61 protein-coding genes, 2 tRNA genes and 2 pseudogenes (1 of these 65 cut by a window edge) are annotated in these 57466 nt (G+C 33.0%); 24 read left to right on the plus strand and 41 right to left on the minus strand.

Features of this window, described 5'->3' with window-relative positions; genetic code table 11:
• Nucleotides 1-110: 110 nt before the first annotated feature.
• Complete coding sequence (locus J2Z60_RS09215; RefSeq protein WP_245328788.1) at nucleotides 111-908, minus strand: Cof-type HAD-IIB family hydrolase; 798 nt, start codon at nucleotides 906-908, stop codon at nucleotides 111-113.
• Nucleotides 909-1064: 156 nt separating this feature from the next.
• Between J2Z60_RS09215 and J2Z60_RS09220 the strand changes: the two genes are divergently transcribed.
• From J2Z60_RS09220 to J2Z60_RS09235, 4 genes are all read left to right on the plus strand, one after another.
• The gene (locus J2Z60_RS09220) at nucleotides 1065-2399 is read left to right on the plus strand and encodes a ClC family H(+)/Cl(-) exchange transporter (RefSeq protein WP_209687410.1); all 1335 of its coding nucleotides are present in this window, start codon (nucleotides 1065-1067) and stop codon (nucleotides 2397-2399) included.
• Nucleotides 2400-2699: 300 nt separating this feature from the next.
• Nucleotides 2700-3692 carry a tryptophan ABC transporter substrate-binding protein gene (gene trpX, locus J2Z60_RS09225; RefSeq protein ID WP_209687411.1) on the plus strand — a complete coding sequence of 331 codons (993 nt, stop codon included), beginning with the start codon at nucleotides 2700-2702 and terminating at the stop codon, nucleotides 3690-3692.
• Nucleotides 3689-4585 carry an ABC transporter permease gene (locus tag J2Z60_RS09230; protein ID WP_209687412.1) on the plus strand — a complete coding sequence of 299 codons (897 nt, stop codon included), beginning with the start codon at nucleotides 3689-3691 and terminating at the stop codon, nucleotides 4583-4585. Before trpX ends, J2Z60_RS09230 begins: the two co-directional genes overlap by 4 nt.
• Nucleotides 4582-5346, plus strand: coding sequence for an ABC transporter ATP-binding protein (locus J2Z60_RS09235; RefSeq protein WP_209687413.1), 765 nt, complete (start codon nucleotides 4582-4584; stop codon nucleotides 5344-5346). Before J2Z60_RS09230 ends, J2Z60_RS09235 begins: the two co-directional genes overlap by 4 nt.
• A 193-nt stretch (nucleotides 5347-5539) precedes the next feature.
• Here J2Z60_RS09235 and J2Z60_RS09240 read toward each other — a convergent pair whose 3' ends face one another.
• The 4 genes from J2Z60_RS09240 to J2Z60_RS09255 form a co-directional block, all read right to left on the minus strand.
• Nucleotides 5540-6895 (minus strand): IS4 family transposase, encoded by a 1356-nt coding sequence (locus tag J2Z60_RS09240; RefSeq protein WP_342590252.1) that lies wholly within the window; start codon nucleotides 6893-6895, stop codon nucleotides 5540-5542.
• Nucleotides 6896-6976: 81 nt separating this feature from the next.
• The gene (locus tag J2Z60_RS09245; protein ID WP_209687414.1) at nucleotides 6977-8275 is read right to left on the minus strand and encodes a replication-associated recombination protein A; all 1299 of its coding nucleotides are present in this window, start codon (nucleotides 8273-8275) and stop codon (nucleotides 6977-6979) included.
• Nucleotides 8276-8288: 13 nt separating this feature from the next.
• Entirely contained in the window at nucleotides 8289-8756 is a 468-nt protein-coding gene (locus J2Z60_RS09250) for a pyridoxamine 5'-phosphate oxidase family protein (RefSeq protein WP_209687415.1), read from the minus strand.
• Nucleotides 8749-9213, minus strand: a complete 465-nt coding sequence (locus J2Z60_RS09255) for an Rrf2 family transcriptional regulator (RefSeq protein WP_209687416.1) — start codon at nucleotides 9211-9213, stop codon at nucleotides 8749-8751. The genes J2Z60_RS09250 and J2Z60_RS09255 overlap by 8 nt, the downstream gene beginning before the upstream one ends.
• Before the next feature lie 141 nt (nucleotides 9214-9354).
• Here J2Z60_RS09255 and J2Z60_RS09260 point away from each other — a divergent pair, with 141 nt between their 5' ends.
• From J2Z60_RS09260 to J2Z60_RS09270, 3 genes are read left to right on the plus strand one after another with little or no spacing between them, the layout of a single operon-like run.
• Entirely contained in the window at nucleotides 9355-10278 is a 924-nt protein-coding gene (locus J2Z60_RS09260; protein WP_209687417.1) for a glycine betaine ABC transporter substrate-binding protein, read from the plus strand.
• A 52-nt stretch (nucleotides 10279-10330) separates the two neighbouring features.
• Nucleotides 10331-10981 carry an ABC transporter permease gene (locus J2Z60_RS09265; protein WP_209687418.1) on the plus strand — a complete coding sequence of 217 codons (651 nt, stop codon included), beginning with the start codon at nucleotides 10331-10333 and terminating at the stop codon, nucleotides 10979-10981.
• Nucleotides 10956-11708 carry an ABC transporter ATP-binding protein gene (locus J2Z60_RS09270; RefSeq protein ID WP_209687419.1) on the plus strand — a complete coding sequence of 251 codons (753 nt, stop codon included), beginning with the start codon at nucleotides 10956-10958 and terminating at the stop codon, nucleotides 11706-11708. Before J2Z60_RS09265 ends, J2Z60_RS09270 begins: the two co-directional genes overlap by 26 nt.
• Here the strand turns inward: J2Z60_RS09270 and tnpC are convergent.
• The 15 genes and pseudogenes from tnpC to J2Z60_RS09345 form a co-directional block, all read right to left on the minus strand.
• Nucleotides 11699-12490, minus strand: a pseudogene (gene tnpC, locus J2Z60_RS09275) (IS66 family transposase); the annotation flags it as partial. The gene J2Z60_RS09270 and the pseudogene tnpC sit on opposite strands and share 10 nt — an antisense overlap.
• On the minus strand, nucleotides 12444-12674 hold the full coding sequence (locus tag J2Z60_RS09280) for a transposase (RefSeq protein WP_209687420.1): 231 nt from the start codon (nucleotides 12672-12674) through the stop codon (nucleotides 12444-12446). The gene J2Z60_RS09280 and the pseudogene tnpC, both read right to left, overlap by 47 nt.
• 64 nt (nucleotides 12675-12738) lie before the next feature.
• Complete coding sequence (tnpB, locus tag J2Z60_RS09285) at nucleotides 12739-13086, minus strand: IS66 family insertion sequence element accessory protein TnpB (RefSeq protein WP_209687421.1); 348 nt, start codon at nucleotides 13084-13086, stop codon at nucleotides 12739-12741.
• Complete coding sequence (locus J2Z60_RS09290; RefSeq protein ID WP_209687422.1) at nucleotides 13083-13259, minus strand: hypothetical protein; 177 nt, start codon at nucleotides 13257-13259, stop codon at nucleotides 13083-13085. The genes tnpB and J2Z60_RS09290 overlap by 4 nt, the downstream gene beginning before the upstream one ends.
• Nucleotides 13260-13688: 429 nt before the next feature.
• Nucleotides 13689-14903, minus strand: coding sequence for an ATP-grasp domain-containing protein (locus J2Z60_RS09295; protein ID WP_209687423.1), 1215 nt, complete (start codon nucleotides 14901-14903; stop codon nucleotides 13689-13691).
• Between the two features lie 24 nt (nucleotides 14904-14927).
• Nucleotides 14928-16160 (minus strand): MFS transporter, encoded by a 1233-nt coding sequence (locus J2Z60_RS09300; RefSeq protein ID WP_209687424.1) that lies wholly within the window; start codon nucleotides 16158-16160, stop codon nucleotides 14928-14930.
• The gene (locus J2Z60_RS09305; RefSeq protein ID WP_209687425.1) at nucleotides 16157-17329 is read right to left on the minus strand and encodes an ATP-grasp domain-containing protein; all 1173 of its coding nucleotides are present in this window, start codon (nucleotides 17327-17329) and stop codon (nucleotides 16157-16159) included. Before J2Z60_RS09305 ends, J2Z60_RS09300 begins: the two co-directional genes overlap by 4 nt.
• A complete protein-coding gene (locus J2Z60_RS09310) occupies nucleotides 17326-18849 on the minus strand; it encodes a hypothetical protein (protein WP_209687426.1) in 1524 nt (507 codons plus the stop codon). The genes J2Z60_RS09305 and J2Z60_RS09310 overlap by 4 nt, the downstream gene beginning before the upstream one ends.
• 4 nt (nucleotides 18850-18853) lie before the next feature.
• Nucleotides 18854-19504 carry an HAD family hydrolase gene (locus tag J2Z60_RS09315; RefSeq protein WP_209687427.1) on the minus strand — a complete coding sequence of 217 codons (651 nt, stop codon included), beginning with the start codon at nucleotides 19502-19504 and terminating at the stop codon, nucleotides 18854-18856.
• Nucleotides 19505-19508: 4 nt separating this feature from the next.
• Nucleotides 19509-20540, minus strand: coding sequence for a hypothetical protein (locus J2Z60_RS09320; protein ID WP_209687428.1), 1032 nt, complete (start codon nucleotides 20538-20540; stop codon nucleotides 19509-19511).
• Nucleotides 20530-21747 (minus strand): alkaline phosphatase family protein, encoded by a 1218-nt coding sequence (locus J2Z60_RS09325; RefSeq protein WP_209687429.1) that lies wholly within the window; start codon nucleotides 21745-21747, stop codon nucleotides 20530-20532. The genes J2Z60_RS09320 and J2Z60_RS09325 overlap by 11 nt, the downstream gene beginning before the upstream one ends.
• A 12-nt stretch (nucleotides 21748-21759) precedes the next feature.
• Complete coding sequence (locus J2Z60_RS09330; protein WP_209687430.1) at nucleotides 21760-22581, minus strand: hypothetical protein; 822 nt, start codon at nucleotides 22579-22581, stop codon at nucleotides 21760-21762.
• Nucleotides 22568-23758 (minus strand): MFS transporter, encoded by a 1191-nt coding sequence (locus J2Z60_RS09335; RefSeq protein ID WP_209687431.1) that lies wholly within the window; start codon nucleotides 23756-23758, stop codon nucleotides 22568-22570. Before J2Z60_RS09335 ends, J2Z60_RS09330 begins: the two co-directional genes overlap by 14 nt.
• A gap of 524 nt (nucleotides 23759-24282) precedes the next feature.
• Nucleotides 24283-25785 carry a hypothetical protein gene (locus tag J2Z60_RS09340; protein WP_209687432.1) on the minus strand — a complete coding sequence of 501 codons (1503 nt, stop codon included), beginning with the start codon at nucleotides 25783-25785 and terminating at the stop codon, nucleotides 24283-24285.
• A 332-nt stretch (nucleotides 25786-26117) separates the two neighbouring features.
• The gene (locus J2Z60_RS09345; RefSeq protein WP_209687433.1) at nucleotides 26118-27149 is read right to left on the minus strand and encodes an AI-2E family transporter; all 1032 of its coding nucleotides are present in this window, start codon (nucleotides 27147-27149) and stop codon (nucleotides 26118-26120) included.
• Between the two features lie 132 nt (nucleotides 27150-27281).
• Here J2Z60_RS09345 and J2Z60_RS09350 point away from each other — a divergent pair, with 132 nt between their 5' ends.
• Entirely contained in the window at nucleotides 27282-28121 is an 840-nt protein-coding gene (locus J2Z60_RS09350; protein ID WP_209687434.1) for a DegV family protein, read from the plus strand.
• A gap of 71 nt (nucleotides 28122-28192) precedes the next feature.
• On the opposite strand, the gene J2Z60_RS09355 is transcribed toward J2Z60_RS09350, so the two are convergent.
• From J2Z60_RS09355 to J2Z60_RS09375, 5 genes are all read right to left on the minus strand, one after another.
• Nucleotides 28193-28732, minus strand: a complete 540-nt coding sequence (locus tag J2Z60_RS09355) for an SLAP domain-containing protein (RefSeq protein ID WP_209687435.1) — start codon at nucleotides 28730-28732, stop codon at nucleotides 28193-28195.
• 68 nt (nucleotides 28733-28800) lie between these two features.
• On the minus strand, nucleotides 28801-29508 hold the full coding sequence (locus J2Z60_RS09360) for a YjjG family noncanonical pyrimidine nucleotidase (protein WP_209687436.1): 708 nt from the start codon (nucleotides 29506-29508) through the stop codon (nucleotides 28801-28803).
• Nucleotides 29509-29966: 458 nt separating this feature from the next.
• On the minus strand, nucleotides 29967-31130 hold the full coding sequence (locus J2Z60_RS09365; protein WP_209687437.1) for an MFS transporter: 1164 nt from the start codon (nucleotides 31128-31130) through the stop codon (nucleotides 29967-29969).
• Between the two features lie 109 nt (nucleotides 31131-31239).
• The gene (locus J2Z60_RS09370; protein ID WP_209687438.1) at nucleotides 31240-32088 is read right to left on the minus strand and encodes a helix-turn-helix domain-containing protein; all 849 of its coding nucleotides are present in this window, start codon (nucleotides 32086-32088) and stop codon (nucleotides 31240-31242) included.
• 147 nt (nucleotides 32089-32235) lie between these two features.
• A complete protein-coding gene (locus tag J2Z60_RS09375) occupies nucleotides 32236-32517 on the minus strand; it encodes a thioredoxin family protein (protein WP_209687439.1) in 282 nt (93 codons plus the stop codon).
• A 146-nt stretch (nucleotides 32518-32663) separates the two neighbouring features.
• On the opposite strand from J2Z60_RS09375, the gene J2Z60_RS09380 reads away from it, so the two are divergent.
• On the plus strand, nucleotides 32664-32870 hold the full coding sequence (locus tag J2Z60_RS09380) for a hypothetical protein (RefSeq protein WP_209687440.1): 207 nt from the start codon (nucleotides 32664-32666) through the stop codon (nucleotides 32868-32870).
• Nucleotides 32871-33567: 697 nt separating this feature from the next.
• On the opposite strand, the gene J2Z60_RS09385 is transcribed toward J2Z60_RS09380, so the two are convergent.
• The 5 genes from J2Z60_RS09385 to J2Z60_RS09405 all read right to left on the minus strand — a co-directional run bounded on the left by J2Z60_RS09385 (nucleotide 33568) and on the right by J2Z60_RS09405 (nucleotide 38062).
• Nucleotides 33568-33640 (minus strand) — tRNA-Thr (locus J2Z60_RS09385).
• Between the two features lie 94 nt (nucleotides 33641-33734).
• Nucleotides 33735-34382 carry an NAD(P)-dependent oxidoreductase gene (locus J2Z60_RS09390; protein ID WP_209687441.1) on the minus strand — a complete coding sequence of 216 codons (648 nt, stop codon included), beginning with the start codon at nucleotides 34380-34382 and terminating at the stop codon, nucleotides 33735-33737.
• A 221-nt stretch (nucleotides 34383-34603) separates the two neighbouring features.
• Nucleotides 34604-35452 (minus strand): helix-turn-helix domain-containing protein, encoded by an 849-nt coding sequence (locus J2Z60_RS09395; protein WP_209687442.1) that lies wholly within the window; start codon nucleotides 35450-35452, stop codon nucleotides 34604-34606.
• A 215-nt stretch (nucleotides 35453-35667) separates the two neighbouring features.
• Entirely contained in the window at nucleotides 35668-36753 is a 1086-nt protein-coding gene (locus J2Z60_RS11020) for an SLAP domain-containing protein (protein ID WP_209687443.1), read from the minus strand.
• A 646-nt stretch (nucleotides 36754-37399) separates the two neighbouring features.
• Nucleotides 37400-38062: a DUF4097 family beta strand repeat-containing protein gene (locus J2Z60_RS09405; protein WP_209687444.1), complete on the minus strand. Its 663-nt coding sequence runs from the start codon at nucleotides 38060-38062 to the stop codon at nucleotides 37400-37402.
• Between the two features lie 315 nt (nucleotides 38063-38377).
• Here J2Z60_RS09405 and J2Z60_RS09410 point away from each other — a divergent pair, with 315 nt between their 5' ends.
• From J2Z60_RS09410 to J2Z60_RS09425, 5 genes and pseudogenes are all read left to right on the plus strand, one after another.
• Nucleotides 38378-38500 carry a hypothetical protein gene (locus J2Z60_RS09410; RefSeq protein WP_209687468.1) on the plus strand — a complete coding sequence of 41 codons (123 nt, stop codon included), beginning with the start codon at nucleotides 38378-38380 and terminating at the stop codon, nucleotides 38498-38500.
• A gap of 194 nt (nucleotides 38501-38694) precedes the next feature.
• Nucleotides 38695-38871, plus strand: a pseudogene (locus J2Z60_RS11095) (tetratricopeptide repeat protein); the annotation flags it as partial.
• Nucleotides 38872-38922: 51 nt separating this feature from the next.
• Entirely contained in the window at nucleotides 38923-39747 is an 825-nt protein-coding gene (locus J2Z60_RS09415; RefSeq protein ID WP_245328790.1) for an ABC transporter ATP-binding protein, read from the plus strand.
• 5 nt (nucleotides 39748-39752) lie between these two features.
• Entirely contained in the window at nucleotides 39753-40487 is a 735-nt protein-coding gene (locus J2Z60_RS09420; protein ID WP_209687446.1) for an ABC transporter permease, read from the plus strand.
• Nucleotides 40484-41194 (plus strand): ABC transporter permease, encoded by a 711-nt coding sequence (locus J2Z60_RS09425; protein WP_245328791.1) that lies wholly within the window; start codon nucleotides 40484-40486, stop codon nucleotides 41192-41194. Before J2Z60_RS09420 ends, J2Z60_RS09425 begins: the two co-directional genes overlap by 4 nt.
• Nucleotides 41195-41292: 98 nt before the next feature.
• Here J2Z60_RS09425 and J2Z60_RS09430 read toward each other — a convergent pair whose 3' ends face one another.
• Nucleotides 41293-41625: a winged helix-turn-helix transcriptional regulator gene (locus J2Z60_RS09430; RefSeq protein WP_209687447.1), complete on the minus strand. Its 333-nt coding sequence runs from the start codon at nucleotides 41623-41625 to the stop codon at nucleotides 41293-41295.
• A gap of 164 nt (nucleotides 41626-41789) precedes the next feature.
• On the opposite strand from J2Z60_RS09430, the gene J2Z60_RS09435 reads away from it, so the two are divergent.
• The 4 genes from J2Z60_RS09435 to J2Z60_RS09450 all read left to right on the plus strand — a co-directional run bounded on the left by J2Z60_RS09435 (nucleotide 41790) and on the right by J2Z60_RS09450 (nucleotide 45726).
• Nucleotides 41790-42812, plus strand: a complete 1023-nt coding sequence (locus tag J2Z60_RS09435) for a zinc-binding alcohol dehydrogenase family protein (protein ID WP_209687448.1) — start codon at nucleotides 41790-41792, stop codon at nucleotides 42810-42812.
• A gap of 356 nt (nucleotides 42813-43168) precedes the next feature.
• Entirely contained in the window at nucleotides 43169-44683 is a 1515-nt protein-coding gene (locus J2Z60_RS09440; RefSeq protein WP_209687449.1) for an ATP-binding protein, read from the plus strand.
• 415 nt (nucleotides 44684-45098) lie between these two features.
• Nucleotides 45099-45464 (plus strand): type II toxin-antitoxin system RelE/ParE family toxin, encoded by a 366-nt coding sequence (locus J2Z60_RS09445; protein ID WP_209687450.1) that lies wholly within the window; start codon nucleotides 45099-45101, stop codon nucleotides 45462-45464.
• Entirely contained in the window at nucleotides 45454-45726 is a 273-nt protein-coding gene (locus J2Z60_RS09450) for a helix-turn-helix domain-containing protein (protein WP_209687451.1), read from the plus strand. The genes J2Z60_RS09445 and J2Z60_RS09450 overlap by 11 nt, the downstream gene beginning before the upstream one ends.
• 306 nt (nucleotides 45727-46032) lie before the next feature.
• On the opposite strand, the gene J2Z60_RS09455 is transcribed toward J2Z60_RS09450, so the two are convergent.
• The 3 genes from J2Z60_RS09455 to J2Z60_RS09465 form a co-directional block, all read right to left on the minus strand.
• The gene (locus J2Z60_RS09455) at nucleotides 46033-46692 is read right to left on the minus strand and encodes a DUF4097 family beta strand repeat-containing protein (RefSeq protein WP_209687452.1); all 660 of its coding nucleotides are present in this window, start codon (nucleotides 46690-46692) and stop codon (nucleotides 46033-46035) included.
• Between the two features lie 16 nt (nucleotides 46693-46708).
• Nucleotides 46709-47260, minus strand: a complete 552-nt coding sequence (locus tag J2Z60_RS09460; protein ID WP_209687453.1) for a hypothetical protein — start codon at nucleotides 47258-47260, stop codon at nucleotides 46709-46711.
• A gap of 155 nt (nucleotides 47261-47415) precedes the next feature.
• On the minus strand, nucleotides 47416-48279 hold the full coding sequence (locus J2Z60_RS09465; protein WP_209687454.1) for a helix-turn-helix domain-containing protein: 864 nt from the start codon (nucleotides 48277-48279) through the stop codon (nucleotides 47416-47418).
• A 290-nt stretch (nucleotides 48280-48569) separates the two neighbouring features.
• Here J2Z60_RS09465 and J2Z60_RS09470 point away from each other — a divergent pair, with 290 nt between their 5' ends.
• The 3 genes from J2Z60_RS09470 to J2Z60_RS09480 all read left to right on the plus strand — a co-directional run bounded on the left by J2Z60_RS09470 (nucleotide 48570) and on the right by J2Z60_RS09480 (nucleotide 49865).
• Complete coding sequence (locus J2Z60_RS09470; RefSeq protein ID WP_209687455.1) at nucleotides 48570-48959, plus strand: LytTR family DNA-binding domain-containing protein; 390 nt, start codon at nucleotides 48570-48572, stop codon at nucleotides 48957-48959.
• Nucleotides 48960-48988: 29 nt separating this feature from the next.
• Entirely contained in the window at nucleotides 48989-49297 is a 309-nt protein-coding gene (locus tag J2Z60_RS09475; RefSeq protein WP_209687456.1) for a bacteriocin immunity protein, read from the plus strand.
• A 310-nt stretch (nucleotides 49298-49607) separates the two neighbouring features.
• A complete protein-coding gene (locus tag J2Z60_RS09480) occupies nucleotides 49608-49865 on the plus strand; it encodes a hypothetical protein (protein WP_209687457.1) in 258 nt (85 codons plus the stop codon).
• 489 nt (nucleotides 49866-50354) lie between these two features.
• On the opposite strand, the gene J2Z60_RS09485 is transcribed toward J2Z60_RS09480, so the two are convergent.
• A complete protein-coding gene (locus J2Z60_RS09485; protein WP_209687458.1) occupies nucleotides 50355-51206 on the minus strand; it encodes a helix-turn-helix domain-containing protein in 852 nt (283 codons plus the stop codon).
• A 99-nt stretch (nucleotides 51207-51305) separates the two neighbouring features.
• Between J2Z60_RS09485 and J2Z60_RS09490 the strand changes: the two genes are divergently transcribed.
• Nucleotides 51306-52577, plus strand: coding sequence for an MFS transporter (locus tag J2Z60_RS09490; RefSeq protein ID WP_209687459.1), 1272 nt, complete (start codon nucleotides 51306-51308; stop codon nucleotides 52575-52577).
• Between the two features lie 653 nt (nucleotides 52578-53230).
• Here J2Z60_RS09490 and J2Z60_RS09495 read toward each other — a convergent pair.
• The 6 genes from J2Z60_RS09495 to J2Z60_RS09515 form a co-directional block, all read right to left on the minus strand.
• Entirely contained in the window at nucleotides 53231-53446 is a 216-nt protein-coding gene (locus J2Z60_RS09495; RefSeq protein ID WP_209687460.1) for a hypothetical protein, read from the minus strand.
• Between the two features lie 85 nt (nucleotides 53447-53531).
• Entirely contained in the window at nucleotides 53532-53885 is a 354-nt protein-coding gene (locus J2Z60_RS09500; RefSeq protein WP_209687461.1) for a hypothetical protein, read from the minus strand.
• Between the two features lie 200 nt (nucleotides 53886-54085).
• Nucleotides 54086-54868, minus strand: a complete 783-nt coding sequence (locus tag J2Z60_RS09505) for a PhzF family phenazine biosynthesis protein (RefSeq protein WP_209687462.1) — start codon at nucleotides 54866-54868, stop codon at nucleotides 54086-54088.
• A 54-nt stretch (nucleotides 54869-54922) separates the two neighbouring features.
• Complete coding sequence (locus tag J2Z60_RS11060) at nucleotides 54923-55234, minus strand: hypothetical protein (RefSeq protein WP_342590253.1); 312 nt, start codon at nucleotides 55232-55234, stop codon at nucleotides 54923-54925.
• Between the two features lie 28 nt (nucleotides 55235-55262).
• The gene (locus J2Z60_RS11065) at nucleotides 55263-55418 is read right to left on the minus strand and encodes a hypothetical protein (protein ID WP_342590254.1); all 156 of its coding nucleotides are present in this window, start codon (nucleotides 55416-55418) and stop codon (nucleotides 55263-55265) included.
• A 288-nt stretch (nucleotides 55419-55706) separates the two neighbouring features.
• A tRNA-Thr gene (locus tag J2Z60_RS09515) sits at nucleotides 55707-55779 on the minus strand.
• Between the two features lie 122 nt (nucleotides 55780-55901).
• On the opposite strand from J2Z60_RS09515, the gene J2Z60_RS09520 reads away from it, so the two are divergent.
• Both J2Z60_RS09520 and J2Z60_RS09525 read left to right on the plus strand, forming a co-directional pair.
• The gene (locus tag J2Z60_RS09520; RefSeq protein ID WP_209687463.1) at nucleotides 55902-56603 is read left to right on the plus strand and encodes an MgtC/SapB family protein; all 702 of its coding nucleotides are present in this window, start codon (nucleotides 55902-55904) and stop codon (nucleotides 56601-56603) included.
• A 118-nt stretch (nucleotides 56604-56721) separates the two neighbouring features.
• On the plus strand, nucleotides 56722-57466 hold the 5' portion of the coding sequence (locus J2Z60_RS09525; protein WP_209687464.1) for an Mbeg1-like protein. It continues 407 nt past the right edge of the window; only the first 745 of its 1152 coding nucleotides appear in the window; its start codon is at nucleotides 56722-56724; its stop codon lies off the right edge, out of view.

Here is a 57466-nt window from a genome sequence, read left to right on the forward strand (position 1 = left end):
ACTATACTAAAAAATCACACCCCGATGGAATATCGGAATGTGATCTTAAATCAAAACTAAATCAATAATATGTCCTAATTTTAGGGTTCATATCATTGTTGGTCTTTTTATTATTGCAAAATATTCTTTTCGATATATGTTAAAACTCCTTGTCTATTATTAGTGCCAGTAATATGCTTAGCAGCTTTCAAGACATCAGAGCTTGCATTCTCAACAGCAACTCCATCGCCAACTTCTCTGATCATTTCTAAGTCATTATTACCATCGCCAAAGGCTGCCATCTCGTTAAGTGAAATATTTAAAATATTCCCTAATTCTTTTAGACCATTAGCCTTATGAATACCTGGCTGAATAATATCAATATCACCATGACCACTACTAGTTACATCCGCATAAGGAGCAAGTTCTTTTTTAAATAAATCAATGAAGTATTGTGTGTCTTCATCATTACATTGAACCGCAAATTTAACTATTTGATCGTTAATTTCATCAAAATTATTAATTTGCTTTAGATGATGATAGTAAACATACATTCTATTATAGTAATCCTGACCGAATTTTTTTGGTTCGTATGCACTTTGTGCTCCACAAACTAAGAATTGTAACCTATCTTGTTTATCCAAGAATTGTTCAATCTTATTAACTGCTTCATCAGGATAAGCGTGCAAACTATAAATATGATTATTATCCCTAATCAAAGCACCATTTTCAGAAACGTAGATAATATCTGAATATTCTGGAAAAAAGTCTTTTAATTGAAAATATTGGTTACCACTTGCAACTGTAAAACGAATATCTTTTTCTTTCAATTTGCTATAGATTTCTTTAAATCTTGCTTTATCATAAGTATTGTCAGATCTTAAAAAAGTGCCATCCATGTCAACTGCAATCAACTTGGTTCTCATCATTTTATTTACCTCATATCTGATTAATTACAACCATATTTTATCGAAAAAATTATTACTGAAGTATTCATATTTAAAGTAGTTCTACGCTATTTTTAAACATTTTTAGATCATAGTTACACGTGAAACTTAATACTATCTAGAAAGGGAAAAATAACCATGCCATCTGCCAAAAAATTATTAGACCAGCCATTTAGTTCAAATACTTTCAAATTGATTTGGCAGGCAAGTATTATCGGTTTAACTATCGGAATTGTTGTTAGTATTTTTAGATTATTAATTGATCATAGCATCAGCTTGCTATATATCTTGTACCCTTATCTGCGACACCATTTAATTTTGCTGATTCCTTACATTATATCTATCCTATTGGTCGTATTTTTATTAGGAAAAATCATCAAATATAACCCTAAAAATCTATCTGGCTCAGGCATCCCGCAGCTGCAGGCCATGTTAACCAAACAAAACCAAATGCCTTGGTTTCAAATTTTATGGCGTAAGTTTATTGGTTGCTTACTAGCAATGGCACCGGGATTATTCCTAGGGAGAGAAGGTCCTTGTATCCAAATGGGCGCTATGATTGCTCAAGGTTATAGTCAAAATTTATACCGTGCATCAGACAATGATGCGGCAACTCTAATCTACGCTGGTATTGCGGCTGGCTTAAGTGCAGCTGTAAGTGCGCCCTTAGCTGGAGTATTCTTTTTATTCGAAGAAATTACTCATTCTTTTAAGTCTAAAATCATTACAGCTGCCCTAGCAGCTGCTACTTGCTCTGACTTAGTCACTATTTTGTTCTTCGGAACCAAGCCTTGTCTTTATCTGCCAATTACCCATAATCTTCCTGTTACTTCATATTGGTCATTAATCTTGGTCGGAATGGCGGCTGGAATTTTAGCTTATGTTTATCAATGGTCATTATTAAATTCAAGATGGCTCTTTAGTAAGCTTAAAGTCATACCAACTATCTACCACAGTATTATTCCTATGGTCTTAATTATTCCAATTGGATTAATCTACCCTCATTCTCTAGGTGGCTCACATATGTTAATTGACATTATCTTCCATAATCCTAAGATTGTTCAAGTTGAAGAATTAGGTAATTTAACTTGGTTATTGATCCCGATTATCTTCGCAATAATTAGGTTTATCTTTTCAATGCTATCATCTACTAGCTCCGTTCCCGGTGGGATCTTTATGCCGACTATGGTCTTAGGAGCCTTATTAGGATTAATTGCGGCAACTATCCTAATCCATCTAGGCTTAATTCCGCCAAACACTTATACTAATATTATTGTTGTTTCAATGACTGCTTATCTCGCCGCTTGCCTACATGCGCCAATTACAGCAATTATCCTACTAACAGAAATGATCGGCACCGTTGAACAAGTCCTTCCCATGATTATTACTGTCTTTATTGCCTATATTGTACTGTCTACTTTAGGTGGTAAGCCACTGTATACTGCTATTAGAAAGCAAATGAATTTTAAATAAAAGTTGACAAAACATTAAAGAAATACTTATAATCTTAATTAATAAGACTATGAAAGGAGAATTACTATGACTTACGCAATGTTAGAAATGAATAGTTGGTGGCAAAACTAGCACTGGGGTTATTTCTGATTTGCGTTGCAACAGATATGACCCAACCGTCATATCTGTGCTGGTAATTCTTAGCAATCACTTAAACCCGCACAGATTTCAAGAACCTGCGCGGGTTTTGCTTTTTTTTGAGGCACGACCTGTTTTAGCAGGTGGTGTCCTTTTTTTATTTAAATTTAGAAAGAAAAAATCATGAAAAAACTAATTGCAACAATTATTGCCTTATTTACCTTCCTAGTGATCGCATTCTTTGTAGAAAATAAGCAAAAAAACGATAGCCTAGCTACACCGACTGTCGGTATCTTACAAACTATGAGCCACCCTTCCTTAGATGAAATTCACCGCGGAATTATCTCCGGCTTAAAACAGGCTGGCTATTCAAATAATAAAAATATCAAAATTGAATTTGAAAATGCTCAAGGCGACCAAAGTAATCTTAAATCAATGAGTGACCGCTTCCTGCAACATAACGCCAAGGTCGTGATTGGAATTGCCACTCCAGCCGTTCAGTCATTAGCTAACGAGCCAGGCAAGACTCCGGTAATCATGGGGGCTGTCAGTGACCCAACTGGAACAGGCTTAGTTAAATCGCTTAATCAGCCAGGCGGAAAAGTTACCGGTGTCAAGGACCGCGAACCTATCAAGCAACAATTAAGTCTAATTAAGACCTTTATGCCCAATATTAAAGACATCGGCGTTGTCTACACCTCTAGTGATGATTCTTCAACTTCTGAGTTTAAAGAGTTTAAATCTTTAGCCCAAAAGGATGGTATAAATGTCCATGCTTACACGATTACATCAACTAATGATATTGAACAAGTCGCTCAAACCATGGCTGGTAGAGTGCAAGCTGTTTATGTACCAACTGATAATACTGTCGCTTCCGGCTTCTCTAGCCTGGTTAAGGCAACTAATAGTGCCAAAATTCCTATCTTTCCCGCAGTCGATTCAATGGTAAAGAGCGGCGGAATTGCAACAGTCGCGGTCAGCCAATTCGATATGGGGGTCTTAACTGGTAAGATGGCAGCTAAGATTCTCAAGGGACAAGATCCAGCAACTACGCCAGTTGAAACAGTTAATAGCTTTGCTACCGTAGTTAATGAAAAGGCAGCCCAAAAATTAAACATTCACATACCACAATCAATTATCAACCAAGCTAAAAAGAAAGGAAGTATCATTAAATGAGCCTTATTACATCTACAATCGGCCAAGGCTTACTCTGGGGCATTCTTGGTCTAGGACTATATCTAACATTTAGAATTTTGAACATTGCGGATATGACAGTCGAGGGGACCTTTCCTTTTGGAGCAGCAATTTGTGTTAGTGCAATTGTTCATGGTGTCAATCCTGTTCTCGCTACTATTCTTTCATTTATTGCGGGGATGGTTACTGGAGCTATTAGCGGCTTACTCTACACTAAGGGCAAGATCCCAGTCCTATTAGCTGGGATCTTAACAATGACCGGAATTTATTCGGTTAATTTACATGTCCTGGGTAAAGCTAATGTAGGATTACTAAATAATCAAACTTTATTTAATAGTAAGTTTTTGACTGATTTGCCAGATGGCTTCTCTAGTGTAGTAGTTGGGTTATTATTTGCAATTTTGTTAGTAATTTTAGTAGCTATCTTCTTAAATACTGATCTAGGCCAGAGCTTTATCGCGACTGGCGATAATGAAAAAATGGCCCGCTCACTTGGAATTAATACTGACAATATGAAGATTCTGGGGCTAATGATCTCAAACGGACTAATCGGCTTAAGTGGTGGTCTAATTGCCCAAAACAGTGGCTATGCTGATGTCAATATGGGAATTGGAACAATTGTTATTGGACTGGCTGCAATTATTATCAGCGAAGTTGCTTATCGCGATATTAGCCTCACTGCCCGCCTAGTGGCAGTCGTAGTTGGCAGTATTCTTTACCGCTTCGTACTCTTAATTGTGCTTCAACTGGGCTTTAGCACTAATGACTTCAAGCTTCTTTCAGCAATTATTCTCGCTATCTGCTTAATGTTGCCATTATTAGAAAAGAAATTCCATTTAAGAAAAGCTATCAAGAAAGGGACTGATAGGCCATGAACAAGGCAATTTTAGAACTAAAGAATATCTCAACTACCGTAAATCCTGGTACTAAAGACGAAAAGAAGATACTTAAAAATATCAATTTAATGCTTAATGATGGTGATTTTGTAACCTTACTGGGAACTAACGGTGCTGGCAAGTCTACTTTATTAAATGTAATTAATGGATCAATTATTCCAAGTTCAGGTAGTATCTACTTAAAAGATAAAGATATCACTAACTTAAGTGAAGTCAAACGTGCTAAATTCATCGCACAGGTCTTCCAAGATCCTAAGCTGGGAACAGCTCCGCGAATGACCGTAGCTGAGAACTTATTATTAGCAACTAAACGCGGTCAAAGACGTAGCCTGCACTTACGCGGCCTAGATAAGCAACTTCCTAAATTCAAAAAAGAAACTGCTAAATTGCCCAATGGGCTTAACCAGCGGCTCAATACCTTCGCCGGTAACTTATCTGGTGGTCAAAGGCAAACCTTGAGCTTCTTAATGGCAACAATTAAGCGCCCTGACCTACTTCTATTAGATGAACATACCGCAGCACTTGATCCTAATACTAGCCGTGACTTGCTAGAATTGACCGACCAAGTTGTTAGAGAACAAAAGTTAACCTGCATCATGATTACTCACCAGCTTAAAGATGCACTCCACTACGGCAATCGCACTATTGTCTTGAAAGATGGTCAAGTTGTCTTAGATGCTGTAGGTCACGAACGTGATAAGTTAACCGAAGCTGATATTTTGAAGTTTTTTGCTAATTAAAAAGATCTCATATTAAAAGGCTTGCAAGCTATAAAACCAATGTCATTAAGTTAAGATCTTGACAACGTAAACTATGTATTAAAAAACACTTATTTGATATAAAAGTATCAAGTAAGTGTTTTTGTGTCTCTAAGATTGAAATTTCGAGCATATCAAATAAGCTTAAAATGTCTAAATTTTTAAGCTATACAAACTAAGCTACACGATATATAAAGTATACTGGCCCCTTTGGTTTAAGGTTTCTCTGATCTTTTCTTCCTGGACGCACCGGTACAACATAATAACCAATTTCAATCAATATTCGCTCATAGTTTACCTTTGAGAAAAGTCCATATCTTTTATGAACGACTACGCATGACATTTTAAAGTTGATTAAATAATCATACTTAGATTTCGTTTGCGGTATGCATACTTGAGCATTGATCCGACTGACAATATTAAACATAATTATATGTGCCCACAATTCCATTTCAATAAATTTATCCTGCTTTGAATGAAACTGAACACTACCGATATCGTATTTTAATTTTCTAAATGAACTCTCAATGCCCCAACGAAGATGATAAAGCTCTTTCATTTTTTGCAGAGGAAATTCTTCGGGACTAAGGTTAGTTACTAATACTTCCCATTCTTCTTTGCTGGATTCCGCATTATTAATTCTAAATTTACAGACTCTAAACTTTACAATGCAAATATCTTCAAAATCCCAATTTGCATCTCTAGTGTTTTTGGATCTTTGCTTGATATATTGCTTCTTATAGTGACTTACTCTATGAATAGTCTCTATATTTTTATGGGTTTCATAGTAATGGCCGGAGCAAGTTACCTTGCAATTTAAGCAAAGATCACATTCTTGAGCGGGTAAACTTTTAATTTCTTTGATCGCTCCTTCGCCAACTTTACTTCTGATTACATAAAAGCAATCTTTAATCCGATTACAATTCTCAATTAGATTAAAGCTGAAATATCCTCGATCCATTGTGCTAATAGTTGGCCCTGATTGTTTTCTTTTGAGCATTTTAATGGCTGCAGTGCGTTCGTCAATTTTGTTTTTGGGTTGTAGTACCGCATCTTGATAAGTGTTGTTGAGCACATAATAACTTGCATTAAGGTGAATTTGGCAATATTTTTTATAATCATTATTTTTAGAAGAGCTGACAATATTTTGAGAGTCTGGATTCCATGGCTGATTAAAATCAGACCCGTCGATAGCTAATAGACGGTATTTATCGTTCAATAGCTGTAAATCATTTTGTTCTTGATTAAAGGCATGAAAAATATGTTCAAAACATGCTGGTGATAATTTAGCTTTTTGTTGGACATAAGCTGAAGCGGATACTAAATCTTCAGCATCTGAAAAGGCATCATAAAGCTCCTTGTCTAAGCTGTTTCCTTGCATATTGATAGTAGTTTTAAGCATCTTAAATGCGTCAAGTTTACGTGTTCTTGTAAATGCATGAGCATCGTCAATATAATCGTGAATATTGTCAGCAGTTTCTTTAATTACTTGGTCAATTTTATCCAAAACATTTAACTTTTTAGTGTCCACTTTTGTCCTCAAATCATAGTAAATTAAAAAGCAAAGTTCCATCAAAAACGGAATTTTGCTTTTTCATATTTGTAAAACAAATTAATGTTTCTTCTTGAAGTTGTGATCAAATACTGTAGCAGTATTGCCTTCTTTAAAAGGTTTCTCGTAAATATATTCAAATAGTTTTTGATAGCGTTTGTAATATCTTTGATCTCCCTCAGTATCTCTTGGAACAAAATAATGATGTCCTACCAAATCCTGTGGAAGATAAGCTTGCTTAGCAACTTGGAATGGTTCATCAAACATGTTATACATCTGTCCAGCATTGCGAATTTCAGTGGCACCTTGATAGTGCGTATCTCGCAAATAGTCTGGCATTAGATGATTAGCAGGATTAGCCGCATCTTTTTTAGATCGTTCATAAGCTTGAAGTGCCGCATCACTTTTGGGACTTAAACAAAATAATATAGTTGCTAGAGCTAAGTGAGTTGAAGCACGTGGCAAACCAATTTCTAAAGCAGTATTAGCAAGATTAATAATTGTATTTATGGTTTGAGTAGAGGCTAAGCCAATATCAATCGCTACTGCATCTTTGATTCGTCTTACTACTGTTTCAAGATCACCAGCTTCTAGAATAACTGCTAAATAATATAGAGCTGCATCGGTATCCGATCCTTCAAGGGAATCAGAGTAAGCAGAAAGATAATCATAATGTTCAGTTGCATCTTTATCCATTGAAAAGTGTTGCTGTTTAGCAAAATCTTGAATAATTTTATCAGTTAAACCATCTGGATGCATGGCATTCAATGTTTCTAATATATTTAAAGCTACACGAGTATCGCCATTACTGTAGTTAGCAATATAATGTGCCTGTTTAGCTGATAAAGAGAATGATAAAAAAGTTTTAGCTGCTTTTTGCAAAACTGGTTCAATATCAGAACTAGCTAAATGATTAAATTCAAAAATCTGACAACGAGAACGAATTGCCGGAACAATCGACATAACAGGGTTTTCAGTAGTTGTGCCAACTAATAAAACATTGCCATTTTCTAAATATGGTAAAAGATAATCTTGAACTGGTTTAGTCAAACGATGGATCTCATCAAGCAATAGGACAAAGTTTTCACTAGGATGCTTTTCGATTAGCTTTCGTAATTGAGCTTTATTTTCAAATGAAGCATTGAACTTCTCAAATGAAACCTTCAAAGTATTTGACATTACTTGAGCTAGTGTTGTTTTGCCCGTTCCAGGAGGACCCCAAAGAATTAAACTGATAGGAATGTGTTTAGTAATTATCTCGTACAGTGGCCTACCAGGAGCTAATAAGTGCTTTTGACCGACCATTTCCGATAAAGTTTGTGGTCGCATCAAATCTGCGAGAGGTTTTTTAATTGTCATTTTTAATTTCTAATTAAAATTTGTAAGCTTTCTGAAAAATTGGTTGTTGGCGTAAATCATAGATAGACCCGTTAATAGGAGTAATTGCAAATACGCGTAAAATTTCTTTTCTTTCAGAGTGATTGGCAGAAATTTGTTCCATTTCAGGGTGTGTTGCAAAAATTTGGTCTAAATATTTTTGATCAACTTCTTCAGCAATACCATTTAAGGTAAAACCGACACTATCCAAAGTTTCGTTTCCCTTTAAAGCTGTAATTGAAATACGTGGATGATTCTTTAAACGTTGGTAAAAAGCTTTTTGATAAGTAGTTGAAAACAGCAATTTATCTTCAACCTTTAATTCGATGTCAGCAACATTAGTAAAAGGATCGCCATTTTTATCAACCGTACCAAAAACAACAGATTGAAAACTATCAACAATTAGAGACAAAAATTCGTCTTTAGTTAAATTGTTGGTGAGTGCCGGGACAGCTTTACGCATTGTTTTCATCCTCTTTCTTTAAATACTCTTTTTCTTTTTGTTTAACCAAGATTGTATCAACTACATCTGCTAAAGTAATTTCATTTAATTTAGCCTTAGCGGCAGTCTCGGCTTGATTATAAAATTCCGCTAAAGTTGGCTGAATATTTCCACCCACAGGGCAAGCTGGATTAGTTTTATGATCAATTTCAAATAGTGGCTTATCTTTTTCAATAGTTAGATAAACATCTAACAGTGAAATTTGATCAAGTGGTTTAGACACTTTAGGATCGGCTGCACCGTGGCGAGTTTCTAACAAACCACCTCTTCTTAAATCTACCATTAATCGACGAACCATCACTGGTGAGGTTTCAATGCTTCCGGCAATATTTTCGCTAGTTAGAGGCATCTTGCCTTGGAAGATATGAACAAAAGCCAAAAGATGAATTGAATCGCTAAATCTAGTTGAAACTTTCATACTAATACCTACTTTCTTTACATTGTAATTATACAAGATACAAATAATTTTATCAAATCATTGACGATCCAATTTATAGGGTATATATTGTTTCTTGCAATCAAAAAAAGTGTAATTTGTATTATTACATCAGGAGGAAATATGAGCAATAAGAAGAAAACATGGTCAATCGTTGGGATTATCGTAATTATCGTTGCAATTATTGCAGCACTTGCTTGGCCTAAGGGAAGCAATAACAATTCTACTTCAGTTAAAAAATCCAGTACGCCAATCACTATTGGGTCAAAGAACTTTACTGAAAGCAAAGTCGTTATGCAAATTTGGGCTGATGCACTTAAGAAGGAAGGCTATAACGTTAAAACTAAACCCAATATTGCCAGCTCAGTTGTTTATAAGGCAATTAATTCTGGACAAATTGACCTTTACCCTGAATATACTGGAACTATCGCTTTAGCATACTTAAAGGCACATATTGTAGGTAAAACACCTGCTCAAATCGCTAAAATTGCCAAAGACGGAGTTGCTAAGAAGAATCTTACTACTTTAGCTTACGCACCTGGTAATGATGCACAAGGTATTGCCATTAGAACTTCTGTAGCTAAGAAGTACGGTATCAAGACAATTAGTGACTTACAAAAGAAGGCAAATAAGATTCGGTTTGCTTCACAAGGTGAATTTGATAAACGTGAAGATGGTATCCCAGGTCTTGAAAAAGTTTATGGCAAGTTTAACTTTAAGAGTGAAAAAGTTTATGATCCAAGTTTGAAGTATAAGGTTTTGGCACGTGGCGATGGTGATATTACTCCAGCTTCAACTACTGAAGGGCAACTTGCCACTAAAGATTTCTTTGCTTTAAAAGATGATAAAAACTTCTGGCCTGCTTATAATTTAGTGCCATTAGTTCGCAATAAGACTTTAAAAGAAAATCCTGGTATCAAGAAAGTCTTGAATAAGCTTGACAAAAAGTTGACTACCAAAGAATTGACTTTGCTTAATAAGAAAGTTGACGTTGATGGCAAGAGCTACCAAACAGTTGCCGCTGAATGGGTCAAAAAGAATTATTAGTAAAAATGGTTCAGTTAACAAGCTGAGCCTTTTTTGCTAGAAAGGACAAATTGTGATCACGCAAATTATTAACTATTTTCAAACCAGTTCTGGAGAATATTGGATAGCTGTGGGACAGCATTTGTATATTAGTTTTTTATCTTTATTTATTGCCTTAATTATTGCTTTTCCACTAGGATATTTAGGTTCTAAGAATAAGATAGTTTCGGTATTTTGTCAGACTTTTGCACAAGTTTTAAGAATTATCCCTAGCTTGGCTCTTTTATTTATTTTAATTCCCTACATTGGTACTGGTGTATTGCCAGCCTTAATTGCCCTAGTGGTTTTAGCATTACCACCATTAGTCGTGAATATTATTTTAGGTTTTAATGAAGTCCCTGATGTTTATAGCGAAGTTGGCCTTTCTCTAGGCATGAGTGACTTTCAACTATTAAAACAGATATCTTTGCCATTGGCATTACCTTATATTTTAAACGGAATAAAGTTAGCCCTAGTTGAGGTCATCGCCAGTGCCAGTTTAGCTGCATATATTGGAGCTGGTGGTTTAGGTAATCTAATCATGACCGGTCTAGGATTATATAAGATGCAGTATGTTGTAATTGGTGGAGTCAGTGTCGCATTATTATCACTTCTTTCGATGCTTATTTTCGATTTTATTATTAAAAAGGTGGAAAACAATGACCAAAGAAATTATCAAGTTTAATCATGTAAATAAAAAATTCGGCAAAAATGAAGTAATCAAAGATCTATCATTTTCAATCAATGAAGGTGAATTTATCACAGTCCTGGGTTCATCAGGATCTGGGAAAACCACTACTTTAAAAATGATAAACGGCTTAGAAACACCAACTGCTGGTCAAATTATTGTTAATAATGAAGACTTAAAAAATGCCAATTTAGTTGAACTGCGTCGCCATATTGGCTATGTAGTGCAATCAATTGGTCTTTTTCCACATATGACTATTAGTCAAAATATTGCCGTAACTCCTAAATTGCTCGGATGGGATCAAAAGAAAATTGATTTGAAGGTTAAGGATTTGCTTGAAATTGTCGGTTTAGATAATGAAGAATACGCTAAACGCTATCCGACTCAGCTTTCCGGCGGCCAGCAGCAGCGTGTTGGTGTGGCACGTGCTTTGTCAACTAATCCACCGTTGATGTTATTTGACGAACCTTTTTCTGCGCTTGATGCCATTACTAGGCAAAATCTGCAGCACGAAGTTAAAGCTTTACACCAAAAATTGGCTAAGAAAACCTTTTTCTTCGTTACGCATGACATCAATGAAGCTTTGTATTTGGGCGATCGAGTAATGGTGATGAATCATGGTCAGATTGAACAATTTGATACGCCAGATAAAGTAGCAAATCACCCGGCAACCAAATATGTAAAAGATTTAATTGGTACGATTAGAGAAAATCAGGCTTCATGAAACTTTCTTCTAACATGAGCCCAGCAGCCAACTAAGGTCGCTTTAGGCAATTGTTCATAAGCCTGCCACATATCACAGTGCAGGTAACCAGGATACTTTCCTAAAAAATCAAGTGCCACTTGGCCACTCCGGGAAGGATTATGATGATACAGCGTAATCCCGTATCGATCATGTTTGCCAGATAAGAAGACCCAATAATAGGTCTTGATCGTTTCACTTTCTAGAACAGTATAATAAGTTTCATCGGCATGCAGGATCGGCCGCGCTAACAGCTTTTGCTTAAGCAGATTATATACTGCTTCAAAGTAATATTCGCTGCTTTTCAATTTCCAGCAATTTAACAGCTGTCTGGAAACTTCGAGACCTAGCTTGCGCCAGTAACTTTCCTGGCGGTAATCTGGTACTTTCATTTCATATTTTTGATAAAGTGAATGAGCAATGAGTGAAGCTGAACCCAGGCCATGATTCAGAGGAGCCTTAGGTACTGCAGCTTTAATGATCTTATCGCTAAAATTTCTTTGGCTACAGTATTGGCATTTATAAGCATGTTGGATATGATCTAGCCTTTTAAGCTGAGCTGGGATAAACAATAATTCTTGTCGAACTGGCTGCTTGCCAATCTCAGTGAGTTCATAATGGCAATCAGGACAATGCTTGTCGCCTAATTCATGATGAACTTCTTCAGCCGGAAGGGCTGCCAGTAAGTCGGCACGCTTTCTTTTATGCTTTTTCCTTTTATAAGTAATAGTCTGAACGGCGGCGTCGGGGACGTTCTCCGTCATCTTGAGCATCAGGTTCATCAAATAAACTGGTTTGACCATTCAAAGGCATTTGTTCTGAAGATTTGCCGTAACGCTTTTGTGTTAAGTAAGCTACTTGTTCACGGAGGAGCTTGATTTCATCAGTTAAGTTTTGAATCGTAGTTGCTTGTTGGGCAATAATCCTTTCCAAATTTTCTTGTGACATAATTTAAACTTCCTCCTAAATTTGTTAGTTAAAAGAATATCAAAAAAGCGTGCGATGTCAAGTGTTAGTAGAATCCGCGCGCTTTCGTGTTCTTTATTTTTGGACTAATTGAAAAGCCCTTCATTAACCAATCAACCTGCTTAGAGGATAAAGCTTGAACTTCATTTTGATTCCTAGGCCAGCTCATTTTGCCATTTTCAAATCTTTTATAGAGTAGCCAGAACCCTTGTCCGTCCCAATAAAGGGCCTTGAAGCGACCCTTGCTTCCACCGCAGAAGAGAAAGACTTTGCCACTAAAAGGGTCAAGCTCAAACTGTTCTTTTACTAAAGTTGCTAGGCCATCAATGCCTTTGCGCAGATCGGTCTTGCCACAAACGATATAAACCTGACCCAAGTCACTGAGCCTAATCATGACAATACTTTCTCAAGGAGTTTATTCATGATTTCAGGATCTAAACTACTGTAGAAGTTCAACTCTAAGTCGTTTTTCTTTAAAGTAAGCAAAAGATTATTACGTGGTGGCCGAGTTTTCTTGGACCTAACTGGATGATTTAGAGCCACAATTGGCTGTTGTTTTTCGATCATATTCTTAACCTCCATTAAATTGATGAGATTAGAATACTTGAAAAACCGGGGCTAAAACAGATACCCAATTATTTGACGCTTACGCTTAAAAAACAGAATCTGTGCTATGCCTTATTTGTTGTACGAAAAAAGCACCAATTTAACCAATTAAATGTTAAATCAGTGCTTTAAAAGTCTAATATTAATTGTCACTGTCTTAACTTAATGACATTGCATTTTGAATAGGGCTAAAAAGTCTGAAGATTAAATCCAACGTCTTAACCTATGACACTGATCATAGTTGCTAGACTTTTTTATAAACTTAGAGCTCTCTAGTTGGTACGTTATGTGAATATAACTGTATTATACAATGTCTTATTGTACTGATTATATCCAACCGCTCATCCTTACACATAAAATTGTGTATCTACACCCTGATAATTTACCCCTCTATCGATATTTCACAGTTCTCAAGAACCAATCTTCTAAATTCAAAATTTCATGTTCCAAAGATGCATTAGTATCGGCGTGTAATTCAACCGAAGCCAAAGCCTGAACTGAAGTATGTCCCATATCGTATCGATTACCAATTTTTGCATATACTTCATATAGATCAATATCATCACTAGGAATTTTATCAGGCATATATGTTAATTCACCTTTTTGTGGTGTTACAAGTAAAAAACCTCGGGGCTTATCCCATTCTAATAAGCCTTTATGATTGAATGAAGCACCACTTTCGGCTTTTAAGTACTCTCCCAATAAGTTAAAACCAAACTCTCTATCAATAGTATCTAGAATCTTTCCACCTCCAAACCGAATAGCAATTTCATTAAAGAAGATTCCATTTTCATTTTTAAATGTTTCAAGATGAATAATGCAGTTTTCAGGGAGTGGCATCAGCATGCATGCTTTCTTTCCAAAAGAAAGCATCTCTTGTGACTCTTTAGATTTACTTTGTAAAAACATGCTGGCAGTAGATTGACCCTGTTGGAAAGCCAAAGGAGTATGAATATACTTAGCTACAGACATATAGCGAAGCTGCCCTTGAGTATAAAGGCCATCAATATGGTAGACATTTCCAGATACAAAAGTTTCTATAATTGCATGTTCAAAATACTTTTTATCCAAATTTTCAAGCTCTGATAAACTCTTAATCACAAAAGTGTCCCTAGACCCCGCACCATCAATTGGTTTAATAACATATGGATAATTCGAATCTGTTCTTTTAATAAATTCAAGTGCTTCAAAAAAAGAATTAACTTTGCTATCTTCTGCAACTTGAATTCCATTTCTTCGCATTAATTTTTTCATTTTATGTTTATTTCTAAATAGCACAGCTGAGGAGGGACGCAATCCTTCAATATTCAAACATTCTCTGGCCCAAGAAATTCTGATAACTTCTTCTTCTCTCAAGGAAATCAGTTTTCCAATTTTCTTAGTTTTACTAAAATTAAAAATAAATTTTTCAATTTCATTTGAATTATACCAGTCATTAATTTTTACCAATTTGATATCTGATCTACCTGATAAATTTTGCTGAAATTCATCAAAATGATGCGCTTTAACAACAAAATAATATTGATTACCTAGACCTTCTGGCAGCCATTTTTCTGGTTTCATATAGTCATGTCCCAGACCACCAATTATAATAATATTTTTCATTATCTTCTCCTGTATAAAAAATCTTTAGTCTTTTGTCTCTCTTAACAAAAATTTAGAAAAAATCAATAAAATTATCCCAATTAATCCAATAAAACTAAATGCTGTAATATATTGGCCGGTAGTCTGAACAATAGTGCCTACAACAAGCGGCCCAAGGATTGTTGCAAGATTTGCAAATCCATGCATCATCCCACCCATGGTGCCCACTTTTTGAGCAGAAAAAGTTTCATTGATGACACCCCAATACAATCCTCCAGTGAAATACAAAGCTACTACACACAAAGTTATCAAAACAAAAATTTCCCAATACACTCGTACTAATCCAAGTAAAATTGTTGAAACACTTGAACAAATCAAACAAAATCTGATCATTTTTAGATATTTTGAATTCAAACTAGTATTTTTAAGAGTTAATTTTCTGGCAAAAATTCCACCTATGAGCATTGCACTTGAGCCAAACAGCCACGGTAATGATTCAAGTATCATTAAATCACTGGGATTTAACGTTTTTACTTTGACCAAGTAGACCGGAAACCAACTGATCAAAAAATAGAGTAATAAATTATATAGAAAATAGCAGCTTGTAATCCCAATAAATAAATTGGCCTGCTGTTTACTTATCTTGAACTTTTGTTTGTTATTAGATAATAAGTTCCTTTTATCCAATTTTTCAGAGTCTAGTTCATCAAATTCTCTAAAAACAAATTTCCATAAACCAGACCAAATTAGGCCTAAAATCATAATTACAATAAATGAAATTCGCCATGAAAACTTCATAGCCAGGGCAGGAATCAAAATACCAGCTAATGCTGTTCCAATTGGAGTAGCACTGTCTACTATTGAAACCCACGTGACAGACTCCTTATTATTGAAAATGTTATTGACAATTTTATTGACATTGCTTGATAACGGACCTTCTGACATGCCAAATAAAAATCTAATAACCAGTAATTGCCATAAAGATACAGTTGCACCCGTTAGCCCTGAAAGAATGGACCACAATAATATGCAAATACCAAATAATTTTTGAGGAGAAATTTTATCTGATAGAAATCCACCTAAAAAATTGAATGGCAAATAGCCCAACGAAAATGCACTGAAAACCATCCCCTTTTCAAAAACGGATATTGAGATATCCTTACTAATATAGACCATAGATAAAGATATAGCTGCCCGATCTAAATAATTAATAATACTAGCAATATATAGCATTATGATAATTATATATGGTCGTGTAAAAAATCTTGTCGTTTTCATTTCGTATCAAATAATTTTTCATTACAATAGGATAAAATACTGTTGATTGTTTTATTTATATCAGACACAGATGAAACTTCACAAGCCAAGGCTAATGGTCGATCATATGAACTTGACGGTGCATTTAAAATTTCTTGATTCGAAGGAAAGCTTGGAATAACTAAATAGCAGCCAAATTTAGTTTTAAGGTAATCTAAGTCTTCTTGGGAATATTTAAATTTAGCCGGATAAATTTTAGGCTCCGGAAATAATGCGAATCTAGATGTCATTTGAGGTTTTAATTTTACATCAGGATGATGTCCAGTTGCTATTTTCATAACTAGCTGATAAAAATCAACATCAAATTCAGGCAATGTTAAAGTAGGAATTAGATCTCCGCCTAAACGAGGATGAGATTCAATATAAAATAGAGACCCATCTGGTTTGATCATCACTTCTGTATGACTAACAATATTTGAATATCCCAGTACATTATAAATATTTATAAGTTCATCATGCTGTGTAGGAGTCAGCTGTACCTTATTGGAAATATGACCAGCTTCTACCACTGTTCCGTCATATTTGATTTTGGAAGTGACCCCATAAATAATATGTTTACCAGCTATATGCATTGCTTCAATACTAAACTCTTCACCATTGATAAAATTTTCAATAAAAAATTTTGAATAATCTTCATCACTTAAAAATGCCATCAACTCATCTAAATTGTTACACTTGTGTACTTTCATGCTTCCCTTGCCAATGCGTGGCTTAACGATAACTGGAAATTTTTGTTTTTCAGGCCCCATTTGAATAAAATCATCTACTGTGTACCACTTAACCTTATTATCAGTGATACTATTAACCTTTTGTCTAGCATTAATTTTATTTTGATTTTCAACATATACTTTTTTCAGATTCGTATTGACTCCAAGCTTTTTAGCAAACTCAAACCAGAATTTCCTTGTATCTTCATTAAAAGATACAACAGCTGACAATTCTCGGGACTTAAAGAAGTTGAGAATATTTGTCATTTTTTCAAAATCATGTCTTGGAAACGAAATTTCAGAATAGCCATCCCTCTTAATCTCAGAAAACTCTTTTCCTGGCTTAACCTTGTAAACATAGCCTAATGATTTTAAAGCATCAATCATCACAGGAGTATTAACATCTAAAATAAAATTTTTCATAATTTTTCCTTTTCTCTTAATTTTGAATATAAACATTTTTTAATTTTTTGAGCTAAGTCTGGGCAAAAGCATTCTAAATAGTCACATGCTTTAAAAAGATCTTCTTGTTCATCCTTATTTAACGGAATATCTCCAGAATACTTTTTAAAAAAATCCTGTACAGCTGCTAAAGCACCAGAAAAATCTAATCTCGTCATCTTGGTGTCTAATCTGTTGCTCAGCAATTTAAATTTCTCATGAATGTTACATTGATCATTTAAAGAGCCATGTTCAAATTTCCAAATCAAATTTTTAACAAATTTTTTAGCACCTTTTAAATCAGAGTTATTAAATACTCTTGATTGCCTTACCAATAAATTAGCTTTAGCAGCAAAAATTCTCATAGCATCTAAACCGTATCTTTCAACTGTCTCCTGCAAGCCAACTACATTTTTATTAGATTTACGCATAGTCTGATGATCTTCGCCCATTAAAATTCCCACAACATAAACCCTATCAACGATTTTCTTTGGTAATAATTGATAAAGTCTTAGGGAATTAACAATATACTTTTGGTTAACTTCTGAAATAAAAAATGATTTTATGGTTGTAGTTGATTTCATAGCTAAATATGGTACTAAAAATTGAATATAGAATTCTGGGTCTAAAATAGAATTTTTAAGGCCTATTTGACGGTTAATTTCCAACGTCTGGATGCCCGTTCCCTGTTCTCTATTTCTGGTAATAATCTGCTTATTACTTATTTCATCAGCAACCGTTTTCCAGTGCTTTGAAGGAATTACCCCCTGTAAACATGACATGTCTGGACTATTTACAAAGTCAATCGTCCAAGCTGTCGTTTCAACGGGAATTAAATTTTGATTACAAAACTTGCACTGATAAGTAGTAGACTCATGAATATCAAGTTCAATATTATTAATTGACGAATTACTTACATTTTCTTGATAAAAAACCGTTGGTGTTTGTAATCCTGACACTGTTTTAACTTTAAGTTTGCCAAGTGGAGTTTCTATATGAAGTGGGCCCAACCATTTATTAGGCACACCGATAAAAGCTGGTCTTAAATTATCCTTTTTTAAAGCACATACCCATCCAAGATTAGCTACAAAAAAGCCAGGTACAGCTTTTTTTTGTTTTTTAACCAATTTTAAATAATGATTTTCACCAGGCGACAAGAATATTTGTCGATCATTTGGACAAATAAATACCGATACTGCAAGCTTTTGAATATATCCTTTAGTAATAAGGTTATTAATCTGTATTTTACAAAATTCATAAAAATTCTGATCTGAATCACTAATCTTTGTTCCAGACCAATTGATATGCATTCTGTTAATATTCGCAAGATACTCATTAGTATCAAAACTTCTTAACCCTAACTCATTTAGGGCTATTACCTGCTGATAATTTTGTCCTTTAAGGCAATCATATCTGCATAAAATGTCCTGATAAATAAACGGAATCGCTGTTCCCAGATGAAAGAATGAAGAACTGCCCGGTGAACTAATTGAATACTGCATTTGCCTAACCTCCATCTATGATAATATTTAGTATTTCTGATAAGAAATGACACTTAGATTTAGAGTTAGTACTATCTAAATTATTTGCCACTTTGATAGTTTTTAAGCCTAATTCCTTTGCAGGCAAAATATCATTTTCTTCCGAATCTCCAATCATCCAAGTCTCATTAATTGCTAAATTATAAGATTTTATAACCTTTAAAAACGCATTTCTTGAAGGTTTTCTAAATCCTATTTGGTCTGAAAAAAAAACGTCGGTAAAGTATTTAAAATAATCTTCATTCTCTGAAATATAAAACTTGCTGTTCCATATTGAATTTGATAGCAAAAAAATTGAATAACCACGTTGAGTGAGATTTTCTAAAACACTTTTAGTATCGTAATTCCAAGAAAATCTTTCAGCTAGTTCCTGTGAAATCTGATCAATAATTTTTTCACAGATTTGATCATCATCAAGTAGTCCTGAAAGTATGGATTTAGCAGTAAAATTTTCTTTTTTTTCCCTTAGACTATCCAACAACATCTGATTAAATGTTTTAATAGTATTTTCATCCACGTCGAATTTTCTAAATATTTCTCTACTGATGTCTTTTGATGTTTCAAGAGACAAATCTTTTTTTAAAGTATTACCCAAATCAAAAATTAGACTAACCATAACTCTACTCTCCTTGAATTGGCGTAATAAAACCTTTGACGGTTTCCCACGGTTCTAATGAAATATCGAAAACTTCTTTGTCTTCCAACAGTCTCTTTTCAAGAATACCCGCAAAAATTAAATTATGGTCTTTTTCGCCAACCTGAGCGTGAAGAAATCTTGATCCAACAACATATTTAACGTCACTAACAACAAGAGATCCTTCAAGGACCTCAAGAACTTTAATTTTATAAACAGGAGGAACAAATATTGCCTCACTATTATCTAAGATATTAGCTTTAACAATACAAAAACCATATTTTTGTAATACTTTGGCTCTAAAAATCTCTGGTAAATCTGCCTCTACCTCTCTTATTGGAGATATATTTACATGAATATCAAAGAATCGTCCTGAGGTTTTCGTATATTCATTCGTAAGCGCCACTTCTTGACTAAAACCATCAATAGTAGCTGGCTGTCGTCTTGGAATCAATTTATCTCTAGTCTCATCGGAATAATGCACAAAGCCATATTCTTTTAATTCTTCTAGGTGATCAATCAGTCTTAGAGTAGATTCTCTTCCATAAACTAGTAGATCAATGTCAGAGTCAGCAGATAAGTCTGATAACCCTACTAAATTAGAACCACTGATACCTATTTTATTAAGAGAAATTTCACATTTTTTGGAAATTAATTTTACCAGTTGGCAAATCTTAACTTCCAAACTATTTTTGTCAGGCTTATTAAATAATTCATGCATGACATCAATAGGATTATAGATTCTGACAATATGATTCCCTGGAATCATTACAGAAGATTGAAGCTGAGAGTTATTAACCCAATGACTTTTCAACTTAGACTTTACGTAGTCTTGACCATCTATTAAATTTCTAAATTTAGAGTAACTTTGATTTTCTTTAGTTCTAGTTCCATTGGGGCTTGGATAATATTTCAAATATGATACAGCTGTGGATGGTATCTGAAAATCTAACAACGTTCGAAAAATATTACCATCTTCTGTTTCCACACAGGTACAATTTAAAATTTTACGATACATAAAATCCCTTTTCTAAATTAGATGTCATTATTCTAGCTATAACATTTCCATTCTCAAGAGTTCCTAAAACACCTGATTTAATAAATGCATCTTCAGAAAATTCTCCAGCTTCGTCACATCCTTCATTACTTGGACTAATAACTACAGGTACCGGTAAAAACGAGTGTTGTTTAGTTTTGCATAAAGTACAGTGATCAGCAGTAAGAATTATTGTTATCTCTTCATTAGCTTTACTTTCAAAGTACTTAATCATCTCATCTAGTTGCTCAAAGTACTTAATTTTTCTTTTCAAATCACCATCATGACTAGCCGCATCGAAACTTCCAATATTAATTACAAATAAATCATACTGATCTATTTGTTTAAGAATCGGATCAATATATTCCTTTGCTTTTATCTCTGATAAATCAATGTTTTTTAAATCAGTTAACGATTCTAAACCACAATATTTCAAAACACCGTATACATCTGGAATCCCGGTGACGAATCCACCCTTTATGCTTTTACTAGATAAAAGACCATTTGTTAACTGCGATGTTCTGGCCGCTCCTCGAAGTGTGATCGCAGTAGTTTTGTTGTGATAGAGCAGTGACTGTTTCTGGAGGACTTCTCGTGTACAGTCATACAATTTATTTACGAAGTTAGCCAAAGGCACTGAGTCATTATCAAAGGGTACACACTCTTTTAAAGAAGAACCTTCCATTGCAAATAAATCTGATACATTGATTCCCTTAAAATTATGCTGATTATCATGAATAATCAAAACGCCGCGATATTCTTTAATTGCTTGATATTCGAAGGCAATATCATTTAAAGGAGACAATGAATTAATCAAACTTTGAATTTTTACAGTATCTTGAATTCGACCAGCCCTTTCATCTTTTACCAGCCGATTGTTATCAATCGTTGAAAGATCACATCTAAATACAATATCAGAGTCTGATAATTCAACATCAGTTGATAAAGCTGCGAACAATCCTCTTCCAAGATGATTTAAGAAATTCCAATCACCCAATAATGCTCGATGGGCAACCGTAGAGCTTGGAACCATGCCCTCTCCAACTGGATAGACCATACCGCATATTCCTTTTTGAGTAAGCTTATCTAGCTCAGGTGTTCTAGCAACCTGCATAGGTGTCTTATTACCAAGTTCTTTATATGTACAGTCACCCATTCCATCTCCGACAATCATTAAAACTTTATTCACTTTAGTTCCTCCTCACACATTGCTATTTGTTTCTAGCCAAACATTACATTCTGAAATAACCAGTGGAGCAATTATTTCCAACTCTTGATCAAGTACTTTTAAATTATTAATTGGACAGGCTACCCAATTATAATATTTTTTTAATCTTTCACTCCAAATCATTGAGTCCTGTTGGATGGTTTCAAAACAGCATCTAACGTCTCTTGTATATCTCAATGGTTGATCCTGACTAGCTAAGATAGCAAAAACTGTTCTAATTAAATATTTTCCAATATGCCTACTTAGACTTTTAACTTCTTCAGAATTAGCAAAATTTAGTGTTTTTACTTCGTTTCTAAATCTTTGCATTTTCTTTTCACAAAAAGAAATATCTAGCTTATATACTTGTTGATTCAAAGAAATCCTGTTGATTTTTTGAGAGTAGTCTCTACCATATATACAGACTGACTGTGTCTTAAGTACAAATTTAGAAAAAAATGATTTTGTTTCTCCGCCAAGATATGAATCCGTAAAGCAAGCTATTCCAACTTCGCAAAAGAAAGTTTTATATTTTAAAGATAATTGCTTACATAAATTATCAATCAATGTCGTCGTTTTAAGATTTTTGTGTTTTACCCCTAAAATCAAATCTAAATCTGAAATGCCTAATACAATATTATTAAAAGCCGCACTACCTCTAACAAACACAGACACTAAATTTTCGCCTATCTGTTCTTTTAAAAGTTCTAGAATATCATCAAGAATCAAATTATAGGGTGGACCCGGAAGCATTAGATGGTTATCTATATATCCACTTTGATCCATTTTCCAAAAATATTTGTCATAAACTTTCATTTTTTCTCCCCATTAAAGAAATAAGGACTGAACAATTAATCAAACCAATTGCCACAGATGTAACCAAAAAACATAGATTTGCATTGTAATCACCTAATGCTCCAATTAATGTATTTCCAATAAGTGTTGCGATTGATATTAATCCATAATACAAAGAGTAGATTTCACCTAGAAAACTATTTTTAAAACCTAGCTGCATGTAAGATTCAAAAGCTACGTTATATCGCAAATAATAGTAAGCCAAAATTGCTATTCCTATTATAAAAAGCGCTTTGGACTGTGTAGGAACTACTAATGCCATACAAATTGCCGATAGAACTAGGCCTAATCGCTCTTTGCGCATTGAAATATCTACTTTATAAAATTTAAATGTTAGAACTGCCAAAATAGCTCCAAAAGACTGACTACTTTCTAAAACGCCATAAAGCCAGGATGATTTAAATACATGAACTGAATAGTACGGAGCCAAAATATTTATTCCAGCTATAAAAATATATAGTAAGAATATATTGGAAAATTTTTTCAAATTATCTTTATCTTTAAATAATGCGGTTATTGCCTCTCGATAGTGTGATCCTTTACTTTGTTGGACATTATCGGGAAATATATCATATTTTCCAAGATTATATAGAGAAATGAACGATGCTAAAAAAGAAAAACCATTGATTGACAAAGCAATAAATGCATTAATCATTCCTAAAGCAAACATGAAGGAAGCCAAGGTCGGTACAACTAATCTAACAATTTCTTTTGAAGCACTTAGGATCTCGTTATATTTCAAAACTTTATCCTTAGCAACAACAACCCCTGTAAGTTTCTTAAAAATTGGACCGGAAAAAGAACTGTTCAAGCTTAGTACAGAGTTTACTACTGTCAAAATTATATATGTTGCCAATTGTGAAGTTGATTCAAAAAGCCACATTATTGCTGAGAAAATGCATATAATCATCGACAAAAGATCTAATAAACATAAATTTTTGATTATCTTTGTGCTAGCCGACGCTACTCCCCCAAATAAAGTAAAGGCAATTGTCACAACACTAGTTAGAGACAATGACAACGACAACATCGAAGCTTTAGAAAAATTGTTTACTATCCAAAGACTCAAGAAAACACTAAAAAACTGTGTTCCTATCAACGAAGCCGTTTTAGAAATTACTAAATTGATTTCTTTCATAAGTTTCCTTTGCTATCAATATTATGACGATATTAAATTTTATGGTATATCAGTGTGATATTCGTGAGGCTGGAAAAAACTCATAAATTAAAGAATCCTACTAAAGTTTGGTATTAATAAACTTTGATTTAATAGGGGGTTAATTTGAATAAGAGACCAAAATTAGTCAAAAATATACTTTTTCCTAGCCTCCTTTTTATATTGAATACCATAAAATTGCTATATAAATAATTAAGATACTTATACTAAAAAGTATGAAACTTAGCTTGAAATTCAAATTAAGCAAATGTTATAAAATTGGTGTAATGCTACTATTCAGTAGTACTATCATTACATCTCTCAAAATGAAAATCTTGCATTTTTTTATCAACAAAACTAACATAAAGCTAAGTTTGAAAAAGCACTTTTTTAAAGATTAGATAAATAACAGTAAAAATACTATTAAAATAGTGATCGTATATTTAATTTCCGTCAAATTAATAAAAACCACAATTACTAAATCAATATTGTCTTTGCTATTTATCTTAAATATACCTTTTAGCTGACTTGTCACCACATCTATAACAGTAACTTGATTCAATAGGAACGCCTGTACTAATTTCAGGTTTATACATACAAGAAGTTAATCTACCCCCACATACACATTCTTTTAATTCTATTGAATCTTTTACTAATACTGATCTATAAGTGTTAAAATTATCAAAATTGTGTAAATCATCATTAGGATTTAGAAACATAATTTCAGCAATTTTATTAGATAAAGGATTTATCCTATTTACTAATTCTTGTTCAAAATTTTTAAAATCCATTGGTGTGTTTTTTATCTTGCCTCTATTAATATTGTATATATAGTCAGAAAATATTTTTTTTGACATTTTATATATTGAATGATTTTCATTTAACATCATAGATGAAAAATAAAATGATATTCTTGATAAAATATTACGAGTATTTTCAGGTAATCTATAAGTTTTAATTTCAGATTTTGAAACTTCTTCACTTGCTCTAGGTAATCCTATTTGAACAATTGAAACCATTGGCGAAATGTCGGACAGACTGTCATTTAATTTGCTTGCTATATTACTACAATTGTAGTTATCCATTATTAAGCTCAATTCAGGAGTATCTGCAGATTGCACTGACAGCGAAGCTACAATTCTCTGAGTTAATCCCTCAATCGCATCCAAAACTATATTATATTTAGGGTCGTATAGTTTAGAGTCAAAAAAAGGAAAATTATTACATGATAAAATATACAATTTATCTACATTTATTTTTTTAATTAAAATTGCTTTACTAATATCCTTAAAAAAAGACTGATTTTTATGTCCTATTGCAGGCGCAAAAGGTACAGTTTCTTTTAAATTATTTTTTAAGCTTGATAATGTAAAATCATTTAAATTTAAATGATCTTCTTTTCCATGTCCATGAAGAATCAGATTTGACCATTTATTTCTTAATAAAATATCCTTAATATCATATTTATCTAAATCTCTAGCTCCAAATATCTGCCAGTTCTTTGATGTATCTTTGTTTAAATTCAGTAAACTGAATACCCCTTTTCGTGTTTTAATATCCTCTCTTTGAATAAATTGCTTTGCTATTAACCAAGATAAAGAAGATTTATCCCTAGCTATTAACAAATTAATTTGAATAGAATTTTTTTGACAATAGCTAATGATATTTAACATTTTCTTTTGCGTAAAATCCTTATACAAGCCAATTATTACTAAACTTGTTTCTGAATTCATACAAGCATATTGATTCAGCTGTATCCATTTATTACAAAATATACTGCTTTTTTCATAGTAATTAACTGAGTCTGAAATCACTAGTCCATAATCACTTTTATAAATTGGTAAAATGCTATAATTCAAACTTTTTTCATAAGATAATTTAATATTTTCTGTCAAATCACGTCTATCATCATCTATATACACTGGTATTTCAAGATGATTAGAAGTAATATTATTGAATAAAGTAATGTATGTTTCTAAACTTTTCAATACAGTAAATTTTTCACTCATTTTAATCTCTTTTGTAAATTTATAATTAAATTATTATGTAATTAAATTTATATTGCATAATTATAATACTAAAGATAGAATAATCAACATCTTTATTTATATTTTTTAAATTATTTCTATATACATTAGCTTGAACATAACCAAATCATGTCCATTATTGTAAGAATTTAGACAAAAATTTTTTAACCAGTTTTAGTCAAAAAAATAAGGCTCTGCACCATTTATTAATGGCAGAACCTTATTTAGTAAAATTGCAGCAAATCATGCAAAAACTTTTACAAAGTAAATTTTAACTTCATAGACTAAATTATAGCTGTTTATTCCACTACACATTAACGCTTAGATTTTTTCCTATTATCACGTGGATCAATCCCAATTAAATCTAAAACAAAAGTAAAGATTGGTACTCCTAAAATTAATCCCCATGTTCCCCAGAACTTCTCAGCTACTAACAAGATCAAGAATGTATAGAAGATCGGCAAGGAAGTCTTGCTTGACATAAACTTAGGATTTAAGATATAAGCTTCAATCATGTGAATTATTAAGATCATAATTACAACATAGATCACATCCCTAATACCACCAGCTGAATAGGCAACGAATCCTAAAGGAATCAATGAAATTATCACACCGGCAACTGGTATTAAGCTCAAGACAAAAATCATCAGTCCTAGAGCAATAATCTGCGGCATTCCAATAATTAATAAGCCAATCATAGTTAAGACAGTATTACACAGAGCAATAAAGAATTGTGCTTCTAAAACCACCCCAAATGTAGCAGTAAACTTGTGCCCTAAATATCTAATATCTTGAAAGAACCACTTGAAATCACCTTGCGTAGTAAACTTACGAGAGAACTGATACATCTGCTTTAATTCAAGAGTATAAAAGAAACTCAAAATTAACGACATGATAATCGCAACGGTCAAGCTGCCTACACTAGTCAGGGCATGAACCATAATGCCTACTCCGTTACGGGCTGAATTAATAATATCATCTTGACGAATATAGTGGGTGACTTCCTCAGCTACTCCATCTAGTTGGTGATTCTGATAAAAATCTACTATCGAATGCCCCATATCAAAGACTTGCTTGACTAAAACAGGAATATAGATTGTGATTACAAAATATAAAGCAATCAGTAATAAGAGATAAGTCACGATAACTATTAAGTTAATTGGTGTTTTAGGGAAAACTTTCTTCACTAACTTAATTAAGCGAACTATTAAATAAGTAAAAATAAAAGTTAATAATATCGTATCTAGCATTGACCTAGCTTCATACAAGACTAAAACGATTACTGCCAAAACTATAAATCGTCGCAATAAAGTATTTTGTTTTAATCTGTTCCAAGTATTCTCCATGAAATACACTCCTTCAACTAAGCAATAAATAACTGTATTTATCTTACCACACCAATTGTCGTATTTTTTGACAACCCTTTCAAATTCCCATAAGCTAAAGAAAAGACTATCGGTAATTTATGAGGTAAAAAAATGAATATTAAAATTATTACTGACTCTAGCGCCAACTTATCAACTGATGACTGTTCAGGCATTTCCCACATTAGCGTACCTTTAACTATCCAAGTGGGTGAGCAAGCATTTAAGGATGATGATAACCTTGATAAGATTGAATTTATGACAGCACTGAAGAATACTAAGATCAAGACTACTACTTCATGCCCTAATGTCCATGAGTGGCTCCAAGCATTTGAAGGTGGAGATGAAATCTATGTCTTCACGATTACTAGTGCCTTATCGGGAAGTTACAACGCCGCTAGACAAGCTGCTAATCAATACCATGAGACTTATCCCGGCGCTAAGATCTTAGTCTTCGATACCCGTTCAGCAGGTCCCCAAGTTAAGATGTTGGCTCTTAAGACTGGCGAATTAATCAAGCAAGGCCTTTCATTCCAAGAAGTAGTCAAAAAAATCGAAGATTACCAGCAACATGCTAACTTAATTTTTGCCTTGAAGGACTTAACCAACCTCGCTAATAACGGACGTGTTCCTGCAGCAGTCGCTAAGATCGCCGGGCTATTAAAATTAAATATCATTGGTGTTGCCAATAACAAGGGCGAATTCGAATTAGTTACCAAGGCTCGCGGCGATAAGCGCTGTTATAAGAAGATAGTTGAAGAGATGGTCAAACGTGGCTATGATGGTGGTTATGTTCAAATTGACCAAAACGATAATACAGCTGGTGCTGCTGCAATCAAGAATGTCATCTTAGACAAGTTTCCTAACGCTAAAGTCGAAATTGGCGAATGTCATGCATTATGCTCCTATTATGCCGAAACTGGCGGCATGATGATTGGTTATGAGAACAAATAATATAAATAAAAAAGACTAAGTGCAACAATGTTACTAACTGACTCATTGTTACACTTAGTCTTTTTACTTTATTAAATTACTGCCAACTTATAACCAGCCGCAATTGCTTCAGCTTGGCTCTTAAATAAGACAGCATTCAAAGAATTAACCTTACGATTCTTCTGAGTTGGTAAATAAAATACCTTATTCAACTTATTACCTATTATTCTACCTGTAGCGGCAGTGTTAATTAAGAAGCCTTTCTCGCTATTCTTTGACATCCAGATCCTTGGTGCCCTAGAAGCTGTCTTACTCTTAATTAACTTGGCATATTTCTCAAGAATCCAAGTGTTCTTACCAATCCGGTACATTCTCTTGCCTTTGATAATAGCTTTAGCATATACTTTCCACTTTGAATTCTTTTTAGCGTATTTCTTAATATAATTGCCTTGGTTATTCAACAAGTGCACCCTGCCCTTGCCTGAATATTTAACAATAATTCTTCCATGTATCGGAGTTTCTTTAACGGCAGCTCCTACACTATTAGCAGCCAAAAAGCTAAGTCCGAGTGCTAAGATTAATGCAAAAACGAGTGCTACGAATCGCTTCTTCATTAAAACTTTTGTATTCATCTTTCTTATCCTTCCTGCGACAAACAGATAAAGGAATTTTACTCTACATATACAGATTTGTAAATACTTTAATATTTCTGAGCAAAGTCATTTTGCATTAGTTTAACGAACTCTGGGTAAGTATCAACTTCAAATAATGGTCGCAAGTTAAGAGTATTACGGCGGTGGCGGTGATTATACCACACGCTATCGACACCATAACGCTCAGCACCAAGAATATCTGATTGTAAGCCATCACCAAAGAAGAGCGTTTCAGCTGGACCAATCTCTGTCCGACTAAAGAAATAATCAAAAGCATGTTCATCAGGCTTAGAATAATGTGCTTCTTCAGAAGTAACAATTAAGTCAAAATATTTCTTCACGCCAGCTAATTCAAGGCGGTGATTTTGCATAAATTTTTCGCCGTTACTCAGAATAGTTAGCTTGTAGCCCTGCTTTTTAGCGAATTTTAAGCTATCTTCGACTCCCGGCAATAATTGATGAGCTTGACCGAAGTATGAGCGATATTCATCCATAACTTCCAGTCCATCAACTTCTTGGTTATATACTTGCTTAATAAAATCATGAAAAGTCTTCTGACTTAATTCATCATAGTTGATCTCGCCTTGTTCCAACTGGCGCCACAAGCCTTGGTTGTAAGAATGATATTGTCTTTGAATATCAGGGGTTAGATTCCAGTTATGAATTTTAAACAAAGAATGAAGGGCGTAGTTCTCTGTTGCCGCAAAGTCAATAATCGTATCATCAACGTCAAAAATTAGTTGCTTATATTTCATCTTGTCATCCGTTCTAATAAATATTGTCGTATTCTAATTATAACAATTTTGCCATAAGAAAAGGACAAGCATTCGAGCTTGTCCTTACAAAGGTTTGAGGAAAATAATTAATTTATTATCGAAGGAAAAATAATATCAAACAAACAATCATTAGTTCTACCAACATCTTGTTACCTATCGCTTTCTTAACTTGATCCTATTAGCTGATAAGTAATATCTTAATCCTAAAAGATAAAGAATTGGTATAGAGCTTATTTTTATTTGCTTAAGAATTTAACTTTACTTCTTTATAGTTGCATTTTTAACAGAGCGTTTGATTCTATGGCAATCATCCTTTCTGTATACTTCTTGCTTGATTTGATTATTATAATAGTAGCTAAATGTGAAGAAAATTAGCCCAAGGGTTTATGACTTTTTAAAGAATTAGTTGTGAAAAAGATAAAAACTTGTATGCCCTATTAGATGACAGCGATATCTTTGGTTCTCATAATGTTTAATCCGCTTAGAAATATTAATACTGCACATCCCGCTATCATTGCTGCTTCTCCAGAATGATCTAATAATATTCCAGCAATAACTGATCCGATAGGCCCGCCTAAGGAGGTACTTGTCTTTAAAGTAGTAAGTACTCTGCCTAGAACTGTATCAACAGTAATAATCTGAATTAGCGATTCAGACAAGATATTATGCACACTTGTCAAAATTCCAAAAATAAATATCGAAATACTAAATATTATCCAATTACTTATCGAAAATAACATTACAAATAGTGGTATAGCGCTACTCATCCACGTTATACTTATTACCTTAGCATGAGGTTTAAGCTTACTTGCAACTATTGCTCCAATTATAAAACCTATAATGAAGCAGGCATAAAACGTACTATATAAAACATTAGAATGTAAATCACTAGCAACCTTAGGAAGTAATACAACCATTGCTGGCGTTGTGAACGAATATAATATCGAAGACCAAAAATAAAAATTTAAGAAACTATTCTTCCTAATGAACTTATATCCTTTGAAAATATATTTAAAATTGGCTTTTTTCGCTTCTTTGGAGTTTGATGAAACATTTTTCAAAGATACCACTAAAAGTAAGTAGCCTAACAAGCTAATTAACCCACAAAATAATATTATTTCTTGGGAAATAAAGACAGATAATAATAGTCCTGAAACAAGAGTCCCAGCAATGTTTACTCCTTGGTCAATGATACTTACCTTAGAAACCAGATTTGTCATCTCATCACTCGTAACATTATCTTTCAAAATTGCCCGGTCAGCTGGATCAAAGAAATTATTAGAAACCGAAATAATTACCGCTAATCCAATTAACAGAAAATAATTTTTATTAAACCAAGACATCGTCCCAAATATTAAAAATAAAATAATGGTCTGAATCGCTACAGAATAAATACTGACTTTTTTAAAGGATAGATAATCAATAACTGATCCGTAAAATATTGAAAGCGCAGCTACCAAAGAAAAAATCCCCTCAGCTGCACCAACTAGTGTTGAGCTGTGGCTACCATTTTGAAGCCACCAAATAAATGTCATACTAAATAATGAATTAGCAAAAATTCCAAATGTTCTTGAAAAAAGATATGTACCCTTATTTAGCATTGGTTATCATCCTATCGAAAGTATCGTGTTACGCTATAAATTATGCTTAAAGTATACTTCTAATTTTTTATAAAAAATCATTAAGTTTCATATATGAAACTTAATGACTCTAAACAGGCCAATTCCCCGTTAAATCTCCAAATCCTAATCTTCCCAAATACTCTTTTATTTTTAAAGCAGAAGCAATGTCATTATTAAACAAGCTTTTATAATATTGTCCTGATATGCTATAGATCATTAAATGAGGAATTTGGTTTATACTATTCAAAAAATTTATTGCGTTTTTAATATTATAATCGTTATAATTTTTATCCGCTAAATCGCCTTTATTAATTAAACTATATTTCCAGTGCAAATAATTACTGCATACTATTGCGTATCTTTCCAGCATAGCTTCAGATTTATTACCTATTCGCTTCATTCTTATAAAAAATATTTTCATCTGATTTTCTACGCTATCTTCGGGAAGAACCAACATTGAGTTGCTAAATAGATTAAGTGCTTGTACATTGTGAATCCAATTATTATGAGTACTCAATTCTTTTAATATTAAGTTCGAAAAATGACTATCTAACTTGTCAAGATTATTAGTCAAAAAGGCACTAGCTATTTGTGCACGCTGGACTAAGTATGGATTATTACTTAAGTTCTTAATTTCTATTGCATAATGCTTTACTTTATCAATGTCATGGTTATTGAATGCTGTCCCGATTTTTTTAGATAAATTTTCTTCTAAGATTATATTTGCGGGGGCATACGTGTCTTTCGTCTTATCTAGAAAAGATTCGATATCAATTTCGTGAAAAAATAATATCTTTAACAATAAATCAGCACCCAATCTTGCTTTATTGTTAATTACTTTTGAATACATGCTTTTAGACACGATACCAGCTGCCATTTCTTTAGCAGTCAAGCCTAATCTTTTTTGTTCTTCTTTTAAAGCTTCTCCGATTGTCATGGTGCTCTCCCTCCTAGTTTAATTTTATATAAAATTAAAGTTACTTTTATTATATTATAATATTATTTGAAGGTTGCAAATAACATAAAAATAGCCGCCATTGCTGACGGCTATTCGGTCAAAAAACTGCTTTCAAGTTTCAGTATTTTAATAATAATATCTCACAGCCTGAGAAAATTGCTCTAAGTCTAAATACTTTCTAAACTCTTCAACAACTTTACCATCCTTAATAAAGATCATCGTTGGCGTATGTTTAACCTGATACTTTTCAAATAAGTCAGGACGCTCTTCAGCGTCAACATTAATTACTAAATTTTTATCAGGATTGTTTTTAATAAATTCATTTAAAACACGCTTTTCTGTATAGCACTGAGCACACCATTTATCGTGGAATACCAATATTGCGTTATCTTCAAGCTTATTATCCATATCTAACCCTCATGTCTTATCTATATTTTTGCTATAATTAATTAGACCAGAAAAAGTTATTAGCGGTGACACTTCTATTTTTGAAAGGAGTGAGTGCTTATGTTTTTACCTAAGCACGAAAATCCATAAATAGGAGGTGTCGTATTTTGTTTGCAATGGTGTTAGGGGCAATTTTTGCAACTACTACCATTTTCTGGGCATTAACTTTGATGGCAAAGGCTCAAATTGTAGCCATGCGCTATCTCTCTGTAGCTTTTCTTGCTACGGTAGGTTTTGCCAAGTTAGTGTGGCGACATTTTCGCAGTTTTATTGTGAAAGTGCGTAACATGCTAGCTAAAAAGAAGATAAAATAAAAACGCTTTAACTTTTTGACCGAAGAAGAGCGTTTTTTAGCTTTTTATTGTGTCACCGCATTAACGGTCTGGTTGAAAGAAGCACTTTGCAGAGTGCTTTTTTCTTTACCATTATTCTATTATACAGTTCATTTTAAGTAAAGATAAAAGTCTAACACGTATGTGTCAATGTTTTACGACACTGTAAAATAGTTTCTTAACAAAAATTGTAAATTTGAATTGAACACTAGGCTGCATTAACCTTGATGGCAAAGGCTCAAATTGTAGCCATGCGCTATCTCTCTGTAGCTTTTCTTGCTACGGTAGGTTTTGCCAAGTTAGTGTGGCGACATTTTCGCAGTTTGATTGTGAAAGTGCGTAACCTGCTAGCTAAAAAGAGAACAAAATAAAAGCGCTTTAACTTTTTGAACCTTGTTTAAAGCGTCTTTTGTTTTAAGCATAGTGTCACCGCTATTAACGGTCTGGTTGAAAGAAGCACTTTGCCGAGTGCTTTTTTCTTTACCATTATTCTATTATACAGTTCATTTTAAGTAAAGATAAAAGTCCAACAGTATGTAAACAATATGTATATCAATTTCTATTTACACAAAAATATACTTTTTTCTTGTGCTTTTAATTCAAATCGTTTTAAAACAAGAAAAAAGCTTTTCAAATAATCTCTAAAGACCTCTTTGAAAAGCTTAATCGTTATTCTTAATGCTGACTAAAGGATTCGAACCTTCGACCTCATCATTACTAGTGACGTGCTCTGCCAACTGAGCTAAGTCAGCGTCATGCGACATCTATTAGTATAACAAAGATAGAAATAATTGCAATACTTTTTCAAAAAAAGACAGCTAGTCTACCAACTAGCTGCTTCATTAATTACTTATTAACAACAGTGATACGTTCCTTGCTGTGCTTAGGGCTTAGTATCTCACTTACGACCAACTTGGCCATTGTCCCAGATGTAACAATAGATTCATGCTGGTCATTGAATAAGAGTTCGTCCTTGCCAATCACATAATCAGTAGCATCCCCTGCTTCAAACTCCATTGATGGAGATATTCCCAACCAGTCTATATCGTCAACACTGCTTAAATATTCTAATTCTTTCAATTGCTGACGAGGTGTGTTGATCCAAGCATCTGAACCATCTAACTTAGCAATATCTTCTACAACTAAGTGGCTATCTTCTCCTGTATGTAGACTGCCTGCACCTAAGATAAAGATTAAGCGAGTTTTAGCTCTCTTAGCAAGAGCAACTAACTTCTGAGCTAGACTTATCTGTTCACTAGCCTTGTCAGGACTAGTAGCAAAGGCGTCCACAATCACATCAAACTTCTCCAGTAAACTATCATCCATTGTCAAGATATCACCAATTAACAGACTAGCATCTGAGCCGAGAAGACTTTCAGCCTTAGACTTATTTCTAACAATACCAGTAACTTCAAATTCAGCTTGCTGGCTAGCTAGCTTATAGATCTCACTACCAGCCATTCCTGAAGCACCAATAATTCCAATTTTTCGCATAAATTATTACCTTCTTTCTTCTAAGAATTACTTTAACGATTTTATTTTAAAAAGAAAAATAATAAGTTTCAAAAAAAGCCACCATCTTACCTAATCTTAGATAAGATAGTGGCCCGTAGTAATTAACTTTCTCCAATACAAATAAAACTGCAAAATATTTTTACGCTAGCGTAAAAACGCAATAAAATTAAATGCTAGTTGTGTAATAATAAAAATGGTTGTTATTCTAGATTATAAATCTGTTTCACTTGAGAAAAGGCAAATTTATAATCTGATTTCAATTGTTTATATTTAGTCAAAGATTCTAGTTCAAGAAAGAGACTATCCAATCTCGAAGAATCATGATGGTCAATAAAAAATATGATATCGTTTAAGAATTCTAAATTATATTTGTAGTCAACAATATCATCTAAACTATTCAAAATACAAATTATTTTCCTAGCATATTCTACTTTCTTAGACTTTATTAAAACAAACGCCGCATTTAATAAAGATATAATTGCATAATTTGTATAAAAACCCTTTTCATGCATTGTACTGATAAGTTCTCTAGATAGCATGTAGACTAAATCAGGTTCTAACAGCAATTGCACATTAGAAAAAATAATTGTTTCATCAATTGTCCATACCTTAAGATATCGGCAATACTTCGATAATTCTAGTAGTTCAGTTTTAGTCATTACTGAATCCCTAGATTTGCCTGTTAGGTCAAGATAAAAATTAGCAGCCACTGCTGAAGGTAAAATTTCAATCTTACCATTGCGATATTGACTTAATAACTGATCTGTAAGACTTTTTAAGCCGTCTATATCATTATTTTTATACAGCTTTCTGACCTGATACATAATAGATATAGAATACTTATATTGTTTTGATAATAATTCATCATAACTTATATTTAACCGTTTTATCAGCTTTTCCACAATTTCAATTGGCATACCATCATTTGTAAGCCCGTTTTCCCAGCGAGAGAGGCGCGCTATGGAAGTTATTCCTTCACTCACTTGCTTCAGACTTAGATGTTTCTTCTTTCTTATTTCTTTGAATCTTAGACCAATCTGATTAGACATTAGAAAGGACCTCCATTCATGAAAAATATAAAATCTATTATTATTTCCATTATTATTGGTGGTGGATTAACCGTTAACGTTCCCATAGTTTTATCGCTGTTAAGCCACTTATCTTAATAGTCTAAAAAATACTTAATTACAAAAAATTGCTGATAATCGAGTTTCATTATAAACTTGGACTTATCAGCAATTTTATTTTAACTTTTTAAACTTTTCTATTCAAAATTAGCGACTTTTACGTATCTCTTGTTAGACTTAGTTGCTCCTTCAATGCGGTAATAACGTTTACTATTCTTGAATTTATAAGAGCTACCATAAGTTACAACTTCTGTACCTTTATTTAATACAGTTCTATCAGAGCGACGTTTACTTGTTGCATAAACATAAGCATTATGCTTTAAAGTACGCTTAGTACCATCAACATTACCTACTTTAATATAGTAGTTGGTATAAGTGCCGTTCGCATTATATACTTGATAGAACTTGCCACTTTCATAATACTTACCACCATCAATATTTACAACATTGTCTTTGACATAAATTGTACTGTAAGCTGAATATAGCTTCTTAGTAGTATCGCCGCTTACGCCATATCCTAGTGCTTTATGCATAACGGTTTTCTTTACAAGATTTGGCTTAGAATCTTTGCTATTTGCCAGATATTTAGTTGGAATCCAAAGTAAAGAATTTCCTGGCGCACCATTTGGATAATATTTATAAGAAACAGCGGAATAGAATTGATTATACTCATACTTAAGCTGATTGTTAATACTATATTTCGTGCCTTGATAGAATATGTCAATGTCACCCAAGCCATTTACCCAGTCTCTATCTTTCAAGTTTAACTGGAACAATTCGCTTGCACTCGGCTTAACGAATACCGTATAAGTAATTGTTGAAGTGGTACCATTTTTATCGTTAGTAGTTAACTTTACCTCACCAGTGCTGCCTGACTTAGAAGTATCCACTGTATTTGAATCTACAGTAACCTTGTCAGACTCATCTGATATTTTTACTTCACTGCCATTCGAAAGTTTAAAATCAAACGGGTTAAAGTTAGAGCCTTCATCAACTTGAAAATATTGTCCATCTGGATTAATATTTTCTTCTTTTTTATTCAATGTGAACTTGGCTACAATATTAGTTGCATTTTTTGCTTTAGTAGTAGACTGATCAGTTACTTGTGATAAAACTTGAGAATTAGTTGTACTTTCCGCATTTACTGAAAAAGTATTTACTATAGATGGAGCTATCGCTAATAAAGCAGCAGCTGTTACACTAATAATTTTAATTTTCTTCATATATAATTCCTCGTTCTTAAACACAATTAAAGTTTCTAATCAATTTATAAATTAATTAGAAACCTCATTACTTAAATAAAAACAAATCTGACTACTTTTACAGATAGATGATTTAATTCTATCTATGGTCAATATACACTATTTATAACTGGAATGTATCCGTTTTTACGCTAGCGTAAAAGAAAATATTTAATTTTTTCTAAAGGCTTTGTGTAAAACAAAAGTAATTCAAACTTAGCGTATTGTGCTGGGATTTAAAAAGCCACCATCTTACCTAATACTAGATAAGATAGTGGCCCGTAGTAATTAACTATGCCTTTTCCTGAGTCTGAAATAATCAAATATGGAAATTATTGTAAATGCAATATCCATTGGAATTAAGAAGATGAACATAGTCCATCCCCATAAGAGCATTAAAACTATGTTAGCAACAATAATCAGTATAACTGGAATTAAAGCATACCACGTACCTAATTTTTTATATAGGAATGCTGGTAATCTTTATAAAAAGGCGTCATTCCTAAGCCTAAAATAAGTACCAATATAATTCCTCGAATTAATAAACTACTCATAATAACTCACTACCTTTTTAGAAGCATGGAACAAATAGACAGTTAGATAATTAAGATCCATTTAAAAGTGACAATTATAATACTTGAATATTACCATTGGAATTACTAATTTCTAAGACGTTAGTTCTTGATTCAATTTTAGAGAAATCATCTGCAACCTTTAATTTCTTAAAGCGATTGGTTCCATTTGAATTAGAGAAATCATAACCCGAAGCATTAGAATGTTCTACAGTGATGTTGCCGTTCGAACTTGATAATTCAAATCCAAATTGTGATTTCAAATCAGATATTGTTACGTTCCCATTAGATGTAGCAATTGACCCCTTTTCAGTATTGAGTTTATCTACATTTACATTGCCATTAGATGTATTAATTACTACATTTTTCAATTTTTTAGCTGGTAGTGTAATGGTAAGATTGTGGACATTTTTTGAAAAGAAGTTAAATGTGAACCTGCGTGGCGAAGAAATATCCAGCTTACCATTTCTTACTTTAACAACTGGGGCTAACTTCTGAGGACCATCATAGTTTACAGCTGGCTTACTTCCTATCTTAATGCGAATATTGTCGTTGTTATTTGTAATTGAAATCTCATTAATAGTCTTAGATAATAATTCAGAATTATTGCTCTGTCTTGCTTCTTCATTTGAAGTTTGGATATTTTGAAATAGTGCAGTAGTCCCGCCTGCTAATACTAATAAGCTTGCTGATAAAGCTAATTTTTTCGATATAGACATTCGTCTACCTCCTTTTTTCAAATACACTAGGTAACTATTGTTATATTAATATTTTATCTCAGAATTGTAGTAATTAATACTTGTAACTAGCCAAGGTATGTATCAATATTCTGGATAGAGAATATTATTTTACTTTATAATGATACAAACTTATGAGAATTCGGTAATTTATTACCGAGATGAAACCAGCTTTTTAGTTGATTTTCTATTTTGCCTGATACGAGGAGCAATAAATATGCACAGAGTTGTTTATCCAGCTGTTTTAGATGATTCTGAAAATGGTAAAAAAGTTATTATACAGTAGAATTTCCTGACATCGAAGGTGTATTTAGCGAAGGCAACAGCTTGGCACAAGCTCTGTACAATGCTGAGCAAGCTTTAGGTTTAGCGCTATATGATGTTCCAAATAGCAACTTACCTACTCCTAATGCCATTTAAGACGTAGAGCAGTTTTGCAAAGCAAACTATCCTAATGCTAAGGTTTATTCAATAGTAAGTGACTTAGAAGAAGCAGTCCAAGAAATTAAACCAGTAATGATTAAAAATCTGCAGTGATTTAGACTAAAAGCTGGAGTAAACTTTTCAAAATTATTAACTGAAACAATTGAAACCAAATATAAATTTAATGATAAATGATTAAAAAATTAATTTTTTACATTGATTTTAAATATATTAGTATTATAATTTTATTTATCAAATATGAACGGAGATCTAACTATGACTTTAGGTGGGATTGTATCATTAGTGAAGTCCTATCTTCATTAGCTTATATATTTTATCAAGAAAAAAATTATCAAAACGCTATTAATTATTCAATTAATGCGGTTCTTTCTTATTCTAAGATAGGAGGAATAAGTGGAATGGTCGAGGCTAAGAAACTCTTACCACTGATCCACTTGGAATTGATTATGATTATGCAAAACACAGTGCTTAAAGCCAAAGGAATTACTCGTTACTACAATGATAAGAAAAACAAAAAGATATTCCATGCAATAGAAGACATCTCCTTCTCTGTTCACGAAGGAGAAGTTGTGTCATTTGTTGGACCGAATGGTGCCGGCAAGACTACCCTACTTAAGTCGATCTCTAATTATTTAGTACCAACTTCTGGATCTATTAAAATTATGGATATAGATTTATTAAAAGATCCCAAAAAAGCTCGCCGAAAATTAGGTGTCGTTTTTGGTGGTGATCGGGGTTTTTATAACAATGCAAGCGCTAAAGATAATCTAGAATTCTTTGCACGCTTACTATATGTCAAAGAAAAAGACATTAAGATAAATGTCCTAAATGCATTAAAAACAGTAAATTTAGATAATGTAGCCAATAAAGCTGTGGGAACCTTTTCTAAAGGAATGCTCCAGAGGCTTCATATTGCTCGTGGATTAGTTAATAATCCAAAAATACTAATGCTAGATGAACCAACTGTTGGCCTAGATATCGAATCAGTTTTATCAATTAGACATCTAGTTAAAGAACTAACTAAAAAGGGCTGTGGGATTATCTTAACTAGTCATAACATGGAAGACATTGAAACTCTAGCAGACACAATCTTTTTAATCGGTAGTGGAAGAATTCATTATCAAGGTAGTCTTGAAGGCGTTAAAAAATTTGCCCAAGTTGATGCTAACTCTACTCTTACTCAGGCATATTTAGCTGTTAGTGATGAATTAAAGAGAAAGTAAGGATTATGCGATTTTTAAAACTAATTCTTTTTCAATTAAAGTTATATGTCAAAAACTCCTACTTTGTAAATTTAGTCTTAATCGAAACTACGATGATGCTCTTATATGAGTACTTATCTAAATACATTTCTCAAGATTATACTGGTCTTGAGTGGCTAGTTGCTGGAATAATGGGGACTTGGGCTTCTTGCACTACTAGTGCAGGAGCTCTTGGCTATCAGCGATTTCAAGGAACTTTGATGTACCTTTTGAATACTGCAATTCCAAGAGAGGAAGTATTATTAGCCACCTTATCTCCAGCCGCATTATACGGATTAGTAGCCTTTCCACTGGCTGGAATAGAGTCACTTATCTTAAGAATGCCATTAAAATATGTTGATTGGCAATTATTATTAGGAATTATTTTATTTTGGCTAGCTTCTGTCGTTCTCAGCTACTTTATTAGTTTATTCTTTTTATTAATAAGGAATGCTATGCAATATGAGCAATTAGTATTGCTACCAATTTTACTATTGTCTGGTATGTTGGCAGTTCCAAGTTCAATAGAGAATGTAATTCGACCTTTCCAACTTCTTAGTCCCCTCAGTCTACCAATTAGAACTATATATCATCAATCTATTTCGACAAGTTGGATATGTTCCTATATTTTAATTATTATATTCTTTTTCGTACTTGCTATACTACTAACTAATTACGTAGTTCAAAAGGCATTCAAAGAAGGGAGGCTGAATATATTTTGAGTTCTTATCGCGTAACATTACGGTCAATTGCTAACTTTGATAGCTTACAAACTATCTTAGTAGATTATTTGCTAATGCCACTTATTTCATTAATATTATTCTTATTAATTGCATTTAATTCCACCCAAGACTACACTCGTGTTTTAATCGGGACAGCGGTTACTACTGGAGTAGCTACAGGTATTGGTATTATCTCAGCTTCTAGTGTTTACGATCAAAATATTAATATTCTTGATGATATAGTTTCAATTAGACCATCAATTTTTAAATATTGGCTTCCCAAGTTTGTTATTGCTAGTATCGCTACCGTAGTTGAAGTGATACTACTTGGTTCAATTGGCCTAATCTTGTTGGGAAAAAGCTACCTTCTTTGGAAACTATTCTTAAGCTTACCTCTTATAATTATAATTTCTTGTCTATTAGGATATTTTGGTAGTGTTTTAGGTATAAAAAGAGAAAACCCATACTGGCTAACTAACTTCTTTAGTGCATCTTTGGTCATCTTTTCAGGGGTAATTATTCCTGTTTCAGAATATCCAGCATGGCTCAAGATATTTGCAGAATTATTTCCAATAAGTAATATTTTGGATTGGACAATGACAAGTTCAATAATTAATAGTGATTTACTCATTATTATCACTAAGCTATTAATCTGGACCATGGTATGTGTAATTACTGACAACATAGTTTTAAGCAAGAATACTTAAAATATACCTGCATTATTATGTTGTATGTACATCATCTTATTTTATAAATATAAACTAACAATATTCACTTCTTCTTTAATAATTCAATCCACTACCAATTAATGGGTTGAATTATACATTCTACCCCACTTTTCCATTTCAATAATAATTGGCTCAAGTGTTTTGCCTAATTTAGTTAACCTATATTCTGTTTTTGGAGGAATGACTGGGTATATCTTCTTGCTGATAATCTTATCTTGTTCCAATTCACTTAGTTGTAATGACAACATTCTTCGAGAACAATTAGGCATGCTTTTTTGAAGTTCACTAAATCTGCATACTTCTTGTCTTATTAAATGATACAAAATCACACTTTTCCACTTACCGGAGATTATTTGGAGCGTACTTTCAACGGGGCAGCCCTCACTGCAGTTATATATATGCCTTTTCATGCAATCCCATCCTTCCATTATAATCATACATTAATTGATAAGATATTCACCAAGGGAAAAAATTGTTACATTGGCATTTTAAATTCTCTTCTTGTTTATAAGTATAGGTCTACTAGTATTAATTAATGAACAGAATAACAAGACTATACAAGAGGAGATTTTTTATGAAAGCTATCGGTTTCACCAAACACTTAAACATTAATAATCCAAATAGTTTATTCGAATTCGAAAAAGATGTGCCCTCTCCTAAAGGACATGACTTATTAGTTAAGGTTAGTGCTGTTTCCGTTAATCCAGTTGACGTTATTGTACGTCGCAGCGGCCATAACACATTAAATACTCCTAAAGTCATAGGCTGGGACGCCTGTGGTGTTGTAGTCAAAGTTGGGAATAAAGTATCACTCTTTGCACCTGGAGATAGGGTCTTTTATGCTGGTTCATTCAAGCGACCTGGCAGCAATAGTGAGTATCAATTAGTCGATGAAAGAATTGTCGGCTCTGCACCCAAAAAGTTAAGCAATGCAGAAGCTGCAGCAATGCCACTTACATCACTAACCGCATATGAGGCCTTATTCGAACAATTATCTATCCCGCAAGATAAGTCCGCAAATACTGGCAAAACGATTTTAATTATTAATGGCGCTGGTGGTGTAGGATCAATTGCCACACAACTCGCCGCAAATGCAGGTCTAACAGTTATCGCATCTGCTTCCCGCTTAGAAAGTATCAACTGGGTTAAGAAGCTAGGTGCTAAATATACTGTTAATCACCGCAAGAATTTGGTTAACGAAGTACGAACCCTAGGCTATAAATATGTTGATTACATTCTAGAATTAAAGGACATAGATAGTCATTGGCAAGAAATATGCGAATTAATTAAGCCAGAAGGTTCTATTGCATCAATCACCGAGAATAAACGCCCCATTAATCTAAGATTACTAACACCTAAAAAAGCTACCTTCGCATGGGAATGGATGTACACTAAATCTTACTACCACACCTCCGATATGCAGACACAACATGATATTTTAGATGAGATTTCTAAGCAACTAGATCAAGGCAAATTGCAATGCACTCTAACTCAATCCCTATTACCTTTAAATGCTAGAAACTTAAGAAAGGCACACAGCTTAGTAGAAACAGGACACATGATCGGAAAGGTTGTTGTTTCTAAATGGAATAATTAAATTAGTCAACTATCTAAAATGACAAAACAAGGCAAGGAAGCTTGATATTTCAGCTATCCTGCCTTGTTTTTCTATATTCAAAATTATCTCATTATTTAGCTTGATAATGAATAAATACTTTGGAAAATAAAGGATAATAAAAATACGACTGTTAAACCTTGATAAATCAACATTCTTACAACATATTATATTCTAATGGACTTATTTGAGAAAATGAAAGATAATAGAGGATAATGGGAGATAATAAAAGATAATAAAAGATAATGAAATTAAGTGCTCTGATCCTTGATAAATCAGCATTCTTAAATTATATATTGTTGTAAAGTATTTATTTAAGAAAATGGAGGATAATAAAAATGAACTCTTCGGAATTACTAAATCTAATTACAAATGATAATGAATCTGAGACAGTTGAATACAAAACGGGATTGCGAGATGCAAAAACAATCGGTCAATATATTTCTGCTCTTGGCAACTCAGCGTTAGAAGCTAATGTACCAAAAGCATACTTAATATGGGGAGTAGAAGATAGAACAAAAAAAATTGTAGGAACTAGCTTTGACCCATATCTTGAAAAAGCGACAATTGAAGGTAAAAAAGGTCAAAGTAAGAAAAGTAATATTGAATTTATTTTCTATTTAAATAAATACATTGATCCAAAATTAAATTTAATATGGGATACTTGTGAAATTAATGGCAAAAAGCTAGTTTGTTTAACTATTGATGTTAGCCATATAAACCAACCACTCAAATTTATGGGAATAGATTACATAAGAGTTGGCAGCTCTAACCAGAAGTTAAATTTATTTCCAGAAAAAGAAAGAAGAATTTGGGAATCATTTGAATCTTCAAAATTTGAACTTGAATTTGCTAAAACTGGTCTAAGCTTCAAACAATTATCAGAATATTTAAACTTAAATTTCTATATTCATCATATTAATGAAGAAATTAATAACGACTCAGCTTTAAAATCTAGTCTTATTCACAATAATATTGTTTCTCAAGTAGGTGAAAATTTATTCAATATTACTAATCTTGGTGCATACACATTCGCAAAGGATCTTCATCAATTTACATTGCTTCAGGATCGTTCTATTTTTATTACTCGATACCGAGGAAATATGAAATTAGATAATGCTAGTTATAATGAAGTTGAAAGTACAGGAATTATTGTTGCATTTGACAAAATATTGAAAGATATTATGGACCATATTCCATACCAAGAAAATTATGATGATGGCCCTAGAAAAGATGAATATAAATTTCCTAAGATTGCAATTAGAGAATTACTGGCCAATGCTTTAGTCCATCAAGATTTCACCATTTCTGGAATGCGCCCAATGGTTGAAATTTTTGATAACCGCGTTGTCTTTAGTAATCCTGGCATCCCATTAATTGAGCCTCTACGATTCTTAGATGTTCCACCTCGATCAAGAAATCCCGAATTAGCAAATATCCTGAGCAAATTTTATATTACAGAATCTCGTGGAACTGGAATAGATAAAGTCGTTTATTCCTTAGAAAAAGCTCATCTACCAGCAATTGAAATCTTGAGTAAAGGCACAACAGCAACTCAAGTAACAATTAGAGAAAAGAAGTCTTTCAAAGACTTATCAGCCACCGAAAGAAATGCGGCAATTTATTGGGATGCCAGCTTAAAGTATGTTAACGATCTAAAAATCAATAACGCCTCTATTCGAAAATCATTTGGCTTAAATAATAAAGATACTCCTACTGTATCCAAGGCCATCACTTCTAGCATTGAAGCTAAATTAATTAAGCCATACGATGAAAATACCAGTAAAAGATTCATGGAATATATTCCATATTGGGGTATTAGCGTTCAAGATGGTTATCAAAGTTTGAGATAATCCATCCCTCACTACTAAAAAAGAAGATAAATGCTTAAGTACAAGACTTATCATTTATCTTCTTTTTCGTTCTTTTAACTTAAATGAGATTAATTCGCAAACCCCTACCAACAGTGCAATACAAGCATATATCTTAACTAACATGACAAATACATAGAAGTTAAATACTAACATAAAAGCTAATACTATCATGGCGATTGCTTCAATGTATAAAAATACCAGGTCTAGCTTTCTTCTTAAAATCCACTTTTCAGTAGGGGTATATCTTTTTTTCATTAACCAAATCATCAACTCCAACTAGCGCTAAACATAACTTTCATTTTCTTTATGTTAGCATGTTTTCAGTATTAAGTAATGGATTTGCCTATTATAGCATATATAGTGAAAATTTACATATATATGCTATAATGACCTTATGGAAAAACCTGAATTTGAATCATACAAACGCCCTAACGGACATGATGAATTTCTCGAATGGTTAACCCAGCTTAAAGTTGAGGATCGTGCAAAATTATTACAAATAATCACTGATACCGAAGAACATGGACTATTGGTTGCTGAACGAATGAAATGGGTTAAAAAAATTGAAACAGAAAAAAATCTATATGAACTAAGGAGTAAATTAGCCAATAATATTCAAAGAGCCTTATACTTCCACGTTGAAGGCTCAAGATATGTAATCACACATGGATTCACTAAAAAGACACAAAAGACACCATTAAAAGAAATAAAACATGCCGTTGCTTTACGAAAAGAATGGAGAATAAACAATGAAAATTGATGACATTTTAAAAGAGCAGTTAAAAGATCCTAAATTTGCACAAGCATACTATAGTGAAAAAGAAAAATCTGCCAGTGCTTTAGCCTTATATTACGCTCGTGAAGAAGCTGGATTAAGTCAAGCAGATTTAGCTGAACGAGCTAACGTTCCCCAATCTACAATTGCAAGAATTGAGCGTGGAGGTAATGTTACTTTCGACAAATTAGCAGAAATTGCACACGCCATGGGCAAAAAATTAAAAATAGAATTTTTAAATCAGTAACACATGAACTCCACTTTTCAGTAGGGGTATATCTTTTTTTCATTAACCGAATCATCAACTCCAACTAGCGCTAAACATAACTTTTATTTTCTTTATGGTAGCATATTTTCAGTTACTAGTTCTATAGTAGCGTATTTTTTACCATATAGATTAAAACAGATCTATTTGGTTGATTTTTATACTTATCGGTAACTTATCTACACGCAAATAAATAGCCAACTCAAATAAATGAGCTGACTTTGTTTATAAATTAATCATCGAGTTTTGACTATCTATTTATATAGAGAAGAAATAAATTCATATTGCTTAAAATACTTGAATATCACCATTGGAATTACTAATCTCTAAGACGTTAACTTTCGATTCAATTTTAGAGAATTCATCTGCAACCTTTAATTTCTTAAAGCGATTAGTTCCGTTTGAGTTAGAGAAATCGTATCCCGAAGCATTAGAATGTTCTACTGTAATATCACCATTCGAGCTTGATAATTCAAATCCAAATTCTGATTTCAAATCAGATATTGTTATATCCCCATTAGATGTAGAAATTGTTCCCTTTTCGACATTGAGCTTGTCTATGTTTACATTGCCGTTAGATGCATTAATCACTATATTTTTCAACTTCTTAGCTGGCAATGTAATAGTAAGATTGTAGTCATTCTTTGAAAAGAAATTGAAAATAAAGCGATGCGGCGATGAGATATCTAGCTTTCCATTCTTTACTTTTACAACTGGAGCTAACTTTTGTGGACCATCATAGTCTACGTTTAGCTTATTTCCAGTTTTAATACGAATGTTATCAGTGTTATTTGTAATTGAAATTTCATTAATAACTTTAGATGATAAATCAGAACTATTGCTCTGAACAGCTTTTTCATTTGAAGCTTGTACATTTTGAACTACTGCTGTCCCACCTAACAATGTTAATAAGACAGATGACAAAATTAATTTCTTTGATATAGACATGTTGTGTACCTCTCTTTTAAATATATGCAATAACTGTGTTTCCTTCTTGCTTCAATATGTTACCTATAATCTTTTTTAATTTCTTATCCAAAACTTCAGTATTAATACTACTTAGTTCAACAATATTTTCTTGCTCTAATGGCATATTAGCAAAAGACATGATACTCTTTTCTACTCCATCAAATAATAAATTTTGTTGAAATTCTACATTAGCAGCTGCTCTTTTTAATTCATCTGAACTTAAATTTGAAAAGCTTTCAAATACATTTTTTATATTATTTTCTATTAACGTAGTATCTTCAACACTGCATGAAGTTAATAATTGAAGATATATTCCATTTCCTCTAAAAATAGGAATTGCTTGAAAATAATATAGTTCATGAACAACTTTTTTCATTTCATAGAGTAATGAATGATTTCCAGAATTTAGTAAAGAAAATAACATACTTAATGCTAATATTTTTTCTTTATCTAATTTAACATCCTCAATTTTAAATATTTTTGATAGATACGCTAATTTACCACTTCCTCTTTTACCAATTACAGTCTTCTCAGGATTAATAGTCATCGACTCAAAATTATTATTTGCTATAGATGTCTACATTAAATGACATTAGTTTTAATGATTCTACTACTAATCTTTATGGTTTTAGTATATTGAAAAAAATATTAATTATAACAAAAAAGTCGTATTTGAATTTTAATTTCAAATACAACCCTGTATTAATTAATATGATTCATTAGAAAATTATTTATCTTCCTACCATATTCCTCCATATTGAGATTTATAAGAGTTTCAATAGATTTCTTACAATTAATTAAATACTTTTTTTCTTTTAAATCTTTATACCTAATTAAATTTTCAAAGAAAAATAAATTATTCTTATAAAAAAATAACTCTGGTCTAGTCGGAATTTTATCAGCAGCGTCCATAAAAAATGAGATGCCACTATAGTTTTCATTCTCAATTGCAATAGCAAGTATATTACAAATTATAGCTAAAATTGCTACTTGAATTTTAATATTTTTACTATCTTTATACTGTTGAATTATATTTTTCGCAATAATTTTATTACTGTCAAAATCATAAAAAATCATAAAATTGCAATAAAGAGTAATAGTATTTTTATCAAAGCTAGGATTACTAAATATCTTATCTTTAATCTTATTTCGTAAATCCATATCAAACAATTTTGGATTCTTCTTTAATGATTCTATCCAACCATCGACTAATAGCTGTTCTTCCTCCTTATTCTCCTTAGAAAGATTAGTTTCATTTATTAATTGTCGTATATTGTTTAATTTTTTATAATCATGACTATAGTAAGCTGAAATCATTATATTATGTAAATTTTCCATTTGTTGATGTTGTACATCATCACTTTGGTTTAATCTACTAAAAAAATTCCACAGTGGGATATTATTATAATGTAGCAATTCAATTAAGCTAATTGCCGTAATTCTATGTGAATTTTTTTCTACCTTTGAATAGTATGACTGGCTTATTATTGCGCCATTATTCGTAAAATCTTTCTGCTTTTTGCCTTGTGATATACGATATTCTCTTAATAACTCACCAATTGTCATGTTAAGATCTCCTTGTATTATAATATATCTTTTTCAACATAAATTGTTTCAATTTATTACCGTACTCAATCATTCCCGAAAGTTGTATAGCATTAATAACAACATCTCAATTATTCAAAAGTTCTTGTTTTTTATTTAATGGTATAGATTTAGCTGAAGCAATCAAGAAGTTCGATGAAGATGCTCAGATTATCTTTGTTACTGCATATGATAAGTATGCTCCACTTACATACCAGCGAAGAATTGGTGCGATTGACTATATTAATAAGTCTCAATCTCGTGAAGCAAAGATGGAAAGATTAGAAGAAACACTTCGTCAATCATTCGGTAGAATTGACCATATTAGAAATGAAAATGTCAAAGACTTAGTTTATAAGGTTGGTCGACAATATGTAAAGGTAGCTCAAGATAACGTTGTTTATGTTGCAACTAGCTTGAATCAACATAAGCTGATTATGGCTACAAAGAGTGGACAAGTTGAGTTCAAAGATACTCTTGGTCACATTGAGAAGAATAATGACTGGCTTGTGAGAGTGTCACAGTCATATCTAATAAATCCAGAGAATATTGTTGATATAAATATGCCATCGCATGTTATCTCTATGGTCAATGGCAATAAAGCAGTATTCTCTAGGTTGTATAAGGATGTTATGATAAGGTTATCTTCGGAGTTAAAGTAAGGGATAACTTATTTTTATTACGGATAGATATGAAAATTAACCAGATAGGTACAGGTATTATGAGTTATAGTGAATTAAAAACTATCTTGCAAGATATTTCTTCAAATACAGCTATTATGCAAGACGAAGTATTACGTAAAGCTATTGTCGCAGCTTTAAAGAATTTAAACGAAAACGATAATAGCAAGGTAATTGTTAATCTGAAGCAAGCACTTAATATTTATTCTTTATCTCATCACTTCCAACTACCTAAGGAATTAGCTTCCTTGCAAGTAGCCTTAGATAAGCCGGATAAGTGGAGCAGTGCTGGAATAACTGGTTCGTTAACTAATTTATAAATATTCAACATTTAGTCAGTTCAACAGTTTGGACTGGCTTTTATTTATCTAGCCATATCGTCGCTAAGTTTAGTGAACTGCGTAACTAGTAAAATAATACGAATGGAGATCTTTGCCCAGGATTATACAACTTGAGGGGTGAGAATTAATCATTCCTGCATTATTAATTCAATTGTACTAATCCGTAGCATTAATTACGGATAGGTATAAAAATCAGCAAGTTAGGTATGATTTCCCTAAGTAAATGCGTAATTAAGTATAATATAGTTGTAAATAAAGAGATAAAGATTATAGAAATGGAGGATAAAAAATGAAGGGCAAGTCATTAATACAAAAAATAAAAACAAAGAAAGATTGGACCAAAAAAGAATTACTTACTAGAAGCATTATTGCAGGATTATTAGTAATCTTGGTGAATCTTTTGTTTAATATATATCGTTTTACATCCTTCCAAAACTTTTTAAATTATCTAAAATCAGTTGACTTCATTATATACTTGGTCGGAGCAATAATTTATGTTCCATTCATGTACTGGTTTATGTCACAGTTTGTTGATCTAAAAGATTGATAAAAATACAATCTTTTTGGAGGATCAAGTTTTCTAAACTAGAATTCTTGATTCTTTTTTTATTATACTATCCTTTGCTAAACTTTAACGACATCCTTTTTACCAAGGTCGATCTCCAAATACAATACCAATAAGCTTTCACCCACTTTCTTAAACAATCTATTTAATTACTTATATGGAATAATCCACGGTGGTAATGATAAAAGTGTCATATTAAATTTCTCCTGATTTATTTGAATTTAATAAATACACCATCTACTGTAATTTCTAAATTTTCCTTTTTAGAATCATGTACAGCTGATTTTTCTTTAGTACTTTTCTTTTTTTTCATGCTTATTCTTCTGTATTTACATGGAACTTCATTAAAGCTAAATCCAATGGTTTCATCTTGTCTTTCCTTTCGTATAATTAATGCTTTAAGTATATTCGGAAAATATCTGTATAAATAAAAGAGTTCGTATTTGAACCTTTTTCTACAAATACGAACCTTTAATTTTTAGAATATTTAATTAATACAGCATTTAAAGTGCGACTATATGCCTCCATACCGGCTGCCTTAAAGCTAGCAATGATAGCCTTACAGGTAGCTAAGCTATCTTTTTCTTTCTTTTGTCGATAAGCAATCAAATTCTTATATAGAGCAATTACTTCTTTAGCAAACAGCAGCTTAGGCTTAGTAGATATTTTATTAGCGCTTTGCAATAAATAGTCTACATAGCTGTAGTTATTACCCTTAATCGATAGATAAATTAAATTGCCAATAATACCTAATAATAATTCTTGAATATTACTGTCCGTAGTATCGAGGTATTTATTTAAAGCTTGTTTAGTAATGATAAAGTTACTTTCAAGGTCATAAAATTCCATGAAATTACAGAATAAATTCAGCTTATTTAAATCCAAAAATGGAATGTTAAAAACCTTATTCTTTAGATCCTCTCTAAGCTTAATATCTGGTGCTTCTTCAGATCCCTTCATACATTCAATCCAGCCAGCAACAATTAGTTTTTCTTCTTCACTGGAAAGACTGCTATTAGCACTTTGCTTTTTCAACTGTTCAAGCTTAGGTCTGTTAGCTTGATAATAGGCTTGCATCACTTCTTCTTCAAGATTATTTTGGTGTCCATGTTGTAAATCACTTTTTAAACTAAGTTTTTTCAGAAACGACCATAGTGAAATATTATTTTGTTCTAAAAGATCAATCAGATCTTCCGCCGTGATACGATGTTCATTTTTTTCTACCTTAGAGTAATAAGAGCGACTAATAATATTTCTAGCAAATTGGGCTTGTGTTAATCCTTTGGTCACTCTATATTCCTTAAGCAATTCACCTATTTGCATTAAATCTCCCCCACTAGATGTTCGAATATGAACTTTTTGAGAATAATTTTACTTTCTTGCTAAGATTAAATCAATACTAAAAGTAAAGGAGTTAAAACTATGAACGTATTTCTTAAAAATAAAAATTATCGTAGATTTTCAATTGCCAGCTTCCTTTCTAGTACTGGCGATATCTTGTTTTACTTAGCATTCATGACTTATGCTAGTAAGTTACACAATTATTCGTTAGCTTTATCATTAATTGCAATTTCAGAATCAATTCCTAAATTATTTGAGATTTTTGCGGGATATTTAGCAGATCGAACAAAGAATAAATTCAAAAATATTTTCCTAATGGCTATTGCCAGATTTCTTCTCTATGGTATTGTAGGACTTTTATTTGCCAGTCAAATTTCCGACTGGAATTTGGTCTTAGCTGTTGTATTTATTAATTTGCTTTCTGATAGCTTTGGCTCTTATTCAGGTGGATTAGTATCGCCTTTAATTACAGATATAGTTGGCAAAGAGGAGTTCGGTGAAGCAGAAGGTTTTACAGGTGGCATCTCGCAAATTATCAACATGGTAGCCCAATTCATTGGCTCTGGCCTATTACTATTTCTGTCTTACTCCAATTTAGCTTTTCTTAACGCCTTCACCTTTCTAGTAGCAGGTCTATTATATGCAAGTGTTGGCTTAAATCAGCGCAAGACAGAAAAACAAGCAGAAGAAGTTAATAACCAAAACTTTTTTACAACTATGAAAGATGCTTTTACGCAAGTAAAAAGCTCTCAAGGCTTGTTAACCATTGTCTTAGTTGTTGCTTTAATTAATGGAGCATTGGGTGCAATGAGCTCATTAGTACCAATTGTGATTGCTGGTAATAAGTCAACCATGATTATCGGTAGTTACAGCTTTACTATGGCTTTGATGGGTGTATTTGCCAGTTGTGGTGCAGCCTTAGGCAGTATGTTCGGACCACAATTATTCAAGAAAGTATCCGCCTTTACAATGACCATCGTTGCCGTCATGTTAAGCCTTTTGACTACTTTAGCAGCACTTAGCGGTAATATTTATGCAATTTTACCCAGCTTTTTTGCTTTAGCAGCTAGTGCAAGCATTGCTTCAATAAAGTTAACGCAATGGCTAGTCAATACGGTTGAGCGTAAGATACTGGCTTCTTCAATGGGCTTGCTTAATACTATCGTTATGGCAGCCTCACCAGCAATGACCACAGTATTTACTACTATTTCAGGTTTAGGTAATGTCAAATATGCACTAATTGCATTGCTAGTAGTTGAAATGCTTGTTTTAGCAATAGCTAGTAAGATTAGTTTAAAAATAAACATAAGTAAAGTTAATCTAGACAAGCAAGCTACAGAGACAACTAAATAAGTGTAAATTATACTAATCAAGCAAAAGTCAATTTAAATTAATGAGTTGATTTTTGCTTACGTATTAACTTTTTCAAATAAAAATTGAGATCTTTTAAACATGCAACCCCTCCTTTATAGATAAGTTCAATTCTTCATATCTAAACTGTCTATCATTTCTAACCTAATTGCTTCTCTAGTCCGTGCCTTTTGCACTAGAAGTCAAGTCCACAACTGCGATGAATGACCTCCCCTACCTTTCGCCTTTAAGTCAGTGTAATCTTTTAATCATAACTTATAACCATGCTAAACGTATCTAACACAGTAGTTGGTTAGACTGGTTGTAGTCACCATTTGACGTTTTTCAGACTTCCTAAGTCCTATCATACGCTAGACTTTATCTGCAGCAGCTCTCGACACTTGCTGAAGTTGTTTTTCAACTCGGATACTCCAGCGTTTAAAAAATCCGATTAGTAAAAGCGATAATCATTAAGTTGGTTATCGCTTTTGCTAATCTTCTTTTCTAAGTTTTTAACCTCAATTAAAGAAGTTTTATTCATATACGCTTATTAATTTAAAAACTCACATATTCCCAAAACAAAAAGCCAAGTATTAGCTACTTAATAAGTACCCTAATATACTTGGCTTTATTTAAAAGTATTAGCTAAATGCAGATTAACTAAAGAACATCATAATTACACATATGATACCAGCAAGAAACATTATTCCACCAATAACATACCCTGCAATAACAGCAAAACCTAAGAATTGATTAGAATTTCCTTTGTTAGTTTCTGCTGTTACTTTAACATAGCTCTGCGCATGTTTAATTGTAATGAATCCAGCCACTAGTAATAATACACCTATAACCAAGTAGATAATGTGTTGCATAATTCTCACCTAGACAATTCTATTTTAAAAATATTTAAAGCACTTTCTTAGGTTTATTTTACTTCAAATAAACATAAAATTGTCATTAGCTTTCGATTTTTCTTTCAACCAAGATAAGTAGTCCCGCAATTAAACAAGCAATAGTGATAACTTCGATCGTACCTACGATACCAGGAAATGGGTTACCACTTGGCAGTACCACGAGAGCAATTACAATATCTGGAATAGCACAAATGACTGATATAACAGTATAACTAGCTACATATTTAGGAATGATTGCTGCTAGTATTGGACTTACCACCATCATGATCGGAATTAATAATAATGGCAATTGTAATATCGTATCCCAACCGCTAGCAGATCCTACATATAGCAAGTAACTTAAGCAAATGAACTCAGTAAGAGCTGTTGTTATCTTCAACTTAATCATATCTTTCATAGTTAACTTCCTCTGTATAATAATCTAATTTACCCTCATTAATTCGATTGATACTTATATAATACACGGATTTTTCACTATTCTTTTAAAAAGTACCTATTCGGTCGATTTTCGTACCTATTCGGTAATTTTAGTTTAATTCCAAAATAAAAAGTATTAGATAAATCACACTTCACTGAGTAATTATCTAATACTTTTCACTATTGAATTGCCAATTCACCACTTGAATACAATACTGCATCCCCTGCCAAGACAACACTATCACCATCATCTTCACAGTAAAGCACACCGCTACGATCTGAAGCTTGATAAGCGGTGATTTCTTTTTTGCCCAATTTATCAGACCAATAAGGAATAATGTGGCAATGTCCACTACCACACACTGGATCTTCATCCACATCTAACTTAGGCGCAAATGACCGTGACACACAATCATATTCATTGCCTTGTGCAGTTGCATGTTGTAATAAGCCCGGCAACTTCTTCAACTTATCTTGGTCAGGCTTCATGCTTGTAACATCTGTTGCTTTGTCGAATACACATAATAAATCTCTGCCCAGATAAGCACTACTTGGAGCCACGCCAAATGCCTCAGTCATCTGATCTGTTACGGCAATTGGCTTTAATTTATAAGCAGGGAATTTCATTGCATACCTGTCTTTAATCTTAGTAACTGTTAAATCACCACTCTTGCTAGTAGTAAAAGTCACAGTTGCACCAATATCAGGATTATTTTTAAAAATTACAAAAGCTGTCGCAAGTGTGGCATGCCCACATAGATCAATCTCCCCACCAGGTGTGAACCAGCGCAATAAGTAATGATTATCATCTTGCTTAATGGCAAAGGCGGTTTCAGAGAAGCGATTCTCCAGTGCAATATTCTTCATTATCTCTTCGCTCGGCCACTTATCAACTAAGCACACAGCAGCGGGATTTCCCTTAAACAACTGATCTGTAAAGGCATCTACAATGTATATCTTCATCTTAATCACTTTCTAAATATTTATTTGATTAGCTCAATTCTACTGCATTAATGCCTACATTTCATCAAAACTAATCAACTTACAACCAACTTCTTTAGCTAATTGATGACAATCCTTCGTAAAGCCAACCTTAGAAAATAAGTAATAGTACTTCACCGGATAGTTAAAAAGATCACTGTTAATAATTAATTTTTCTAAAATATCACGGCTAATTGTCTCATTCTTCCACCTGCACCCGCCAAAGATAGCAAATGATGGATCATCAGCTATAGATACTTTCTTAGCAAAATAGGACAGATATTGCGGAATACCACCGGCAATTGCATATAATTCAAATGCCTCTAACTTATCATAATTCTTAAGCATTGCTTGCGCTTCTAAAAAATTGAATGGTTCAAGCTTCAGCTAAATAAGAATATTCATCAATTACAAATACCAGTTGTTGAGTTTGAACAAGACTAGCAATACGATTCAACAAAGCATCAAAGTTAGGATAAATTGGACCATTTTCTAGATTAGGATTTCCGAATTGACTAACGGCATTACTCATCCTTATAAGATTTGATTATGCATTTTCTTGCGTAGCCGTATAAAAAATCGTTGCCTTATCTTTTATAAATTCTGAAATTAGCTCTGTCTTTCCTATCCTGCGCCGACCATAGATAACTGCACGTTGAAACTCATTAGCTTGATAATGATTATTTATAATTATTTAAATTATTATTTAAGCACTAGACAAATAGTATGTACAAAATTTTTATACAAAAAAATTATCCTTAACTTATCTTCGTAAAGAGTTGATAAATCAAGGATAATTACTTTAAATGATTCTTCTTAATGCTGACTAAAGGATTCGAACCTTCGACCTCATCATTACTAGTGACGTGCTCTGCCAACTGAGCTAAGTCAGCATTATCTCTAACACAATTAAATATTTAACCATAATCTGACCTAAGTTGCAAGAGAATTATAAAATTATTTTCAAAAAATATTTTTCTGCTAGAATATGAAGTTGCAAGGAGGGGGAATTTTGATGTCACACTTTTTAACTATTTCTATCCAATTAGATTGGCTCTTTAGGGTCTTAGTTGCAGCCCTTTGTGGTGGGATTATTGGTTATGAGAGGGCTACCCAGCGCAAGAGTGCCGGAATGAGAACTCACATGGTGGTTGCGGTAGCTTCTGCCTTATTTATGATTGTTTCTAAGTATGGGTTCTTCGACCTCTTAAGACTAAATGATATTTCACTTGATCCATCTAGAATTGCTGCTCAGATCGTTACTGGTATCTCCTTTATTGGCGCAGGTACTATCTTAGTTAGACGTGAGCAAGTTTCAGGGTTAACTACTGCTGCAGGTGTTTGGGCAACGGCCGCAATTGGTACAGCAATCGGAGCTGGTATGTATATTATTGGGGTTGTCAGCACAATCTTTTTATTCATTATTCAGATTATCTTCCATGATGATAGCTTCATTAACTTCATTATTCTACATATCCGCTTCACCATTCGCATTGAAGCAGATTACCATGATGGTATCTTGGCTGAGCTGAAGAAGGAGCTTGAAGCTAATGAAGTTGAACAAGTTACTTTGAAAGTTATTAGTCTAAACGCTAAGCACATCTCGGTCTACGTCGATGGTGTAATCAAGAATCGCAAGGACGAGAACGATATCATCTTAAATCTTGAAAAGAACCCTAATATCCGCAGCATTGTTTATAGCCGTGGCGGTAAGTAATAATTATCCTCATGAGTTTTCTCATGGGGTATTTTTATTAAAAATATCTTTGACTAGGTTTCAGTAGCTAAAGACGATACAATGATAAGTATACTTAGTCTTATGAAAGGATAATTTTATGGCACATTTACTTGATTACGTTCGTTGGCGTGGTGATCTTGCTTTCGATATAGAACCATTTAATAGTTTAGATGCTGCCTTATTTGCGGCGCTTTCTTACCTACCTTTTGATAAGTCAGTTACTGGTCATACTCTTGGCGAAGCTTCTGAGCGTTTATACTACAAGCGCATTAAGCCTTATAAATTAGGACCTGCTGAGAATCTTGAACTACAGCTAATGCCAATCAGTGCCCGCTACAAGAATATCGAATTCGTCGACTGGTCAAAAAAAATCCAAAAGCGCCCCGCTATCCAATTCACTGCTGCTACCTTCAGAATTGCGCCTAAGAAGATCCTAGTTAGCTTCCGCGGCACTGATGGTAGTATGATTGGAATTACTGAAGATGTCTATATGAGCTATCAACCAGAAATTACTGGTCAGACAGTTGCAGCTAATTATCTGCAAGAGATCGCCAATCGCTTCCCTAATAGCGAGATTATTACTGTCGGTCACTCTAAGGGTGGTAACTTCGCCACTTACGCAGTTGCATCCCTGCCACCCCAAGACCAAGATCGTGTTATTAAGGCTTATAGCTTCGACGGACCAGGCTTTATGAAGGAGACTTACGATACCCCTAACTTTCAATCTGCTATCTCCAAGATGATTACTTATGTTCCTGAGGGTTCCATTTTCGGTATGATGTTAGACCATCCTGAGCGCACCTTAGTAGTCAAAAGTGACGTCAACATGATGAAGCAACATG

It is taken from the genome of Lactobacillus colini (genome assembly GCF_017874575.1).
Classification (GTDB): domain Bacteria; phylum Bacillota; class Bacilli; order Lactobacillales; family Lactobacillaceae; genus Lactobacillus; species Lactobacillus colini.

Bases quoted from the DNA above. Each gene is read 5' to 3' on its own strand.
- J2Z60_RS09450 (WP_209687451.1), top strand. From the start codon at position 45,454: ATGAAAATTGATGACATTTTAAAAGAGCAGTTAAAAGATCCTAAATTT.
- J2Z60_RS09295 (WP_209687423.1), bottom strand. From the start codon at position 14,903: ATGAAAAATATTATTATAATTGGTGGTCTGGGACATGACTATATGAAA.
- J2Z60_RS09495 (WP_209687460.1), bottom strand. From the start codon at position 53,446: ATGCAACACATTATCTACTTGGTTATAGGTGTATTATTACTAGTGGCT.
- J2Z60_RS09500 (WP_209687461.1), bottom strand. From the start codon at position 53,885: ATGAAAGATATGATTAAGTTGAAGATAACAACAGCTCTTACTGAGTTC.
- J2Z60_RS09320 (WP_209687428.1), bottom strand. From the start codon at position 20,540: ATGTATCGTAAAATTTTAAATTGTACCTGTGTGGAAACAGAAGATGGT.
- J2Z60_RS09375 (WP_209687439.1), bottom strand. From the start codon at position 32,517: ATGGATAATAAGCTTGAAGATAACGCAATATTGGTATTCCACGATAAA.
- J2Z60_RS09230 (WP_209687412.1), top strand. From the start codon at position 3,689: ATGAGCCTTATTACATCTACAATCGGCCAAGGCTTACTCTGGGGCATT.
- J2Z60_RS11065 (WP_342590254.1), bottom strand. From the start codon at position 55,418: ATGAGTAATGCCGTTAGTCAATTCGGAAATCCTAATCTAGAAAATGGT.
- J2Z60_RS09430 (WP_209687447.1), bottom strand. From the start codon at position 41,625: ATGAAAAGGCATATATATAACTGCAGTGAGGGCTGCCCCGTTGAAAGT.
- J2Z60_RS09215 (WP_245328788.1), bottom strand. From the start codon at position 908: ATGATGAGAACCAAGTTGATTGCAGTTGACATGGATGGCACTTTTTTA.
- trpX (WP_209687411.1), top strand. From the start codon at position 2,700: ATGAAAAAACTAATTGCAACAATTATTGCCTTATTTACCTTCCTAGTG.
- J2Z60_RS09505 (WP_209687462.1), bottom strand. From the start codon at position 54,868: ATGAAGATATACATTGTAGATGCCTTTACAGATCAGTTGTTTAAGGGA.
- J2Z60_RS09475 (WP_209687456.1), top strand. From the start codon at position 48,989: ATGAAAATTAACCAGATAGGTACAGGTATTATGAGTTATAGTGAATTA.
- J2Z60_RS09455 (WP_209687452.1), bottom strand. From the start codon at position 46,692: ATGTCTATATCAAAGAAATTAATTTTGTCATCTGTCTTATTAACATTG.
- J2Z60_RS09300 (WP_209687424.1), bottom strand. From the start codon at position 16,160: ATGAAAACGACAAGATTTTTTACACGACCATATATAATTATCATAATG.
- J2Z60_RS09440 (WP_209687449.1), top strand. From the start codon at position 43,169: ATGAACTCTTCGGAATTACTAAATCTAATTACAAATGATAATGAATCT.
- J2Z60_RS09290 (WP_209687422.1), bottom strand. From the start codon at position 13,259: ATGATCGAAAAACAACAGCCAATTGTGGCTCTAAATCATCCAGTTAGG.
- J2Z60_RS09445 (WP_209687450.1), top strand. From the start codon at position 45,099: ATGGAAAAACCTGAATTTGAATCATACAAACGCCCTAACGGACATGAT.
- J2Z60_RS09370 (WP_209687438.1), bottom strand. From the start codon at position 32,088: ATGACAATCGGAGAAGCTTTAAAAGAAGAACAAAAAAGATTAGGCTTG.
- J2Z60_RS11060 (WP_342590253.1), bottom strand. From the start codon at position 55,234: ATGCTTAAGAATTATGATAAGTTAGAGGCATTTGAATTATATGCAATT.
- J2Z60_RS09220 (WP_209687410.1), top strand. From the start codon at position 1,065: ATGCCATCTGCCAAAAAATTATTAGACCAGCCATTTAGTTCAAATACT.
- J2Z60_RS09260 (WP_209687417.1), top strand. From the start codon at position 9,355: ATGAGCAATAAGAAGAAAACATGGTCAATCGTTGGGATTATCGTAATT.
- J2Z60_RS09255 (WP_209687416.1), bottom strand. From the start codon at position 9,213: ATGAAAGTTTCAACTAGATTTAGCGATTCAATTCATCTTTTGGCTTTT.
- J2Z60_RS09470 (WP_209687455.1), top strand. From the start codon at position 48,570: ATGGAAAGATTAGAAGAAACACTTCGTCAATCATTCGGTAGAATTGAC.
- J2Z60_RS09465 (WP_209687454.1), bottom strand. From the start codon at position 48,279: ATGACAATTGGTGAGTTATTAAGAGAATATCGTATATCACAAGGCAAA.
- J2Z60_RS09350 (WP_209687434.1), top strand. From the start codon at position 27,282: ATGAATATTAAAATTATTACTGACTCTAGCGCCAACTTATCAACTGAT.
- J2Z60_RS09520 (WP_209687463.1), top strand. From the start codon at position 55,902: ATGTCACACTTTTTAACTATTTCTATCCAATTAGATTGGCTCTTTAGG.
- J2Z60_RS09360 (WP_209687436.1), bottom strand. From the start codon at position 29,508: ATGAAATATAAGCAACTAATTTTTGACGTTGATGATACGATTATTGAC.
- J2Z60_RS09280 (WP_209687420.1), bottom strand. From the start codon at position 12,674: ATGTCACAAGAAAATTTGGAAAGGATTATTGCCCAACAAGCAACTACG.
- J2Z60_RS09270 (WP_209687419.1), top strand. From the start codon at position 10,956: ATGACCAAAGAAATTATCAAGTTTAATCATGTAAATAAAAAATTCGGC.
- J2Z60_RS09345 (WP_209687433.1), bottom strand. From the start codon at position 27,149: ATGGAGAATACTTGGAACAGATTAAAACAAAATACTTTATTGCGACGA.
- J2Z60_RS09365 (WP_209687437.1), bottom strand. From the start codon at position 31,130: ATGCTAAATAAGGGTACATATCTTTTTTCAAGAACATTTGGAATTTTT.
- J2Z60_RS09245 (WP_209687414.1), bottom strand. From the start codon at position 8,275: ATGACAATTAAAAAACCTCTCGCAGATTTGATGCGACCACAAACTTTA.
- J2Z60_RS09235 (WP_209687413.1), top strand. From the start codon at position 4,582: ATGAACAAGGCAATTTTAGAACTAAAGAATATCTCAACTACCGTAAAT.
- J2Z60_RS09340 (WP_209687432.1), bottom strand. From the start codon at position 25,785: ATGAGTGAAAAATTTACTGTATTGAAAAGTTTAGAAACATACATTACT.
- J2Z60_RS09420 (WP_209687446.1), top strand. From the start codon at position 39,753: ATGCGATTTTTAAAACTAATTCTTTTTCAATTAAAGTTATATGTCAAA.
- J2Z60_RS09335 (WP_209687431.1), bottom strand. From the start codon at position 23,758: ATGAAAGAAATCAATTTAGTAATTTCTAAAACGGCTTCGTTGATAGGA.
- J2Z60_RS09315 (WP_209687427.1), bottom strand. From the start codon at position 19,504: ATGGTTAGTCTAATTTTTGATTTGGGTAATACTTTAAAAAAAGATTTG.
- J2Z60_RS09435 (WP_209687448.1), top strand. From the start codon at position 41,790: ATGAAAGCTATCGGTTTCACCAAACACTTAAACATTAATAATCCAAAT.
- J2Z60_RS09405 (WP_209687444.1), bottom strand. From the start codon at position 38,062: ATGTCTATATCGAAAAAATTAGCTTTATCAGCAAGCTTATTAGTATTA.
- J2Z60_RS09460 (WP_209687453.1), bottom strand. From the start codon at position 47,260: ATGACTATTAATCCTGAGAAGACTGTAATTGGTAAAAGAGGAAGTGGT.
- J2Z60_RS09395 (WP_209687442.1), bottom strand. From the start codon at position 35,452: ATGTCTAATCAGATTGGTCTAAGATTCAAAGAAATAAGAAAGAAGAAA.
- J2Z60_RS09485 (WP_209687458.1), bottom strand. From the start codon at position 51,206: ATGCAAATAGGTGAATTGCTTAAGGAATATAGAGTGACCAAAGGATTA.
- J2Z60_RS11020 (WP_209687443.1), bottom strand. From the start codon at position 36,753: ATGAAGAAAATTAAAATTATTAGTGTAACAGCTGCTGCTTTATTAGCG.
- J2Z60_RS09415 (WP_245328790.1), top strand. From the start codon at position 38,923: ATGGTCGAGGCTAAGAAACTCTTACCACTGATCCACTTGGAATTGATT.
- J2Z60_RS09330 (WP_209687430.1), bottom strand. From the start codon at position 22,581: ATGAAAGTTTATGACAAATATTTTTGGAAAATGGATCAAAGTGGATAT.
- J2Z60_RS09355 (WP_209687435.1), bottom strand. From the start codon at position 28,732: ATGAATACAAAAGTTTTAATGAAGAAGCGATTCGTAGCACTCGTTTTT.
- J2Z60_RS09490 (WP_209687459.1), top strand. From the start codon at position 51,306: ATGAACGTATTTCTTAAAAATAAAAATTATCGTAGATTTTCAATTGCC.
- J2Z60_RS09480 (WP_209687457.1), top strand. From the start codon at position 49,608: ATGAAGGGCAAGTCATTAATACAAAAAATAAAAACAAAGAAAGATTGG.
- J2Z60_RS09305 (WP_209687425.1), bottom strand. From the start codon at position 17,329: ATGAAAAATTTTATTTTAGATGTTAATACTCCTGTGATGATTGATGCT.
- J2Z60_RS09390 (WP_209687441.1), bottom strand. From the start codon at position 34,382: ATGCGAAAAATTGGAATTATTGGTGCTTCAGGAATGGCTGGTAGTGAG.
- J2Z60_RS09250 (WP_209687415.1), bottom strand. From the start codon at position 8,756: ATGCGTAAAGCTGTCCCGGCACTCACCAACAATTTAACTAAAGACGAA.
- J2Z60_RS09310 (WP_209687426.1), bottom strand. From the start codon at position 18,849: ATGCAGTATTCAATTAGTTCACCGGGCAGTTCTTCATTCTTTCATCTG.
- tnpB (WP_209687421.1), bottom strand. From the start codon at position 13,086: ATGATTAGGCTCAGTGACTTGGGTCAGGTTTATATCGTTTGTGGCAAG.